Origin of the sequence: Microbacterium shimangi, assembly GCF_043556445.1 — a bacterium.
GTDB lineage: Bacteria > Actinomycetota > Actinomycetes > Actinomycetales > Microbacteriaceae > Microbacterium.
The window spans coordinates 848,786-904,086 of record NZ_JBIGII010000003.1 but is presented as its reverse complement, the minus strand read 5'-3'; the positions used below and the strand labels follow the sequence as shown (position 1 = coordinate 904,086).

Sequence of the window (55,301 nt, the reverse complement as noted above, 5' to 3'; positions counted from 1 at the left end):
TCTGCTCGACGACGAGCATCGCGATGCCCGACTCCGTGCGGAGACGCGCGATGGCGTCGTAGACATTGCGGGCCGTGCTGGGGGCGAGACCCAGCGAGGCCTCGTCGAGCAGCAGCAGTCGGGGCCGCGCCATGAACGCGCGGGCGACGGCGAGCATCTGCTGCTCACCCCCCGAGAGGGCGGAGGCGTGGGAGCGGAAGCGCTCCTTCAGGTTCGGGAAGAGCTCGAGGCAGTAGTCGATGTCGGACTGCACGCCCTTGCGGTCTTTGCGCCGGTAGGCCCCGACGCCGAGGTTCTCGCGCACGGTGAGGGAGCCGAGCGTGCCGCGCCCCTCCGGTACGTGGGCGATGCCGATTCCCGCGACACGGTCGGTGCGCATGCCGCGGATGTCGGCGCCGTCGAAGCGGATGCTGCCGCCCGCCCGCACGACACCGCTGATCGCGCGGAGGGTCGTGGTCTTTCCCGCGCCGTTCGCGCCGAGGATGCCCACCGCGCCGCCTTCGGGCACCGACAGCGACACGCCGTCGAGCACCTGCACGGGGCCGTAGAACGCCGTGACGTTCTCGAGTTCAAGCAGCGCCATCGACCGCGTCCTTTCCGATGTAGGCCTCGATGACGCGCGGGTCGTTCTGCGCCTGAGCGGCCGTGCCCTCCATGAGCTTGCGGCCGTGGTCGAGGACGACGACGCGGTCGGTCAGGGCGGCGATGAGTCCCATGTGGTGCTCGACCACGATGACGGTGATGTCGTCGTCGCGGATGCGGCGGACCGTCGCGATGAGCTGCTCCACCTCGGAGTGCGGAAGGCCGGCGGCGGGCTCGTCGAGGAGCAGCAGCCGGGGGCGCGAGAGCAGCGCACGGCAGATCTCGATGCCCTTGTGCAGACCGTGCGACAGCTCGTCGGCCGGAAGATCGGCCGCCCAGTCGAGTCCGGTGCGCTCGAGCAGCGCCCGCGCCTCGGCGCGCAGTTCGCGCTCCGAGCGCAGCGTGCGCGGTGACCGGAGCGACCATTCGGTGGGCCCGCCCGGCAGACGCGTGTGGGCGCCGAGCAGCACGTTCTCGAGCACCGTCGAGTGCAGTTGCAGGGCCGGATGCTGGAAGGTCCGGGCCAGACCCCGCCGAGCCAGACGTGCCGGGGTCGAGCCGAGCATCTCGTCTTCGTCGATGCGGATCGAGCCGGAATTCGGGCGATAGTGCCCACTGATGCAGTTGAACAGCGAGGTCTTGCCCGCGCCGTTCGGACCGACCAGACCGAAGATCTGGCCCGGTTCGACCGTGAACCCCACGTTCTCGAGCACCGTGATGCCACCGAATCGCAGGTTCACCTCCTGCAGTGTCAGCCGAGCCGCCATGCTCACCTCTTCCGTGTCGCAGCGTCTTCGCTCGCGACATTCCGGGCGAATCCCGCCCTGTCTGGGAAGTTACGGATCCGCGCTCCGATTGTCAACGATTTTGGCGTGCAGTTATCCGCCCGTGATGCTCGACCCGCCGCTTCTGGCGCCCGGCCGCGCTGCCGTTGCGTCCCACCGTGGCACCGGACGCCGCATCCGGACCCCTCGATTCCTTTCATCGGAAGACGACGCGTCGGATGGCGACAAGGGGCGCACCATCGGACGTAACGAAAGGAAAGTCGACGATGACATCCGAATCCCTCGCCTCGGCGATCACCCGCGCCGGCTCCGCCGTGGAGCTGCTGCGCAACCAGAACTGGCCGGCATTCACCTTCCCGGTGGCGCCGGAGTTCACCAACTGGCGCGACGAACAGCGCTCCTGGAGCACCACCGTGGCGCTCATGGACCAGTCCCACCACATGACGCAGCTCTTCCTCGGCGGAAGCGAGCTCATCCCACTGCTCGAATCGGTGTCGCCGAACACGTTCGCGACGTTCCGCCCGGGTGTCGCGAAGCAGCTCATCTCGGTCAACGAGGGCGGCTACCTCATCGGCGACGGCATCTTGTTCTACAACGAAGACGCCCCCGAGGGGCTCGTCCTCGTCGGCCACCACATCCTCATCGACTGGATCCGCTTCAACGTCGAGAAGGCCGCGGCCGCCGGCAAGGACGTGCACCACCGGCTCGAGCCCAACTCGCACATGCGGCAGGGGCCGCCGACCTTCTACCGCTACGAGCTGCAGGGGCCCCGCGCGAACGAGGTCATGGAGAAGCTCTTCGGTGGGCCGCCCCCCGAGGTGAAGTTCTTCCACATCGGCGACTTCGAGATCGGCGGGCGGGCCGTGAAGGGCCTGCGCCACGGGATGGCCGGACAGCCGGGGTTCGAGTTCTTCGGGCCGTGGGCCGATAGCGAGGCCGTGCTCGACGCGATCCTCGAAGCGGGCGCGGAGTTCGAGATCCGCCGCGTCGGAGCGAAGGCGTACTCCGCCACGCCGCTGGAGTCGGGCTGGGTTCCGACCCCGTTCCCCGCGGTCTTCGACGAAGATCTCGCCGACTACCGCGAATGGCTTCCCGCCGCCAGGATCGGGTCGGTCGCCGGTTCGCTCTTCTCCGACGACGTGCGCGACTTCTACCTGACCCCCTACGACCTGGGCCTCGGGCGCTCGGTGCGCTTCGACCATGACTTCCACGGTCGCGCGGCCCTCGAGCGCCACGCCGAGGTGCAGAGCCGCCGCAAGGTCACGCTCCTCTGGAACGCGGAAGACGTCGCATCGGTCGTTCGATCACAGCTCGAACCGGGCACCCCGGCGAAGTTCCTCGACTTCCCGAAGGCGCGCTACGGGCTCTACCAGATGGACGACGTGCAGCACGACGGCGCGAGCGTCGGCATCTCCACCGACGCCGGCTACATCGCGTTCGATCAGCTGTACATGTCGCTCGCGACGATCGACGTCGACGTCGCAGACGGCACCGAGGTCGAGGTCGTCTGGGGCGAGTATCCGGTGTCGAAGAAGGACTCGGTCGATCAGGCCCACCGCCAGGTGAAGATCCGCGCCACCGTCGCTCCCGCGCCCTACCACGACTGGGCGCGCACGGTCTATCGCGCCTGACGTGACGCAGCATCCGCGATTCTCGCTGCTTGCACCCCGCAGCAACCTCTTCCGCTGCACTTTGCGCCACCCGCGTCGTTCATCGATGGAGCGGATGACGGAAAGTGCAGCGGAAAGGATCGGCGGATGCTTTTGTCGAAGGGGCCGGGGCGGGGCGGCGGTGTGTAACCTCTCGAGGAGGAGGTCGCGATGGCGCGAAGATCCGCTGGTGAGTCGGCGCTGCACCGTCATCTGCGCGTCCTCGACGCCTTCGACGCTCTCCGACCGTTCCTCACCCTCGGAGAGCTGGCCCGCGCCGCCGACCTTCCGCTGTCGACCACCCACCGGCTGGTCGGCGAGCTTCTGCAGGAGGGGATGCTGGAACGCATGCCCGATCGCACGTACCGCCTCGGTGTGCGGCTCTGGGAGTACGCCTCGCGCACGCCCGGCGCGCTGGGGCTCCGCGAAGTCGCGCGACCGTGGCTCGCGGCCGCGCACGCGCGCATTCGGCAGCACCTGCAGCTCGGCGTGCGATCCGGCACCGACGTGCTCTTCATCGAGCGGATGTCGACGAAGGACGCCGTCGTCAACGCGACGCTGATCGGCGGACGCATTCCGCTGCACGCCTCGTCGATCGGTCTCGTTCTGCTGGCGCACGCTCCCGACGCCGTGATCGAAGAAACCATCGCCCACGGTCTCCGCGCCTACACCTCGCGCACCATCGCGACCGGCGCCGGACTCCGCTCGACCCTCCGCCGCATCCGCGCCGACGACCTCGCCATCGCGCCCGGGCACATCCACCTCGAGTCACGCGGGATCGCCGTTCCGGTCCGCGGACCCGACGGCTCGGTCTACGCCGCGATGGGAGCGGTCGTCCGCAACGACGACTCGTCGGCCGCGCCCGTGGTCGAGGTGCTGCGTGTCGCCGCCGCGGGGGTCACCCGCTCGCTCCGCGACGCCTACGCCTCCGACAGCGACGAGAACGCCGCCGTGCACGGACCGCGCCCCGACGCCGGGGTGTCGGCGCGTTCGTGGGAGTACATCGCCGCCCTCGATGCCCGCGTGCCGCGCTCGGTCGCGGGCGGATCGACCGCGGCGACGGGGCGGGCGGGCCGGTGACGGAGATCGCGGTCATCGGTCTCGGCGAGGCCGGCCGCCTCTACGCTCGCGGCTTCAGCGCTGCCGGCGCCGAAGTCCGCGGATACGACCTTCGCCCCCGCCTCGCGAGCGGCGAGCAGGTGGAGCGACTCGCCGACGCCGTCGAAGGCGCCGAGCTCGTCATCAGCCTGGTGGGCGCAGCATCCGCAGAAGACGTCGCGGCGCAGGTCTTCTCTCGCGTGAAGCCTCCGGTGATCTTCGCCGACTTCAACACCGCGTCCCCCGAACTGAAGGGTCGGATCGCGAGAATGGGGGCTGACCACGGCATCGACGTCGCCGACGTGGCGGTGCTCGCGCCCGTCCCTCGCGCGGCGGAACGCACCCCACTCCTCGCGAGCGGACCGGCGGCCCCCCGCCTCGCCGGGATGCTGCGTCCGCTCGGCGCCCCGATAGACGTTCTCGACGGAGGGGTCGGTGAGGCCGCGCGGATGAAGCTCCTGCGGAGCATCTTCACGAAGGGTTTGGCGACGCTGGCCATCGAAACCCTGACCGCTGCCCGGGCGGCAGGTGCCGAGGAGTGGGTTCGCGCGCAGATGGCGTCCGAGCTCGGCGCCGAGGGGCCCGCGCTCCTCGAACGCTTCGTCGCGGGCACGTACCAGCACGCCGAGCGCCGCGAGCACGAGGTGCGCGACGTGCTCGCCGAACTGGATTCGACGGGGCAACCCGCCGATATGACGCGCGGAACGCTGGCATGGTTCGAGCGCATCCTCGCCGACCGGCCCCAAGATGGGTCAGATGAGTGACCCCGCGAACCGCCGCATCGACCTGATCCTGAACAAACCGTGGTTCGCGCTGTACGGCGGCGTCAAACCGACGCTCGTCATCGAGGGGCGCGGACACCCGACCCAGTGGGGCCTCGGCACGTGGCAGGTTCCGACAGACCGCGCGGTCGTGATCGGCGTCTTCTTGTTCAACCGACTGTGGCGGTTCGGGCAGGCCGACTTCACTCTCGAGCCGGATGACGAGCCCGCGCTGATGTACCGCGCACCGGCGCTGCCGTTCGTTCGCGGTCGGATCGTTCAGGCGGGCTCGAGCACATCCCAGGCCTGAACTTGACTCGGGTCTGGCAAGTTCGTCTCCTCCCCAGGGGCCAGTTTCGCGGGTTCCCCACAGGGCCGAGTTTCCACCTCTGATCTGGCCCGTTTTGGCCCGGGAATGTCGGTGGCCCTCGGCAGAATGGGGGTATGACGAACCCTGTTGCGGCGCTCCGCGGCCTCGATGCGGCGCTGGCGACGGTCGTGGTCGGTCAGCTTCGCGACGGTGATGCGCGGGCGCTCGATGGGGACGAGTTGTTGGCGGTGATGGATGCTGCCGCGTCGGTCGTCCGTCGTGCCGAGGCGTTGTTGGTCGACACGGTCGGTGAAGTCGATGCCCGTTCGGATCAGCGGGACGTATCGGTGCAGATGACCACGAAGTACGGGTGCCGGTCCGTTCGAGAACTCGTGGGTCGCACCACCCGGTTCGCCTCGCGGCGGGCGGGTGACCTGATCACGGCCGGTCGTGGCGTGCGCCAGACCACGGCACTCGCCACCGGGGAGGTATTGCCGGCCGTGTTCCCGATGCTTCGGGAGACCCTCATCGACGGGTTCGTCGGTGTTGACGGGGTTGTCGCGGTGGCCGGGGAGTTGGACGGGCTGGGGGTGGGGCGGGAGGCGATCCTCGCCGCGGATGAAGAACTCGCCGCCGCTGCCCGGGGCGAAGGTGTCGACGGGGCGCCTCCGTTGCCGGCGGATGATCTGCGTGCGCAAGCGGCCGTGTGGGCCGCGTTCCTCGACCAGGACGGTCCGGAACCGCGTGAGGCGCGGGCGTTCCGGAAGCGGGGCGTCACCCTCGGGGTCGTTCGTGACGGGCTGATCCCGATCCGGGGAAACCTGCTCCCCGAAGCTGCGGGTTTGTTGACCCGTGCGTGGGACAGCGTTAACAACCCCAAACTCGCCGGACCCACCGGTCCCCGGTTCGTGTCGGAGGGTGACGAAGACCCCGACGCGGTGTGCGACACCCGCACCCGGGCGCAGAAACAACACGACGCCCTCGTCACGGCCCTCTCTGTCGCGACCGCGTCGGGGCAGCTCCCCACCATCGGCGGTGGCGCGCCGACGCTGGTGGTCTCGGTCCGGGAGACCGACATGAGAACGGGTACCGGCACCGCCTACGTGCAGGGCATCGATGAACCTGTTTCCCTGGCCGTGGCGCGACACACCGCGTGCACCGGTGGGGTGCAACGGGTCGTGTCCGACGCTTTCGGTCGGATCGTGACGATCGCCGTCACCGACCGCGTCTTCACCCACACCCAACGCAAAGCGATCGTTCTCCGCGACGGGGAATGCGTGATTCCCGGGTGTCACGTCCCCGCCGCTTGGTGCGAGATCCACCACGCCGTCGAAGCAGCCCGCGGCGGGCCCACCCACACCGACAACGGCCTCCTCCTCTGCTGGTTCCATCACCGCACGATCGACACCGGTGGGTGGAAAGTGCGGATGAACCACGGCGTCCCTGAAATCCTCGGGCCGGTGTGGTGGGACCCCGCCCAGAAATGGCGCCCGGTCACGAAGTCCCCCACCCGGCGACGCGAACTCCTCGAAGCCGCCCACCCCCGCTGACGTCGCGAAAGCGGTCGGTCACCCGACATGGGAACGCGCGCTATCGGCTGCCGCCGTAGGCCGCGGGAACGAGGTCCAGACGGGACCCGCCGCTTTCGACCAGTTCGAGGATGGCGTCGGCGACCTGCTCGGGGGCATCGAAGGTCGCCCCGGCCGTCATCGCCTCCGCCTCGGCACGCCCCGCGCGGATCGAGCTCATGAACTCCGTGCTCGTGGCGAAGGGAATCACCGTCGAGACGGTGATCCCCGTGCCCTCGAGTTCATTCCGCGCGATCGCAGAGAGACGCTCGAGGGCGATCTTGGATGCCACGTACCCACCCGTTCCGGGAACGTCGGCGAAGGTCGTTCCCGAGCTGACGTTGACGATGCTGCCCGCACCCTGCCGCCGCATGGTCGGCAACACGGCTTGCATCACAGCCAGCGGCGCTACGAGGTTCAGCTCGAGAACACCGCGGAAGTCGTCGAGCGAGAGGCGCTCGATCTCAGCCTGGAGCCCCTGGGCGGCGTTGTTGACGAGGACGTCGATCCGCCCGAAGGCGTCGAGTGTCGCCTGCACCAACGCGGCCACCTGCGCCTGGTCGGTGACATCGCACCGCACCGCTATCGCTCCCTCGAGCTCTGCCGCGAGCTCACGCAAGCGATTCTCCCGCCGAGCGGCGAGAACGACGCGCGCACCGGCGGCCGCCGCAGCTCGCGCGGTTGCCGCCCCGATTCCGGATGACGCTCCGGTGACGACGAACACGGAGTCTTGAATCTTCATGATCTTCCCTTCAGCCGGCCCGCCCACGGCGGCGCTCGACTCGTATTACGCTACTCCCTAGTAGCGTAATGACCAACCGTCCCGTACTCTCGAGAGGTGAACGCTTCTGCTCCCTCGGCCGGCCGCCCCTACGACCGGTCCAGCGACGCGCTGATCTTGGCAACGACCCTCGACCTGCTCTCAGAACGGGCGTACGAACGCGTCACAATCGACGCCGTCGCCACCCGTACAGGCAAGGCCAAGACGACGTTGTACCGCCGATGGGCCACGAAGGACGACCTCGTCCTCGCCGCGATCCACTCCATCGGGCGGCCTCCCGAGATCGACAACCTGCCCGACAGCGGGTCCCTCCGCTCGGACCTGCTCGCGGTGATCGACTCCCCCTGGCTCGGCGGGCCCGACCGTCGCGCTTCGATCTTCGCGGGCCTTGCCTCGGCAGGCCGGAGCGCTGCGAGCTTGGCTGACGCGGTCCGAACCGAGGTGACCGAGCCGTACGTCGAGATCTACCGTCGCCTACTCGAACGCGCGATCCATAGGGGCGAGATACCGGCGAACCTCGCCGGGCGCGCGAGCATCTTGGCCGACGTGATTCCCGCGATGAGTACTCACCGTCTGAACACCAACCACGAACTCGCCTCGCGGGAATTCTTCGTCTCGGTGATCGACGACGTGGTGCTCGCGGCGCTCGGAGCGCCCAGTCGCTAGCTGATGCCGGCCGTCGGGGCGAGACGAGCTTCCCAGGGCTAAGGACGATTCGCGGGTATCCGGGAATGTGCAGAGTGAGACCATCTCACCCTCGGGAGAACGACATGCACACGGATGAAATCGACCAGCTCTTGACCAGGAGCGACCCCGCGAACGACCTATCGGCGCAAGAGCGGCGCCTTACGGCAGAGATGATCGAGAAGTCCACACCGATGCGGAAGCGTCGGGGCTATGCGCGGCCGCTTGCCGTGGGAGCGATCGCCGCGGTGCTGCTCGGTGGTGGCGGGATGGCAGCGGCAGCGGCGAGCGGTCTCTGGGAGGGCTGGGCACAGAACGACGCGCTCGCCATCGTCCACTACGAGCTTCCTAGTGGCGTCTCGTGTGAATGGCGCATCGGCAACGTGCGGGGAGCGCCGGACGAGGTCGACCAGGTGATCCGAGAGGCTTTGGCGGACCTAGATCTCACCGACGCCGACATCGCAGAGGGAGCCGCATACGTAGGGGTGACGGGAGATCCGCTCACGGACGCCCATGCGTATGAGACCGGTATCTCCTGGGCTGTCACCCTGCGTATCGAGCGAGCTCTCGCGGCGCACGACCTCGACGACAAGTGGACGAGCATCGGCGGACAAGGATTCTGCGAATGAGCTCGACGACATCCCGAAAGAGTCGGCTGACTGTTGCTCTGCGCGAATCCTCAGACGATCTGCTGCGCTACTTCTTGCGTCGCCTCGACCGTGAAGATGCCGCAGACGCGCTCGCTGACGTGATGACCACCGCGTGGACACGCGTGGACGCGCTGCCGGATGAGCCCGCCGAGGCACGGATGTGGCTGTTCGGTGTCGCGCGCAATGTCTTGCTCCACATGCACCGCAGCACCGTCCGCAGATCGCAGCTTGCCGACCGCCTGCGTAACGAGCTGACGCTCCGCAGCGCCCCCGCGGCAGATTCGGGTGCCGAGATCAGGGATGCGATCGACCGGCTCGACGGCGACCTCGCGGAGCTGGTTCGACTCGTGCACTGGGATGGCTTCTCCCTCGTCGACGCGGCGACGCTCCTCGGCATTCCTTCGTCGACGGCCCGCGGTCGATATCAGAGAGCGAGAGAGGCATTGCGTCGTACGCTCGCGCCGATCGCGAACTGACGGCTAGTCGTGCAGGTACCCGCGGATCGCCTCGGCGACGAACGTGGGCGCCTCGCGCGGGATGAAGTGCCCGATGCCCCCGAGTTCGACGAGATCGCGCCCGACGCTGAACAGCGACGCGTTTCTGCGGGCGAGCGGCAACGTTTCGCACCCGTCGGCCGTGCCGATCAAGAAGGTGGTCGGCACGGTGATGGCCGGCCACTGGTCGAGCGTTGCCTGCGTCTCGGCGTAGACGGCCGATCCCGGGGCTTCGCCGGTGCCGTGCCGGTAGTAGTGCACGACGTTGTCGGCGAACTGCTCGGTGTCGACAGCATCCAGAATCACGGCCATCTCCCGCTCCGACAGCTGCAACTCGGGCGACCAGTGTCGCCACGCCCAGCGAACGAGTGCGGCGGGGTCGCGGCGAAAGGCTTCGGCGCCGGTCGCCGTGCACAGCCAATACCGGTACCACGCGACGGCGGCATCATCCAGCGCTTCGGTGGCGGTGAGGTCGGCGCCCGCACCGTAGGCGGTGGAGAGCGTCACGAGCCCGGTCAGCGCCTGCGGAGCGACCACGGCCGCGGCGTGCGCCGCACGTGCTCCCCAGTCGTGACCCACCAAGACGGCCGGGCCCAGCTCGAGCGCACTCATCAGGTCGACGAGGTCGGTCGCGAGCGCCGCCACCTGGGCCGACATCGCCGCCGGGTCGGTGACGCGGCTGTTCCCCACACCGCGGAGGTAGGGCCGGATGACGCGTACGCCTTCGGGAAGGAGGTCCACGACGTCATCCCAGGTCGAGGGCTCGTCAGGAAACCCGTGGGCCATCACGACCGGCCGGCCATCGGCGGGTCCGTCGTCGAAGTACTCCAGCTCGGTGTGGGCCGTTCGGATGATGGGCAATGTCGGGCTCCCCGTTCGTCGTCTCAGCTCTCAGATGGTTCTCCCGTAACGGCTCACTCGCCGTCGGTGCGGGAAGTCGGGGTGTCGGCGATCTGAGGGGCGGGCGGGGCGTCCGCGGGTGCGCCGGATTGCACCGCGCCGCCCGTGTCGATCGGCTGCACGAGGGTGCGGGGTCTTCCGTCTTTGCGTCGGGACATCCTTCGATTCTGGCCGCCCCGCGGGCGAGCGGGGCCGGATGACTTCTGGCGTCGAACGATCTCCCGCTCGGGCCTCAGACCATTCCCCGCGGGGGTGTCATTCCGGATGCTGGCTGTGGTCCGCCACATCGGGCTTCGCACGCAGAACGTCGGCGATCTCCTCCTCCGGACGCGGCGCGACGGTTTCGTCGACCTCGAGCTCGGGAATGGTCGGTTCATGGGGAGTGGACACGTCGAATCCTTCGGTCGGCAGGGTCCACAGCGTAGGCGGGTTTCTCAGCTCTTGCGGTAGTTCTCCCGGGCGAAACGCGAGTAGGGGGCCGGTGCCACCGTTGCGCGGATCTCGACCTGCCGGTGCGGTTCGACCGCCGGTTTGCGACTGTTCGGCTGCTCGCCCCAGGTCACGACGACGCGCGTACCGGGTTCTGCAGACGCCGCGTCGACGCTCGCGAGCGAGACGAACGCCTGCTCGTTCGTGATGTATCCGCAGTCGTGCGAGATGCCGACGTCGGTGCCGTCGATGCTCACGCGATCGACCTGGTACACCCCGTAGCGCGCCTTCGGGAACTCGAGGTACTTCGCCGGGATCCCCTCTTCGTAGAGCGACCGCTGGGCGGCCGCCACGTCTTCGGGGTCCCACACGAGGGTCACCTTCACCCGCTGCGTCGCCGCGGCGTGCCGCTCGAGCGCCGCGCGCCCGATGAAGTCGTGGTCGAAGGCGATGCTCCGGCCGTACCCGAGGTCGTACGGCGTCAGGTAGTAGTCCTCGATGCGGTCGGCGACGACGCTGCCCGCGAGCGACCCGGTGCGCGCCGCGGGGAGCCACGCGAGGTACTCGGCCGAGCGTTCGCCGGTGAAGATCGCCGGAAGCGGCGACGGCACCCACGCCGACTCGAGGTTCGCCGACGAGTACGCCCGCGATCCGACCAGCACCAGGTCGAACTCCTCGCCGGCGGCGACGATGGCCTCGCGCACCCGCACGCCGTCGGGCCACGGGCCGAACAGTTCGAAGCCGGGCTGGCCCGCCATGCCGTGACGCAGCGACCGCACCGTGATGCCGGCGATCTCGAAAGTGGCCATGCCGAAGAACTTCGTCGGAGGCACCGGTGCTCCGGTGAGCTTCTCCATGAGCGCCAGGGCGTGAGGACCCTGGAGCTCGTAGCGGTAGAGCTTCGGATCGGTGCCGGGTTCGCGCATGAGCGAGTTCGCGTCGCGCTCGAACGTCACGTCGTAGTCGCCGGTCTCGCCGATGAACTGCACCCAGTCGAGCACCATGTGCCACCCGACGAGGTCGTACACGTCATCGTCGAGGTGGAACAGGATCGCATCGCCGATGAGGTAGCCCTCGTGGTTCACCGCGATGAACTGCTTCGCCGCGTCGACGGGGAACTTCGCGAAGCTGTTCACGCCGGTCTCGCTCAACAGGCGCAGCGCGTCGGGCCCCGAGATGAAGAGGTCGGTCATGTGATGCGACTGGTCGAGGAGGGCGACGCTCGTGCGCCACGACAGCTGCTCCGAGCGCCAGTTGCTGAACTCGGGAGTGACGGGGAAGATCGTCGGTCGCGACTGCGCATTGCGCAGCAGCTCGACGGGGCTTCCTGCGCGGGCAATAGCCTCGGCGGCGGTTTCGGTCATCGTGAACTCCTTCGTCCGGTGTGTCCTGCCCGCAATGCTAGACAGCGGAACGCATGAAGAGAGCGAGTGCGCATAATGGATGCTTATGGACGCCGAAGTATCCGTTAGCCGCCCCGGAGAAACCCCATGGACCTGAACCTCATCCGGGTCTTCGTCGCCATCGCCGAGACGCGGAGCCTCACCGCCGCCGCCGCTCGTCTCTACGTCACGCAGCCCGCGGTCAGTCAGGCTCTCGCCCGGCTGCGCCGGGAGCTCGACGACCCGCTCTTCCACCGGGAGGGCCGTGCGATGGTGCCGACCCCGCTCGCCGAGACCGTGATGCCGGGGTTCCGCGAAGCGCTCGCGGCGGTCGACCGCACCCTCGACGGCGTGCACGGGTTCGACCCCGCCGCATCCGACCGCACCTTCCGCATCGCCCTTTCGGAGCTCGGCGAGATCGGCTGGCTGCCCGCGATCGTTCGCGCCGTCCGTGCGAAGGCGCCCGCGATGCGCATAGAGGTCGTGCCGATGAACGCCCGCGAGCTGCCCGACTGGCTCGGGCGCGGCACCGTCGACCTCGCCGTCACGCCGTCCACGGTGCCGGGACGGTTCGAGAAGGTGGTGCTCAAGTCGCAGGCCTACGGCGTCGTGATGTCGCCGAAGCATCCGCTCGCCTCCGGCACTCTCGACCTCGAGGCCTACGCAGACGCCGGGCACGTGGTGGTCGCGAGCGACTCCGGCGCCTCAGCCGTCGACCGGGCCTTGCACCGGGCGGGAATCGCGATCGAGCCCAAGATCGCGTCGAATCACTACGCCGCGCTCCCCCCGCTGATCGCGGCGAGCGACGATCTCATCGCGACGATGCCCGACACGATCGCCGAGGGCTGGACGAAGACCTGGCCCCTCGTGGTTCGTCCACTGCCGTTCGAGATGCCCGCCATCGACATCAGCCTCTATCGCCGTTCGACCACGCAACACACCGCGGCGCTCGACTGGCTGTTCGCGACCGTCGCCCACGCGATCCGCGGATCGTCGGGGCGGTTCCAGGTCATCCACGGCGACGCGCTCGATCGGTGAAGTCGTCCTCGCGGACCGGAGCGCGAGGATGGCGCGAACCTGCGATCACCGCGACGACCGACAGCAGGATGATCCCCACCCCGGCCGCCTGCGCCACGGAGAGCGTTTCTCCCGCGGCGACCATCCCGACTCCGAGAGCGACGATCGGACTGAGAAGTCCGAGGAACGCGGGCACTCGGGTCGGGAGCACCGCGATACCGCGGAACCACACCACGTACGCGAACGCCGTGCCCGCTATCGCCAGATAGACGTAGCCCCCCATCTGCGCCGCAGTGGGCGGCTCTGTGGGCAGCGGCTCCGCAACGACCGCGGCGAGGGCGAGCATCAGACCGCCGGCCATCAGCTGCCACGTCGTGGTGACGAGCGGGGGCTCGTTACTCCGCCACCGCTTCGCCAGCACCACACCTGTCGCCATCGACAGCGCACCGAGGAGCGCCGCCGTGACGCCGACGGGGTCGAGACCGGCGTCAGCGCGAAGAACGATGAGCCCGACACCGACGATGCCGGCGACCCCCGCGGCAACGACCGAGGTTCGCAACCGCTCAGCGAGCAACCGAGACGCGAGAGCGGCCACGAGCAGCGGCTGAATGCCACCGACGATCGCGGCCACGCCCCCGGGGAGCCGATCGGCGGCGACGAAGAGGAGCGCGAAGAACACTCCGATGTTCAGCGCGCCCAAGACGATCGACTTGATCCACCAATCGCCCCGGGGCAGCCTGCGGACGATCAGCAAGAGGACGAGCCCAGCGGGTAGCGCACGCAGGGCGGCCGTCAGGAGCGGGTGTCCGCCGATCACGAAGGTCGTCGCGGTGAAGTAGGTCGTTCCCCAGAGGAGAGGGGCCAGAGCGGTGAGAAGGATGGCGCGGGTATTGCTAAGCACTTAGCAAATATAGCTCAGCGCTTAGCGATTAGACTCGCCCCATGGACGACGTCGACCGGATTCTGGAACAGTGGCGAGCAGAGCGCCCCGACCTCGACGTCTCGCCGATGGCCGTCGTCGGGCGTCTCAGCCGAGCGGCCTCCGCGATCGAGACCAGGCTCGCGCAGACGTTCGCGCAGCACGGGATCGACGCCCCCACGTTCGACGTGCTGGCAACGCTTGCCCGGCAGGGTCCCCCCTATCGCGCCACTCCCTCGACTCTCGCGGCCGAGGCGATGATCACCTCGAGCGCGGTCGCGCAGCGCCTGAACCGACTCGTCGACCTCGGCTTCGTCACCCGCGCACCCCACCCGCAAGACGGCCGGGGCAAGCTCGTCGCGCTGACCGCGGCGGGCAAGCGCACGCTCGACGAGGTTCTGCCAGACCATCTCGCGACCGAGGAAGAGGCTCTTGCGACCCTCTCAGCCGCCGAACGGCGAACGCTCGCAGAGCTGCTCGGCCGCCTCGCCGAGAACGAACTCGCCCCCTGACCCGCGACGACGGACCAGGGGGCGAGAAATCGGATGCTACTGGGCGCCGGCCGTGCGCCAGCCGCCCTGGTACTCCTGCCGCGCCGTCTCGGCGTAGGGCACGGGGCTCACGATCGCGCGCACCGAGATCTGCTCGTGCGGCTCGACCGTCGTCTTCTCAGACCCTCCGTCGGGCTCACCCCAGACGACCCGCACCTCGGCGCCGATCGGCACGTCGTGGTCGACGGTCGCGAGCGACAGTCCACGCTTCTCGTTCGCGGTGATTCCCGTGAACAGCGACACCCCCACGGTGTTGCCGTCGGCATCGATGACCGCGTCGTAGTTCGACGAACCGTAGTTCGCGTTCGGGAGGTCGAAGAACTGATACCCGACGCCGTCGCGGTCGATGACGCTCGTGAGGATCTTGGCGAGGTCTTCGTCGTTCCACGCGAGCGTGACCTTCTTGCGCTGCGCGCCGGCGTCGATCTTCTCGAGCGCCTCGCGTCCGATGAAGTCGTGGTCGAACTTCACGAACGAGCCGTAGCCGAGCTCCCAGGGGTTCAGGTAGTAGTCCTCGATGTTCTCCGAGACGAACGAACCGGCGAGCGCGTTGATCGCCTCGTAGCTGTTCGCGGGCAGCCACTCGCGGTAGGCGCGCTCGGCCTCACCCGTGTAGATCGCGGGGAGGGGCGAGGGGATCCAGCCCGACTCGAGCGTGTTCGACGAGTAGGCGCGCGAGCCGCAGGGCTCGATGCCGAACTCGCGACCGGCCTCGAGCACGGCCTCGCGGATCTTGCCGTGGTGCGCGTACGGACCCCAGATCTCGAGACCGGGGGCACCCGCCATGCCGTGACGGAGGGTGCGCACCTGCTCGCCCGCGATCGTCATCTCGCCCATGTGGAAGAACTTGACCTTCTCCAGCGATCCGCCGTTCAGCTTCTCGATGATCGACCACGCGTTCGGGCCCTGGATCTGGAAGCGGTAGTACTCGCGGTGCACGGCCTCGCCGTAGGGACGCGAGGGCGAGCGATCGTCGTAGCGGGTCTCGACGTCGTAGCCGCCGGTCTCGGCGTGGAACTGCAACCAGTTCGCACCCGGTGCGCGACCGACGTAGACGTATTCGCCTTCGGCCTCGTGGAAGAGGATGCCGTCGCCGATCACGCCGCCGTTGGACGCGGTCGGAACGAACTGCTTCGCCGTGTTCACCGGGAAGTTCGCGAACGAGTTGATGCCCGTGTCGCTCAGCAGCTTGAGCGCGTCGGGACCCGAGATGAAGAAGTTGACCATGTGGTGGGTCTGGTCGTAGAGCACCGCGGTCTCGCGCCACGCCTTCTGCTCGCGCCGCCAGTTCGTGAACTCGGCCGGGACCACCGGGTAGATATACGTTCCGAGCTGCGAGTTGCGGAGCATCTCAACGATGCCGCCCTTCTCATCCAGCAACTCCTGCAGATTGCGCGCCATGGGGCTCCCTCGACTCTCTCTTCATTGAGCAGCATGTTCAGACGTGTCTGACAGCCGCCACGGTACGGCGGCAATATGCCTCTGTCCATAGTGGTTCCGGTCGCCCCGATTGTAAACAAAATCTTGACCATTCCGCCAGGGGTGTGGTTCGCTGACTGCCATGGCCCAGCCCCACCCCTCCCTTGTCGTGGTCAGCGCGCACGCCGGCGATTTCGTCTGGCGAGCCGGCGGCGCTATCGCCGCCGCCGCCCTCCGCGGCGAGCGCGCGACCGTCGTCTGCCTCAGCTACGGCGAACGCGGAGAGTCCGCGAGCCAGTGGCTGCAGGGCAAAGACCTCGACGAGATCAAGGCGATCCGTCGCGGCGAGGCCGAGGCGGCAGCATCCGCTCTCGGTGCCGAGATCGTCTTTCTCGACCTCGGCGACTACCCGCTTCGCGAGACGCCAGAGGCCGTCGCCGCGCTCATCGACATCTACCGTCGCGTGCAGCCCACCGTGGTGCTCACCCATCCGCTGACCGACCCGTACAACGGTGACCACCCGGTCGCCGCGCGCATGGCGCTCGAAGCCCGGGTGCTCGCGCAGGCGATCGGCGTCGCGAACTCCGACGGTACGTTCCCCACGAAAGACGAGATCATCGGCGCCCCGCCGGTCTTCTTCTTCGAGCCGCACCAGCCCGAGCAGAGCGACTTCAAGCCCAACCTGCTGCTCGACATCACCGAGGCGTTCGACCGCAAGCGCGCGGCGATGGAGTGCCTACCCGCGCAGAAGCACATGTGGTCGTATTACACCGACCTCGCGGTTCGTCGCGGCGTGCAGGTCAAGCGCAACGCCGGGCCGAACCTGGGGCTCGCGCACGACACCATGGGCGAGGCCTACATGCGGTACCTGCCGCAGGTGACGGCGGTGCTCGAGTGACCGGGGTCGTGGTCACCGATATCGAGCGAGCGGATGCGGCGACCGCCGCGGCTCTCGCCGAATTCGGCTCTGCGACCGTGCACGAGGCCATGGGCCGCGTGGGTTATGCCGGCCCCCGGATCCGCCCGATCCAGCAGGGCACCCGCATCGCGGGAACGGCGATCACGGTGCAGGTCGCGCCGGGCGACAACCTCATGGTGCACGCGGCGATCGAGCAGGCCCGCGCGGGCGACGTCATCGTCGTCGTGCCGATCACCGACTCGGCATTCGGTTTCATCGGCGACCTCATGGCGACCCAGATGCAGACCCGTGGAGTGCGCGCGTACGTGACCTCTGGCGGCGTCCGCGACACCGCCGAGCTGCGCGAGATGGGTTTCCCGGTGTGGACGGCGCACGTCAGCGCGCAGGGCACCGTGAAAGACACCGCCGGGTCGGTGAACCTCCCCGTGATCCTCGACCAGGTCGAGGTGCACCCCGGTGATGTCGTGGTCGCCGACGACGACGGGGTCACGATCGTTCCCCGACAGCGAGCGGAACAGACGCTGGATGCTGCGCGCGCCCGCACCGCGAAAGAAACGGCGAACCGCGAGCGCTACCGGGCGGGTGAGATCTCGATGGATGTCAACAACCTGCGTCCGGTGCTCGAGGGCCTGGGCGTGCGCTTCGTGACCCAGGAAGAGCACGATCGTGGCGGTCGCTGATCCGGTTCGCGACGGCATTCGCTGCATGATGCTGCGCGGGGGCACGTCGAAGGGCGCGTTCTTCGTCGCCGAAGACCTGCCCACCGACCCGGCCGAGCGCGACGACCTGCTGCTGCGGATCATGGGAAGCCCCGACCCGACGCAGATCGACGGTCTGGGTGGGGCGCATCCGCTGACCTCGAAGGTGGCGGTCGTCTCGCGCTCGACCGAGCCCGATATCGACATCGACTACCTCTTCTTCCAGGTCGGGGTCGACGAACCCGTCATCGGCACCGCGCAGACCTGCGGCAACCTCCTGGCCGCGGTCGGACCGTTCGCGATCGAGCGCGGCCTCGCGCAGGCGACGACGGAGCGCAGCACCGTCAGCATCCGTCTCGTCAACACCGGCGACGTCGCGCGGGTCTCGTTCGCCACCCCCGACGGCCGGCCCGATTACGACGGCGACGTGGCGATCGACGGGGTGCCCGGCACGGCGGGGCGCATCGACATCGCGCTCAGCGGTGGCGAGAAGCCGCTGCTGCCGACCGGCGCGGTCTCGGATGAGATCGGCGGGCACCGCGTGACCCTCATCGACAACGGCATGCCCGTCGTCCTGTTGCGCGCCGACGAGTTCGGGGTGGACGGCGACGAATCGCCCGCCGACCTCGAGTCCCGAGACGACCTCCGCGATGCCGTCGAACGGGTGCGGCGGGCGGCCGGACCCCTCATGGGGCTCGGCGACGTCGCAGAGCAGACCGTGCCGAAGATGCTGCTGCTCTCCGCTCCGCGCGAGGGTGGAGCGATCTCGACGCGTGCGTTCATCCCCTCGCGGGTGCACACGTCGATCGGGGTGCTCATGGCAGCATCCGTCGCCGCCGGCATCCGCATTCCCGGTGCTGTCGGTGCAGACCTCGCCCGGATCGATCCCGCCGAAGAAACCACCGGCGTCGAACACCCCACCGGCACGTTCCCCGCCGCCGTCACGGTGTCGCGCGAGGCCGACGGCACGTGGCGCGCATCGTCGTCGTCGGTGCGCACCGCCCGCAAGATCTTCGACGGCACGGTCTTCGCCCGACCACGCCGCTGAGTTGCCCCAACGCCAACGACCGCCCGTCAGTGAGGACCCGCATCATGACCGACTCCACCGCCTTCGACGTCGCCCACCTCGGCAGTGTCGAGATATTGACCCCCGAGTTCGACAAGAGCCTGTGGTTCTTCCGCGACCTGCTCGCCATGCGCGTGGTCGCCGAGCAGGGGGGCTCGACGTTCCTCCGCACCTGGGACGAGTACGAGCTGTACACGATCAAGCTCACCCCGTCGGATGCTGCCGGGGTCGGCCGCACGACCTTCCGCGCGACATCGGCCGAGGCCCTCCAGCGACGCGTCGCCGCGATCGAGAGCAGCGGGCTCGGCACCGCCGTCGGAGGCGGGTGGGTCGACGGCGAGGTCGGCACCGGTCCCACGTTCATGTTCCAGGACCCCGACGGGCACTCGATGGGCATCTACTACGAGACAGAGCGCTACGTCGCGACCGACGACAAGCCCGCGCTGAAGAACCAGGCCTCAGCCTTTCCCGGCCGCGGCGTCAACGCCCGGCGCCTCGACCACATCAACTTCCTCGCGAAAGACGTCGAGGCGAACGGCGAGTTCATGGCGACGGCACTCGCGATGCGCGAGAGCGAGCGCATCCGCAACGACGACGGCAAGTTCGCCGCGTGGTGGTTCCACTTCTCGCTGAAGTCGTACGACGTCGTCTACTCCGACGACTGGACGAAGCACGGCAACCGTCTGCACCACATCGCCTTCGCCCCCGACACCCGCGAAGACATCCTCAAGGCCGCCGACATCTTTCTCGAGAACGGCATCCACATCGAGTCGGGTCCGCACAAGCACGCGATCAACCAGACCTTCTTCCTCTACGTCTACGAGCCCGGCGGCAACCGCATCGAGTTCGCCAACGCCGGCGCCCGCCTGCTGCTCGACCCCGACCAGCCCGTCGTCGAGTGGACCCAGGAAGAGCGCAAGAAGGGTCAGGCCTGGGGCATGAAGACGATCGAGACGTTCCACACCCACGGCACCCCGGCCGTCTGACCCGCGCCCCGCGCCCGTCCCGCTCCCCTGTCACATCCGGCGGGTGCGACCGACCGTTCGTGACAGGGGAGCGCACCTCCCCGGCACTCCCCTGTCACATCCGGCGGGTGCGACCGACCGTTCGTGACAGGGGAAGCCGCGGCGAGCGAGGCGGCGCTGCGGGCGAGTCAGCCCCAGACGGCCTCGGCGATCGAGACCACCGAGCGGATCTTCGCCCACTGCTCGTCTTCGGTGAGCGTGTTGCCCTCTTCGGTCGATGCGAAGCCGCACTGCGGGCTGAGGGCGAGTTGATCGAGGGGGGCGAAGGCGGATGCCTCGTCGATGCGCCCGCGGATCGCGTCGGCGTCTTCGAGCTCGCCCGTCTTGGTGGTGATGAGCCCCAGTTCGACCGTCTTGTTGCCGGCGGGAAGGAAACGCAGCGGCTCGAAGCCGCCGGCACGCTCGGAGTCGTACTCGAGGAAGTAGCCGTCGTACGCGGTGTTGCCGAGCAACTGCTCGGCGACGGGCTCGTAGCCGCCCGACGAGATCCAGGTGGAACGGAAGTTGCCGCGACACACGTGGGTGGTGACGACGAGGTCGTCGGGCTTGCCGTCGAGGATGCGGTTCAGCAGGTTCGCGTACCGCTCGGCGATGCCGTCGGTGTCGATGCCGCGGTCGCGGGCCTTGGCCAGTTCGACATCCGAACAGAGGTAGGCCCACGCGGTGTCGTCGAACTGCAGGTAGCGGGCGCCCGCGTCGTAGAACGCGCCGAGGGCGTCTCGGTACGCGGCGACGAGGTCGTCGGCGATCGCATCGCGGCCGTCGTAGGTCGCCGAGTCGATGTGTCCGGGTTCGATGCGGAAGTCGAGAACGGTCGGCGCCGGGATGGTGAACTTCGGTGTCGCCCCGGTGCGCTCCGTGTCTTTCTGCAGCGCGCGGTAGTGGGCGAGGAACGGGTGATCGGCGGGGAAGCGGATGGGGCCCGAGATCTCGACACCGCGGGGGCGGGTCTGCGCGCCCTGGAACTGGATGCCGTGGTCGAGTTCGACGATCTCGACACCGTCGAGCAGACCGAAGAAATCGAAGTGCCACCACGACCGGCGGAACTCTCCGTCGGAGGCGACCCGGAGGCCGTTGTCGGCCTGCTTCTGCACGAGGTCGATGACCGCCGCGTCCTCCGACGCCCGCAACGCGTCGCCCGAGAGTTCACCGGCAGCGTACTGCGCACGTGCTTCGGCGAGGGCGGCGGGGCGGAGGAAACTGCCGACGATGTCGGCGCGGAACGGCGGGTTGACGGTCATGCTGCGATGGTAGTTCGCCGCATCCGGCCCTGCTTCTCCGGGCGACGCACGGCGTCATCCGCTGTCCGCGGTGGCGTCAGTAGACGTACTCCATCAGCTCGACGCCGAGCGTGCGGAACGCGTCGTGGGCGCGCAGGCGGTGCGTGATCGACAGATCGTCGAAGCACACGATGAGGGCGTAGGCGACGCCGGCCCGCGGACCGGCGAGAACCCCCGCTTCGGCGCGGACACCCGCATCGCGTCCGGTCTTGTTCACGAACAGCAGCTCGTGCTCGTCGTGCTCGTGAGCAAACGGATCGAGACCCGTGGCGGATGCGACGAGGCTGAGGTCTTGATTGAGGCTCAGCCACTCCGACACCTGCGCGCTCACGCCCGGGCTGACCGCTCGGGAGTTCACCAGTGCCGAGAACAGCTGCGCCAATTCCTGCGCCGACGCGAGCGCGACCTGGGGCGCATCGTCGGGTCCGCGGGCATCGCGGAACTGGTCGAGAAGCGCCGAGCGAGTCAGTCCGAGCGACTCGATCCGCGTGCGCACCGCGGGGAGGCCGACGCGCTGGAGAAGCGCATTCGCGGCGAGCGCATCGCCGGTGGCACCCGTGAGAACCGCCGCATCGATCAGCGGCAGGGCCGGGATCTTCAGGTGCCGCCAGATACCGGCGACACCGACCGGCTCGAGGCCCGCGCGGTCGACGATCTCGAGCGGGTCGAGTCGACCCTCTTCGAACGCGGCGGCCACCTCGACCAGGAGCGGCACGACACCCAGCCCGCCGACCGGCAGGGTGTCGAAGTCATCACCCGCGAGCACGGCCGTGCCGCGGTCGAGGTCGTCGACGCGCACCGACACCCTCGCGCCGGAGGCCGCCACCGCGTCGAGTGCGCGGAGCGTCGAGGTGAACGAACGCGCACCCGAGCCTTTGCGGCGAGGACCCCCGCGCGTGCTGCGGCGATCGGTGGTGCGGAGCGCGGCGGACTCACGGGGGGTGTCTGCGGACGTACCCATGGCGAAGCTCCTCCCCGACCGGGTCAGCTGTTCAACATCGGCATCTCACCAGACCCGGGTTACCAGATGGTGACCCGGCGGTCGGGATCGAGCCACAGGTCGTCGGACTCCGTCACGTCGAACGCGTCGTAGAACGCGTCGATGTTGCGGACGATCTGGTTGCACCGGAATTCGTTCGGCGAGTGCGGGTCGATCGTGAGCAGGCGCACGGTCTCGGCCTCGCGGCCTTTCTGCTGCCAGACCTGGGCCCAACTGATCAGAAGCCGCTGGATTCCGGTGAGCCCGTCGACCACGGGCGCCTCGACGTCGCCTGCACCGTCGGCCGTCTGGAGCGACAGCCGGTAGGCCCGGATCGCGATGCCGAGTCCGCCGAGATCGCCGATGTTCTCGCCGATGGTGAGTTCGCCGTTCACCCGGTGTTCGTCAGCGAGACCTCGGGGGACGAGTTCGTCGTACTGCTCGATGAGGGTGCGTGTGCGCTGCTCGAAGGCCGCGCGGTCGGCATCGGTCCACCAGTCGCGCAGCGACCCGTCGCCGTCGAAGCGGCTGCCCTGGTCGTCGAACCCGTGGCCGAGCTCGTGTCCGATCACGGCGCCGATCCCGCCGTAGTTGGCGGCCGCGTCGCGATCGGCATCGAAGAACGGGTACTGCAGGATCGCCGCGGGGAAGACGATCTCGTTCATCAGCGGGTTGTAGTACGCGTTCACCGTCTGCGGCGTCATGAGCCACTCGTCGCGGTCGATCGGCTGCCCGACCTTGCCGAGTTGGCGATCGTGCTCGAACACGTGCGCCCGGCGTACGTTGCCGACGAGGTCGGTCGCGTCGACCTGGAGGGCCGAGTAGTCCTTCCACTTCACCGGGTAGGCGATCTTGGGGGTGAAGGCATCGAGCTTCGCCAGGGCGCGCTCGCGCGTCTCGGGAGTCATCCACTCCAGGGCCGAGATCGACTGCCGGTAGGCCTCGATGAGGTTCGCCACCAGCTCGTCCATCGCGTCCTTCGCCGCCGGCGGGAAGTGCCGTTCGACGTAGACCTGACCCACGGCCTCACCGAGGGCAGCCTCGACGAGGCTCACGCCGCGCTTCCACCGTTCGCGGTTCACGGGAACACCGGTGAGCTGCGTGCCGTAGAAGCCGAAGTTCTCGGCGACGAAATCGTCGGTCAAGAACGCGGCGGCCGAGTGCACGATCTTGAAGCGCAGCCAGGCCTTCCAGTCGTCGAGCCGCTCGGCGGTCAAGACGGTCTGCAGCGCCTCCACGAAGCTCGGCTGGTAGATCACGACCTCGGCGAACGAGTCGGCGTGCTCGGGGGCCACGCCCTCGAGCCACGGCCGAAGGTCGACGCCGGCGAGCTCGACCGTCTGGTCCCAGGTGCGCAGGTTGTAGGTCGCGACGGCGTCGCGGCTTCGGACCTTGTCCCAGTGGTGGGCCGCGATGTCGTGCTCGAGCGCGAAGACGCGGTCGGCGGATGCTGCGGAGTCGGCCACACCCGCGAGTTCGAGGATGCGCTCGATGTGGGCGCGATAGGCCGCGCGGACCTCTTCGAAGCTCTCGACCCGGTAATAGCTCTCGTCGGGGAGCGAGAGTCCGCCCTGGATGAGGAAGGGCACGTACCGCTGCGGGTTGCCGGGGTCGGGCTCGATGTAGAGCTCGATGAGACCGCTCACGCCGTCGCGCTCGAGCGCCCCGACCGTGCGGAGGAACGACGCGATGTCGGTGATCTCGTCGACACGGGCGAGCTGGTCGGCGATCGGCTGAGCGCCCAGCTCGTTGATGCGCGCGGTGTCGAGGAAGCTGGCGTACAGGTCGCCGATCTTGCGCGTCTCGGTGCCGGGCTCGGCGTCTTGCGACTCCTCGATGATCGCCCGCACATGGCTCTCGGCCTGTTCGGCCAGCAGGTGGAACGCCCCCCAGCGCGCTTTGTCGTCGGGGATCTCGGTGCGATCGAGCCACCGGCCGTTGACGTAGCGGAAGAGGTCGTCCTGAGGGCGGATCTCGTCGCTCAGTTCGTCGAGCGCGAGGCCGGATCGGGGGGAATCGGTCATGCGTCAAGGATAGGCGGCACCCCCGACGATGGGCGGGTCGGCCAGCACCCTCCCATCTCCCACTCCTCCCGGGCATGTCCCGAATTCCGCAAGGAATGGGCCCTATCGTTGCGGAAAATGGGACATGCCCGCGGCAGGTGAGGGCGGTGGGTGAGCCATAGGGTCGAACAGTGACCGGCGACACGCTCAACCGCGACATCCTGCGCCTCGCCGTACCGGCGCTCGGCGCGCTCATCGCCGAACCGCTCTTCCTGATCGTCGACTCGGCGCTCATCGGACACCTCGGTGTCGACCCCCTCGCCGGCCTCGGGATCGCGGGCGCCGTGCTGCAGACCATCGTCGGCCTCATGGTCTTCCTCGCCTACTCGACGACCCCGGCCGTCGCCCGCCGCTTCGGCGCGGGCGATCCCACCCGGGCGGTCTCGGTCGGCATCGACGGCATGTGGCTCGCCCTCGGGATCGGCGCGCTGCTCGCCCTGGCGGGGTCGCTGTCGACCCCGGTGCTCGTCGACCTGTTCGGTGCACCCGAGAACGTCGCCGAGCAGGCCCGCATCTACCTCGGCATCTCCATGTGGGGCCTCCCCGCGATGCTGATCGTCTTCGCCGCGACCGGACTCCTGCGCGGCATGCAGAACACCCTGACGCCGCTGTGGATCGCCGGAGTGGGGTTCGGGGCGAACGCCCTGCTCAACGCGCTGTTCATCTACGGCTTCGGCTGGGGCATCGCGGGTTCTGCCGTCGGCACGGTCATCGCGCAGTGGGCGATGGTCGGCGCCTACGTCGCCGTGGTGGGCCGGCTCGCGCGGCAGCACGCGGCATCCGTTCGCCCGCAACGCGAGGGCGTTCGCGGATCGGCGGTGTCGGGAGGATGGATGCTGCTTCGCACCGTCACCCTTCGCGCAGCGCTCCTCGCGACCGTCTTCGTCGCCACGGGGCTCGGGGCACCCGAACTCGCCGGGTGGCAGGTCGTCTTCACGATCTTCTCGACGGCGGCCTTCGCCCTCGACGCACTGGCGATCGCGGCCCAGGCCCTCGTCGGGAAGGGACTCGGCGCCGGCGATCCGAGGGGGGTGCAGCGTGTGCTGCAGCGGACGACCGCGTGGGGCGTGTGCTTCGGCGTGGTCGTGGGCGGCGCCATCGCTGCCCTTTCGGGTGTCATCGGGCTCGTCTTCACGGGCGACCCGGCGATCGCCGCGCTCATTCAGCCCGCGCTGCTCGTGCTGGCGATCGGTCAGCCCCTCGCGGCCGTGGTGTTCGTGCTCGACGGTGTACTGATCGGGGCGGGCGACGCGCGGTATCTCGCCGTCGCCGGGGGACTCAACCTGCTCGTCTTCGCCCCGGCGCTCGCGCTCGTCGCGGTGCTCGGACCGACCGATGCCGCGGGGCTGGCATGGCTGGCCGCGACCTTCTTCGGCGCGTACATGCTCGCCCGCCTCGCGACCCTGGGGTGGCGGGTGCGCGGAATGGCGTGGATGACGGCGGGCGCGACTCGGGCCTGAGCGCGTTCAGGGCTGAGCGACCCAGCGCCGGCACCACTCGTACATCACGACGGCGGCGGCGGCCGAGGCGTTGAGCGAGCGGGTGGAGCCGTACTGCGTGATCTCGACGACGCCGGATGCCGAGGCCACCGCCTCGCCCGAGAGGCCCGGGCCCTCCTGGCCGAACAGCAGCACGCATCGCTCCGGGAGTTCTGCGCGATCGACCGGCACCGAGCCCTCGACGTTGTCGACGGCGATCACGGGGAGGCCGGCGTCGGTCGCCCAGGCGACGAACGTCGCGACGTCTTCGTGGTGCCGCACGTGCTGGTAGCGGTCGGTCACCATCGCGCCGCGGCGGTTCCACCGGCGTTTGCCGATGATGTGCACCTCGGCCGCGAGGAACGCGTTGGCGCTGCGGACGATCGATCCGATGTTGAGGTCGTGCTGCCAGTTCTCGATCGCCACGTGGAAGGGGTGCCGCCGTTCGTCGAGGTGGGCGACGATCGCGTCCATGCGCCAGTACCGGAACTCGTCGACGACGTTGCGACGGTCACCGTGCTCGAGCAGTTCGGGGTCGTAGCGCGGGTCGTCGGGCCACTCGCCCTCCCACGGGCCGAGTCCGTGTTCGACCTGCGCCTCGGGCTCGAGCGCGGGTTCGGGCACCGCGGTGACATCCACCCCCGTAGCATCCACCGCCTCAGGCTACCCGCCCTCCCCGCGCGGGAAGCATGCTCCCTCGGGCGCACACTCCACCGCGCCACCCCGTCGCCCGCAGATTTCGGCCTACCGAAATATCGCTAAGGTTTCGGTATGCCGAAAACACGTCCCGCGCTGGAGCGCAGCACCGCCCGCCCGACCCGCGCGGCGTGGCTGATCGGACCGGCACTCGTCGCGGGGGTGGCCTATCTCGACCCCGGCAACGTGGCGAGCAACATGACCGCCGGGGCCGTCTTCGGCTACCTGCTCGTCTGGGTGGTCGTGCTCGGCAACCTCATGGCGTGGCTCATCCAATACCTCTCGGCGAAGCTCGGGATCGTCACGGGCGAGAGCCTGCCCGAGACCCTCGGCCACCGCATCCGCAATCCGTGGGGCAGGCGCGCCTACTGGCTGCAGGCAGAGCTCGTGGCCATGGCCACCGACATCGCGGAGGTGATCGGCGGGGCCGTCGCCCTCAACCTGCTGTTCAACGTGCCGCTCCTCTGGGGCGGAGTCATCACCGGCGCCGTGTCGATGGGACTGCTGTTGGTGCAGTCGCGACACGGTGCACGCTCGTTCGAGCTCATCATCGTCGGGCTCGTCGTCGTGATCGGGGTCGGCTTCCTCTTCGGCGTCTTCATCGCTCCGCCCGACCCGGCGGGGGTCGTCGGCGGCCTCGTGCCCCGCTTCGAGGATTCGCAGTCGGTGCTGCTGGCGGCATCCATTCTCGGGGCGACGATCATGCCGCACGCGATCTACGCCCACTCCGCCCTCGCGCGCGACCGGTTCGCGCCCGCCACGCCCGGTGAGCGGCACCCCGCGGGGCTCGAGGCTGCCCGCGGAATCGGCACGGCGCGGCTGCTGAAGGCCACGCGCTGGGACGTCACGATCGCAATGGCGATCGCGGGCACGGTGAACCTGGGCATTCTGCTGCTGGCCGCCGCGAACCTCGCCGGGGTGCCCGGCACCGATTCGCTCGAGGGGGCGTACGCCGCGCTCCGCGACGGCATCGGGCCGGTCGTGGCCACGCTCTTCGCGGTCGGGTTGCTCGCGAGCGGGCTCGCCTCGACCTCGGTGGGCGCCTACGCCGGCGCCGAGATCATGCACGGGCTCCTGCGCGTGCGGGTGCCACTGCTCGCGCGACGGCTGGTGACCCTGGCCCCGGCGCTCCTCATCCTCGGGGTCGGTGTCGATCCGACCCTCGCGCTGGTGCTGAGCCAGGTTGTGCTGTCGTTCGGCATCCCTTTCGCCCTGATCCCGCTGGTTGCGCTCACTGCGAAGAGCGACGTACTCGGGCGGTTCCGCAACCGCACCCTGACGACGGTCGCCGGGATCGCGGCATCCGTCTTCTTGATCGCCCTGAACGGGCTGCTGCTGTGGCTCGTGCTGACGGGCGGATAGCCTGTCGGGGTGGCCTCACCTGCCGTCGACGACTACCTGAAGACGATCTACCACCACACCGAGTGGCAAGACGCGCGCATCACCCCGTCGCAGCTCGCGACCGTCCTGGGACTCGCCCCCTCGAGCGTCACCGAAATGGTGAAGAAGCTCGCTGCCCTCGGTCTCGTGACCCACCGCCCCTACGGTCCCGTGTCGCTCACCGACGTCGGCGAGAGACGGGCGGCGTCGGTCATCCGCCGCCACCGCCTCATCGAGACCTGGCTCGTGCGCGACTTCGGCTACTCGTGGGACGAGGTGCACGACGAGGCCGACGTGCTCGAGCACTCCCTGAGCGACCGCCTGCTCGAGGGCATCGACGACCGTCTCGGTCGCCCGCGTTTCGACCCCCACGGTGATGCCATTCCGGATGCTGCGGGGGTCGTGCATCGCGAGCCGTTCGTGCTGCTCGCCGACGCCGCACCCCGGCACACCGGCCGCGTGCTGCGGGTGAGCGACCGCGATCCGGCGCTGCTGCGCGCGCTGGTCGATGTCGGGATCGACGTGGGAGTCACGCTCGACGTCGTCGGGGCCGGAACGGTGAAGGTCGCCGGCACCGAGATCGACCTTCCCGAGGGCGCCGCCGACGCGGTGTGGCTCAGCGTGTCGGACCAGCGCGCCTGAGGTCGGCGGCCGGGGTCGGTGCCGAGTTCAGCGGGCCGCGCGAGCGGCCTTCGCGAACGGCCACCGCACGCCGGTCGCCTCTTCGCAGAGGTTCCAGATGCGCTCGGCGATCGCGGGATCCCGGGTGACAGCGGCGGCTTTCGCGCGCCGCGGCAGGCCGCGCGTCATGCGGCCGGGGCCCCAGAAATCGCCGCCCTCCGCCTCGGGATCGGTGAGAGCGCGCACCAGCGACCACGCGCCGTCTTCTTTGGACTGGGTCACGGGCGCCTGCAGGTTCGCGAGGAAGCGCTTCCTGCGCGACGGTTCGTTCACCCCGCGGATGCCGACGGTGCGACCCCCCATCGAGTACCCGGGGTGGGCGGTGAGGCTTCGCACCGGAACCCCGGTCGCCCGCAGGCGCCGGTCGGCTTCGAAGCCGAGGGCGGTGGCGGCGATCTTCGACTGCACGTAGGCGCGCCAGGGCGTGTACCCCGTCACGAGCTGCGGGTCGACGGGATCGTACTTCCACAGCGAGGTCGAGATACTGCCGACCCAGACCATGCGCCCTCGGCCCGCGGCCAGCGGTTGCAGCAACTCACCGGCGAGCGCGAAGTGACCGAGGACGTTCGTCGCGAGCACCAGCTCGTTGCCGTCGACGGTCTCGCGGGCCCGCGGCGGGTGCACGACGCCGGCGTTCAACAGCAGACCGTCCAGCGCCCCTCGGGCGCGGAGGGTCGCGGCGGCCGCGCGCACCGAGCCGAGCTTGCTGGTGTCGAGCAGCAGGGTCTCGACCGAAGCATCCGGCACCCGGTGGACCAGCGCCGCGCGCGCGGTGACCAGTCGGTTCGGGTGTCGGCCGGTGAGGATGACGTGCGCGCCCGCCCGGGCGAGCTGGTCGCACGAGAAGAAGCCGAGCCCCTTCGTGGCGCCGGTGACCACATAGGTGCGCCCCGTCAGGTCGGAGAGCTCTCGAGGGTTCCATTCCGCTCGCGTCACGCTCCGACGTTATCGGTCACACGCCCTCGCCGCGCCCGGTATGTCTCGAAAGGCATAGAACTGGTGGGCGCCGGTGCCCTTCAGGTGCGTCGGCGGCGGGGTTTAGGCTGAGGCCATGCGGACCCGGGGCGACATCGAGTGCTGGTTGACCGACATGGACGGCGTGCTCGTGCACGAGAACGTCCCGATCCCGGGGGCGGCCGAACTGCTCGCACAGTGGAGCGACGAGGGCACGCCGTTCCTCGTTCTGACGAACAACTCGATCTACACGCCGCGCGACCTCAGCGCGCGTCTGCGCGCGTCGGGACTCAACGTTCCCGAAGCCGCGATCTGGACCTCCGCGCTCGCCACCGCCGACTTCCTGAAGTCGCAGAAGCCCGGGGGCAGTGCCTTCGTCATCGGAGAAGTCGGGCTGACGACGGCGCTCCACGAGGCCGGGTTCATCATGACCGAGTCGCATCCCGACTACGTCGTCGTCGGCGAGACCCGCAACTACTCGTTCGAGGCGATCACGAAGGCGATCCGCTTCATCGGCAACGGCGCCCGGTTCATCGCGACCAACCCCGACGCGACCGGGCCGTCGGCCGAGGGCGTCCTGCCCGCGACCGGCGCGATCTCCGCTCTCATCACGAAGGCCATCGGCAAAGAGCCCTACGTCGTGGGCAAGCCCAACCCGATGATGTTCCGCTCGGCGCTGAACCGCATCGGCGCCCACTCCGAGAACACCGGCATGATCGGTGACCGCATGGACACCGACGTCGTGGCCGGCATCGAGGCGGGCCTGCACACCGTGCTCGTGATGACCGGCATCAGCGACCAGGCCGAGATCGACCGCTACCCCTTCCGTCCCGACGAGATCCTCGGATCGGTCGCCGACCTGCTCCGCAACGAGCCGGGCGAGACCGAGATGACCGAGGCGGGCATCAACGACGGCCTCTGATGGGCGTACACGACGCGAAAGAGCGTCTCGCATTCCCGGATGCTGCGGCCTGGCGCGCCTGGCTCGCAGAGAACCACACCACGTCGACGGGCATCGTGCTGGTTCGCACCCGCGCCGGCTCCGACCGCGTGCTCGTCTCGTACGAGGATGCGGTGCGCCAGGCGCTCTGCTTCGGGTGGGTCGACGGCACCGCTCTGCCGATCGACGAAGAGACCAGCGGCATCCTGTTCTCGCCGCGCCGCCCTCGGAGCGGCTGGGCGGCGACGAACAAGAAGCGACTCATCGAGCTCGAGGCATCCGGTGAGATGACCGACGCCGGGCGCCGGGCGGTCGAGATCGCACGGGCGAACGGCTCGTGGGAGGTGCTCGACGGGCCGGAGGCGGGCATCGAGCCGGCCGAGTTCACGCGGGCCCTCGACGAGGTTCCCGAGGCGCGCGCCCAGTGGGACGCGTTTCCGCCCTCGGTCAAGAAGTACGGGCTCACGCAGATCGCGACGGCCAAGCGGCCAGAGACCCGCGCGGCGCGGATCGCTCGTATCGTGGCCGATGCCGCAACCGGAAAGAGGCCCTGATGGATGACCGTACGGCGATCCTGCTGCTGTCGTTCGTGACCCTCTCGACCACGCTCGTCGTGTTCACCGTCCAGTGGGTGCGCTCCCGTCGCCGCGACCGCGACGACGACTGAACCCTTCGGGGCTGATGGGGCGAGTACCGCGGCGCGCGACTACTGCGGCGCGAGACCGAGGTCGTCGAGATCGATCGCGGCCAGCCAGCGCAGACCGGCGGCTTCGACAGCGGCCTGGGCCCCGGTGCGTCGGTCGACGATCACCGCGACGGCGACGACCTCTGCCCCCTCGCGACGGAGCACCTCGACGGCCTTGAGCGCCGACTGCCCGGTGGTCGAGGTGTCTTCGACGACGACGACGCGCTTGCCCGCGACGTCCGCGCCCTCGACCTGGCGACCGCGACCGTGATCCTTCGGCTCTTTTCGCACGACGAAGGCATCGACCGGGGCGCCCGCACGCACGGACTCGTGCAGCATCCCGTTCGCAATCGGATCGGCTCCGAGGGTGAGGCCCCCCACGGCCACGACTCCGTCGATGTCGCGGATCAGGTCGAGCATGATGCGCCCGATCGCGGGAGCCGCGCGGTGGTCGAGGGTGAGCTTGCGCATGTCGACGTAGTAGGTCGCCTTCTTGCCGCTCGAAAGGGTGAAGTCTCCGCGGAAGACGGCCTCGTCGTTGATGAGACCGATGAGTCCCTGGCGGTCGGCTTCGAGCTCGGGGGTGGAGGCGACGGTCATGCCGTTCAGCCTAATCGGCGGGGGCGCACCGCATCCGTGGCAGGCGGGCCCCGCCTCTAGGCTGGAGCCCATGCGCCTGGCCACCTGGAACGTCAATTCGATCCGCGCCCGCGTGACCCGCACCGTCGAGTTCGCCGTCCGCGAGAACATCGACGTGCTGGCCATGCAAGAGATCAAATGCAAGACGGAGCAGTTTCCGTACGCCGCGTTCGAAGAGGCCGGATACCACGTCGCCGCGCACGGCCTCAACCAGTGGAACGGCGTCGCGATCGCCAGCCGTGAGCCGATCACCGACGTCGAGCTCGGGTTTCCGGGCATGCCCGGCTTCGCGAAGGGCCACGAGGGTCCGGATGCTCCGCAGGAGCCCCGCGCGATCGGCGCGACCGTCGGCGGAGTGAGGGTGTGGAGCCTGTACGTGCCGAACGGCCGCTCGCTCGACGACCCGCACTACGTCTACAAGCTCGACTGGCTGAACGCGCTGCGGGAATACACCTCGGACATTCTCGCCCAGATGCCCGACCTCGCTCTGGCGCTGACGGGCGACTTCAACATCGCGCCGACCGACGCCGACAACGGCGCACCGGGGGTCGTCGTCGGGAAGACCACTCACGTGTCGCCACCCGAGCGAGCGGCCTTCGCCGCCCTGGAGTCGGCCGGACTCACCGACGTCGTGCGCCCGCTCGTCCCGACCGGCTACACCTACTGGGATTACAAGCAACTGGCCTTTCCCCGCAACGAGGGGTTGCGCATCGACTTCGTCCTGGGCTCGCGCGCCTTCGCCGACCGCGTCTCGGGGGCGTCGATCCACCGCAACGAGCGCAAGGGCGAGGTGCCCAGCGATCACGTGCCCGTCGTCGTCGACCTCGGCCTGAACGCCCCCGAAGACGACGACCGCCCGATGATCTTCGGCTGAGCACGGCCCCGCCCGCCGGTCACCGAGCTCGTCGAAGTGTCCGGCGAGCGGGGCGGCGCTCGCTCAGGGCACGCCGCGGGCGTCTCCCCTGAATGCACAGCACTCCCCCGTGAGGCGGATGCTGCGCCGCGCCCGGTCTCGTAACGTGAGGGGATGATCCCCACGCGCGCGCAACAGCAGGCCGACATCGGACTCGCCGTCGTCGTCCTCGTCGGCGCGGTGATCAGCGCGGCGTTGTCTGCGATCTCGGGGCTCTACGGACGCGACCAGGCCGGCATGCCGCTCGCCGTCGCCTACGCGTTCGCGCTGGCCGTCCCCATCGCCTTCCGACGCCGCTGGCCCGAAGCCGTCGCCGTGATCGTTGCGATCGCCTACTTCGCCGCCGTCACGCTGCGCGTGCCCGAGATCTATGCCGGCAACGTCGCGATGTTCATCGCGCTCTACACGGTCGGCGCCTGGTCGACGAGTCGCCGTCGTGCGACCATCGTGCGGGTCGTCATCATCGCCGGCATGTTCCTCTGGTTGACCATCGTGATGCTCGTCGATGCCACCGGCCCGGTCTCGGCCGAATCAGAAGAACTGCTCTCGCGCGCCGGCGCTTTCTCGCCCTACGTCGCGTACACCCTGCTGAGCTTCTTGGTCAACGCGCTCTACTTCGGCGGCGCGTACTACTTCGGCGAGCGCTCGTACCAGCAGATGCACGAGCGCGCGGCGCTGGAGGAGCGCACCGCCGAACTCGAGCGGGAGCGCGAAGTCACCGCGGCGCAGGCCGTCGCACTCGACCGTGTGCGCATCGCCCGCGAACTGCACGACGTCGTCGCCCACCACGTGTCGCTCATGGGCGTCCAGGCGGGAGCCGCCCGGTCGGTCATGTCGAAGAACCCCGACCAGGCGCGGTCGATCCTCGAAGACGTCGAGTCGGCCGCCCGGCAGTCGCTCACAGAACTGCGGCAGTTGCTCGCGACGCTCCGCACCCCCGATACCGACACCGAGCCCCACACGGCCCCGACCACCCGGGGTCTCGCCGCGATCCCCGCGCTGGTCGAAGAGACGACCGCCGCGGGTCTTCCGACGACCTACAGCGAGGTCGGCGACCCCTCGGCCGTTCCGGAGCTGGTGCAGGTCAACCTCTACCGGATCACCCAGGAGGCGCTGACGAACGCCCGCCGCCACGCCGGACCGCACGCCACCGCCGACGTTCGCCTGCGCTACACCGCCGACTCGGTCGAACTCGAGGTGGCCAATACCGGCCGCGTCGCGACGGGTGCGCCGGGCCTCGGCCAGCTCGGAATGCGGGAACGCGCGGGGGCCTCGGGAGGGTCGATCGAGATCGGCCCCCGCCCCCGCGGCGGTTATCTCGTGCGCGTGCACATCCCCCTCGCAGCGAAAACGGTCACCCATGTCTGAGATCCGCGTCCTGCTCGTCGACGATCACGCCATGATGCGTGCCGGGTTCCGCACGATCCTCTCGCTCGAAGACGACATCGCCGTCGTCGGCGAAGCCGCGAACGGAGCCGAAGCGGTCGCCGCAGCATCCGCCCTCGATCCCCACGTCATCTGCATGGACGTGCAGATGCCCGGAATGGACGGGCTCGAAGCCACCCGGCGGATCGTGGCCGACGCCACGACCGATGCCGCGGTGCTCATCGTCACGACCTTCGACCGCGACGACTACCTGTTCGAAGCCCTCTCCGCCGGGGCAAGCGGCTTTCTGCTCAAGAACGCCGGGCCGGAAGAGCTGGTCTCGGCGGTCCGGATCGTCGCGGGGGGCGACGCACTCCTCGCCCCCGAAGTGACCCGCCGCGTGATCGAGCGGTTCGCGGCTCCCGACTCGGCGAACGCATCGGCGCCGACCACGCCCCTCCCCCTTCTCGAACCTCTCACCGAGCGCGAGACCGAGGTACTGCGGCTCATGTCGGAGGCCCTCAGCAACGCCGAGATCGCCGCGCGCCTGTTCATCGGCGAAGCCACCGTCAAGACCCACGTCTCGAACGTGCTGCAGAAGCTCGGCGCCCGCGACCGCGTGCAGGCCGTCGTGCTGGCACACCGGCACGGCCTCGCCTGAGGGCACTCCCCCGTGAGGAGGAGGGGCGAAACCCGCTCTGGGGTGGATGCCGCCGAACCCGCGCGTCCGTAACGTCGTCCACAGGAAGCCCGAGTGGGCGCCGAAGGAGGAGGAGACGTGCTCCAGTTGACCGGGATCACCAAGAGCTACGGTGGCCGCCGCGTGCTCGATGACGTGTCGTTCAGTGTCACCGAAGGACGCCTGACCGGCTTCGTCGGCGGCAACGGCGCGGGAAAGACGACCACGATGCGCATCGCCCTGGGCGTGCTCTCGAAAGACGACGGCCAGGTCGCCCTCGACGGTGCGCCCATCACCGCGGCCGACCGACGTCGTTTCGGCTACATGCCCGAAGAGCGCGGGCTCTACCCGAAGATGCGGGTCGGCGAACACATCGCCTACCTCGCCCGGCTGCACGGCTACGGCAAGGCCGAGGCCACGAAGGCGGCCGAGACCCTGCTCGACCGTCTCGGGCTGTCGGAGCGCCTGCGCGACAACGTCGAGACGCTCTCGCTCGGCAACCAGCAGCGCGCGCAGATCGCGGCGGCCCTCGTGCACGACCCCGAGGTGCTGATCCTCGACGAGCCGTTCTCGGGCCTCGACCCGCTCGCCGTCGACGTCGTCGCGGGCGTTCTGCAAGAACGCGCGGCCGCCGGCACCGCCGTGCTCTTCTCTTCGCACCAGCTCGACGTCGTCGAGCGCCTCTGCGACGACCTCATCATCATCGCCGACGGCACGATCCGTGCGGCAGGAGCGCGCGACGCCCTCCGCGCCGAGCACGCCCGCAGCCGCTACGAACTGGTGTCGTCGGGCGACGCGGGCTGGATCCGCGAGCAGGCGGGCGTCACCGTCGTCGACTTCGACGGCGGCTACGCGCTCTTCGACGCCGACGCGACGACGGCGCAGCGAATCTTGCAGCAGGCCGTCGAGCGCGGCGACGTCGCGAGCTTCGCCCCCCAGCATCCGACCCTCGCCCAGATCTTCAAGGAGGTCATCCAGTGAGCACCTCACCTACCACCACCGCCCGTCCGACCGCATCGCGGCGCTCCGCGCCCAGCGAGCTGCAGAGCGTCTGGCTCGTCACCGAGCGCGAGATCGGCTCGAAGCTGCGCAGCAAGTCGTTCGTCATCTCATCGGCGATCCTGCTGCTCCTCGCTCTCGCCAGCGTGATCTGGGGCGGGATCGCCGCGAACACCGCCGGCGACGATGGCATCCCGATCGCGGTGACCAGCGAGACGCAGACCGAGGTCAGCGGGTTGAACGGCCTCGACGTGACCGTCGCCGACAGCGCGGATGCGGCGACCGCCCTCGTGCAAGACGGCACCGTGGACGCTGCCCTCGTTCCCGACAGCTCGGGCGGGGCGTTCTCTTACAAGGTCGTCGCCGACGACGGCGCGCCGAGCGGCCTGCTGCCGCTCCTCAGCGAATCGCCGACCGTCGAGCTGCTCGACCCGGCCGGCGCCGTCGACAACGCCATGCGCACCATCGTCGCGTTCGGGTTCGGCATCGTCTTCTTCATGGCGGCGATCACTTTCGGCGCGACCATCTCGCAGAGCGTCGTCGAAGAGAAGCAGACGCGCGTCGTCGAGATCCTGATCTCGGCGATCCCCGTGCGAGCTCTTCTCGCCGGCAAGGTCATCGGCAACACGGTCCTCGCGATGGGCCAGATCATCGGCCTCGTCGTGATCGCGATCGTGGGGCTGTCGATCACCGGGCAATCCGAACTGCTGAGCGGGCTCGGTGGGCCGCTGGTGTGGTTCGCCGTGTTCTTCTTCTTCGGCTTCGTGCTGCTCGCCGCCCTCTTCGCCGCGGCCGGCGCGATGGTTTCGCGCCAGGAAGACATCGGGGCGACCACCACCCCGCTGATGCTGCTGGTGATGGCGCCGTACTTCTTGGTCATCTTCTTCAACGACAACCCGATCGTGCTGGCGGTGATGTCGTACGTGCCGTTCTCTGCGCCGGTCGGCATGCCGCTGCGCCTCTACCTCGGCGACGCGCAATGGTACGAGCCGCTCCTCTCGCTCGTGATCCTCGTCGTCACCTGCATCGGAGCGATCCTCCTCGGCGCCCGCATCTACCAGAACACGCTGCTGCGCATGGGCGCCCGGGTGAAGCTCGCCGAGGCACTCAAGAACTGACCACCGACGCACGACCCGACCGCCGTCGCCGTCCCGCCCGACACCCGGGTGGGACGGCGATGGCCGTCGAGTCAGACGGCGAGCGCGTCGGCGGCCCCGACCAGCGCGAGGTGAGACAAGGCCTGCGGGGTGTTGCCGAGTTGATGGCGCGACACCGGGTCGTACTCCTCCGACAACAGTCCGAGGTCGTTCGCCGCCGCACACGTCGTCGCCATGAGACCGGCAGCGTCTGCGTGGCGCCCCGACCCGGCATATTGCTGCACCAGCCAGAACGAGCACGCGACGAACGGGTTCTCGTCACCGGCGAGACCGTCGACGCCCGATGCGGTGCGGTAGCGGCGCACGAACCCGTCGGGCATGAGGGTCCGCTCGATCCGCTCGACCGTGCGCAGCATCCGCGGGTCATCGGCTGCGCAGAAGCCGACGAGCGGAAGCTGCAGCAGGGCGGCGTCGACCTCGGTGGTGTCCGGATGCTGCACGAAGAAGCCGTCGGCGCCGACGCCGCGGGCGTCGATCTCGTCGCGGAGCCGATCGCGCAGACCCCGCCACAGCTCGACGTCGCCCTCGAGCCCGAGCTCGTCAGCGGCCCTCACGCCACGGTCGAAGGCGGCCCACATCATGACGCGTGAGTGGGTGAACATCCTCGGCTCCCCGCGGATCTCCCAGATTCCCTGATCGGGCTCGTCGACCGTCGCAGCCGCCTGGGCGAGGAGTTGCAGCTGCAGCGCCCACGAGAACTGCGATTCGGCGAGGCCGGCGCGGCGCGCAGCATCCAGCGCCACCATCACCTCGCCGATGACGTCGGCCTGCCACTGGGACACCGCGCCGTTGCCGACCCGCACGGGGGCTGCCCCGTCGTATCCCGGCAGGCTCGACAGTTCGCGCTCGGGCAGATCGCGCTCGCCGGCGACCCCGTACATGATCTGGATGTCGCCGGGGTCTCCGGCGATCGCGCGCAGCAGCCACTCCCGCCACTGCGCGGCGGCGGCGAGAAGACCGTGCGCCGCGTAGGCCTGGATCGTCAGCGCGGCGTCGCGCAGCCAGACGTAGCGGTAATCCCAGTTGCGGGCTCCGCCGACCTGCTCGGGGAGCGAGGTCGTGGCGGCCGCGACGATGCCGCCGGTGTCGCGGTGGGTCAGTGCCCGCAGGACGAGCAGCGAGCGGATGACCAGGGTGTGGTGCGGCCCGACGTGAGAGAGGCTGCCCGCCCAGTCGGTCCACCATTCGCGCGTGCGCTCCCATGCACCCTCGACGTCGACCGGGTCGGGCACCTCTCGGTACGACGGAGCCCACGTCAGGGTGCTGTCGACGGCCTCGTCGGCACCGACCGGCCATCGGGCGATGTGGGCCTGGCCGTCGGCCGTGTGCAGTGGTCCCCGGGCGACGAGCGCATCGGGACCCGCGATCGCCAGAAGCGCCGGCTGCACGGGCGAGCCGATCTGTCGCACCCACGGCAGCGCTCGGGCGTAGTCGAAGCGCAGCCGCAGAGCGCTCTCGAACTCGACGTCACCGCGGACCCCGATGACACGACGCACGAGATCGTGCCGGTGGTCGTCGTACGCGAGGAAGTCGTGCACTTCGGCCACCCCGGACTCGGTCGTCCACCGCGTCACCAGAATGAACGTGTCGCCGTCGTAACGGCGCTCGGAGGTGGCCGACGGATCCGTCGGGCGGAGGCTCCACGACCCGTGCGCATCGTCGCCGAGGAGGGCGCCGAACACCGAGGGCGAGTCGTACCGCGGCAGACACAGCCAGTCGATGCTGCCCGCCGCCGACACCAGCGCGGCGGTGCGACAGTCGCTGAGCAGGGCGTAATCCTCTATCGGGGCAGGCATCGCCTGATTCTGTCAACTCCGCACCGTGGGGAGGCCGGAGTTTCCCGGCGAGTCCTAGGGTGGGCCTCATGGCGTCCGAACCCACGACTCTGCTCATCCTCGGAGCATCCGGAGACCTCACCTCGAGGCTCTTGCTTCCCGCGCTCGGCCAGCTGCTGGCGCGTGAGCCCGACCGCTCGATCCACCTGCGCGGGGCCGGCATCGACGACTGGACCGACGAGCAGTGGCGCGAGGTGGTGCGCACCTCTTTCGCCACCACCGACACCGCGTCGTCCTTCGACGCGGTGTCCGAGACGACCTACACGCGCACCGACATCACGAATGCCGACGACCTGGCGTCGCTCCTCGCCGGAAACTCGGGCCGTGTGGCGCTGTACTTCGCCGTGCCGCCGGCGATCGCCGCCCGCGCGTGCGAGGCCTTGGCGACGATCTCGATCCCCGACGGGCTGATCCTGGCTCTGGAGAAACCGTTCGGCAGCGACGAAGCATCCGCCCACGCCCTCAACGAGACGGTCAAACGCATCGTCCCCGAGGCGCAGGTGTTCCGGATCGACCACTTTCTCGGGCGCTCGACGACGCTGAACCTCATCGGAGCGCGCGTGGCGAACCGACTGTTGGCGCAGGTGTGGTCGGCCGAGCACATCGAGTCGGTGCTCATCCGCTACGACGAGACGCTCGGCCTCGAGGGCCGGGCCGGCTACTACGACAAAGCCGGGGCGCTGGCCGACATGATCCAGAGCCACCTGCTGCAGGTGCTCGCCATCCTCGCGATGGAGCCGCCGGCGAGTCTCAACCAGCTCGACTTCCGCGATGCCACCGCGGCCGTGCTCCGCGCGACGCACGTCTGGGACGACGACCCGGTGGCGTCTTCGCATCGCGCCCGCTACACCGCCGGCACGATCGGCGACCGCACGCTCCCGTCGTACGTCGACGAGGAGGGCGTCGATCCCTCGCGCGACACCGAGACCCTCGCCGAGATGACCTGCGAGGTGCGCACCTCGCGGTGGGCCGGCGTGCCGATCACGCTGCGCTCGGGCAAAGCCCTCGACGACGCCGAGCGCGAGGTCGTGGTGCGCTTTCGTCCGGTGCGGCACCTGCCCGTCGGGTTCACCGGCAGCACGGCACCCTCGGTGCTGCGCTTCTCGCTCGGCCCCGACCGCATGTCGCTCGAACTCAACGTCAACGGCGGCGACGACCCGTTCGAACTCGACCGCGCCTCGCTCGACGCCGACCTCGGCGAGGGGAGCCTCAAGGCCTACGCGGAGGTGCTGTCGGGGATCCTCGACGGCGACGCGGTGCTGTCGGTGCGCGGCGATGCGGCCGAGCAGTGCTGGCGGATCGTGCAGCCCGTCATCGACGCCTGGCGAAGCGGCGCCGTGCCGATCGACGACTACCGCGCCGGCACCGACGGCCCCGACGCCTGGGCCTCCACGAAATAGCCGGTGCTCGGTCGGGCGACCCGCCGCCGGCTCCCCTGTCGCATCCGGTCGGTTCGACCCGCACCTCGCGGCAGGGGAACCCCGGATCAGACGGCGATGACCGACAGCACGTTGCCTGCGGGGTCGCGGAACCATGCCATGACCGGACCCCGGCCTCGCGAGATGCCCCTCTCGTCGGTGGGCAGTTCGTCGTCGCTGTAGATCTTCGTCACCACGCCGCGCGCGTTCAGGTCGCCGACGGCCGCGTCGACGTCGGCGGTCGGGAAGTTCAGGATCGTGAAGCTCGCAGGCTCGTGATCGGGTTTCGCGTAGACGAACACCGATGCGCCCGAGGCGAGACGGATGCTGAAGAAGCCCATGGGGTCATCGACCACCTCGAGACCGAGGGTGTCGCGGTAGAACAGGCGCGCGGCGTCGATGTCGTCGACGGAGAATGCGCTGAATGCTTTGTCGGTGGTGAACACGATGTCTCCTTCGTAGGGATGCGGCAGAAAGGTCAGGGTCGCAGGTGCGCGGCGATCACGCGGGTGGTCGCCTCCGGGTCGAGTCGGTGCTGCACCGACTCGGGCACTTCGACGAACACGGCCCCCGAGACCTCCTCCGCGAGGCGTTCGGACGCCGCGTGGAGGAACGGGAACGTGTCGGTGCCGCTCAGAACGATGACCGGCGCGGAGACCTGCAGCATCTCGGCGGTCGGATTCGACACCTGACGCGTGAGAGTCGCGTCGTAGACGGTCGATTGCGCCAGTGCCGCCAGAGAGTCGAACATCGGGCTGGCGCGGATCTGCTCGACCATCGCCGCCGGCAGCCCGACTCCCTCGAGCTGGAACGTCGCGACCGCGTCGCCGTTGCGTCCTTCGTCGACGAGCTGCTGCAGCCGCTCGGGCAGGTCGGCCGCCGGTTCTCCCTCCCCGAAGCGGAACGGCGGCTCGGACAGGAAGAGATGACCCACGGGCACACCGCGAGACGCGGCGAACAGGGCGAGCACGGCACCGGACGAGTGCCCCAGCACCGCCTCGACTCCCCCGGCGGCCTCGATCACGGCGGCGAGGTCGTCGACCTCCCGCTCGGGGGTCGACGGGCGGGTGTCGCCGCTGCGGGCGCGAGCGCGGCGGTCGTAGACGACGGCGGTGTACCCCGACGCGGCAAGGACCCCGGCGAGCGCTCCGGCATCGGCCGCCGTCGAGAACGCGCCGTTGACGACCACGACCGCGGGTCCGTCACCCGTCGTGTCGAAGAAGATCGGTGTTCCATCTGCGGAGTGGACGATCGACATGGTCTGATCGAATCAACCGCCGCGTCCGCGGTCAAGAGGTCGCCGCGCAGCATCCGCTCGAGCGAGAGCGCGTCGACGACGCCGCACCATAGACGGCGCCGAGATCGTTCGCCAGTCCGACCCCCGAAGCCCGCCGGGGTGCCTATGGTGAAGCATGACTGCGAGCATCTTGGGGATCGGCACCGCCGTGCCCGCCACGCGCCTGATGCAGGGCGACGTGCGCGACCTCCTCGCCGCGCAGCCGGGCCTCGACCGACGTGCCCGCCGCCTGCTCGGGGCGGCGTTCGGCGCGGCAGCCATCGACACGCGCTACACCGTGCTCGGTGAGCTCGGCGGCGGCGCCCCCTCAGGCCTGTCCCTCAGTGATGGGACCCCGGTGCTGCGGGTGCCGTCGACGGGTGAGCGGAACGCCGAGTATCGCCGCGTCGTCCCCGCCCTCTTCGCCGAGGCGGCGCGCGACGCCCTCGCCCGGTCGGGCGTCGCACCCGCCGAGGTGACCCACGTGATCACCATCTCGTGCACGGGCATGTTCGCGCCTGGCCCCGACTACCTTCTCGTGCGCGACCTCGGGCTCTCGCCCTCGACCGAGCGCTACCACCTCGGGTTCATCGGATGCGCCGCCGCGATCCCCGGCCTCCGAGCCGCTTCGCGGATCACCGCCGCGCAGCCCGAAGCGGTGGTGCTCGTCGTGACGGCCGAACTGTGCTCGCTGCACATCCGCAGTTCGTCCGACCCCGAGCAGATCGTCGCTGCCTCGGTCTTCGCCGACGGGGCGGCCGCGGCCGTCGTCAGCGCCGACCCCACCCGCCGGAGCGGGCCCCGCCTCGACCTCGAAGGCTTCGGCACGCGTCTGACCGACGACGGCGAAGACGACATGGTCTGGACGGTCGGCGACGAGGGGTTCGAGATGACTCTCACCGCGCAGGTGCCCCGCATCATCGGCCGTGAGATCGAGGCGGTCGCCGCCGACCTGTTCGGGGGCGCGGATGCCGTCGACGCCTGGGCCGTGCACCCGGGCGGGCGCAGCATCCTGGACCGCGTCGAAGACGGTCTGGGCCTTTCACCGGAGGCGCTCTCGGACTCTCGAACCGTGCTGCGGGAGTACGGGAACATGTCGAGCGCGACGATCCTGTTCGTTCTGCAGCGCATGATGGCGGGCGAACGCACCGAAGGCGAACGGCTCGCGATTCTGGCCTTCGGCCCCGGTCTCACCATCGAGGCCGCCCGTGCGACGGTGCGCGGTGTCGCGCCGTCGGTGACGGCGTCGGAGCGGCGCGACCTCGTCGCGGGCGCGAACCGGCGATGAGCCTGCGCGAGCGCGCGGTCGCTCTCACCGAGATCATGGACGACCCGGGTTGCGATCCGGTGCGCCTCGATGCGACCTACCGGCGCTTCGGCGCGGTGAATCGGTTGGTCTCGGGGTGGGGAGCGGTCTATCGCGCCCATCTCCGGCCGTATCTGCGGAGCCTCGGCCGCGAGGCCCGGGTGCTCGACCTCGGCTCGGGCGGGGGCGACCTGCTCGTCCGACTCGATCGGCTCGCCGCGAACGACGGACTCCGCGTCGACTGGACGGGCGCCGACCCCGACCCCCGCGCCCACGCCGCCGCGATCGGGCGGGGCTCGCGCAGCATCCGTTTCACCAACGCCGACTCGACCGACCTGCTCGCGGCGGGCGAGTCGTTCGACGTCGTGCTGTCGAACCACGTGCTGCACCACCTGTCGCCCGAGGCACTGTCGACGTTCGCCCACGACTCCCTCGCCCTGTCGTCGGGCGTCGTGCTGCACTCCGACATCGAGCGCGGACGCCTGGCCTACGGGCTCTACGCCGTCGGGGTGCTGCCCCTGTCGCCGGGCACGTTCCTCCACACCGACGGACTCCGGTCGATCCGCCGCAGCTACCGCGCCGACGAGCTCGCCGACGCCCTCGGCGGACCGTGGCGCGTCGTGCGGCCCGCGCCGTTCCGGGTATTGGCGACGGGAGTCGGCCGTGCATGACGTCGTGATCGTCGGCGCGGGGCCGGTCGGCATGCTGCTCGCCGGGCGGCTGCACCGCGCGGGGCTCGAGGTGACCGTGCTCGAGCGGCGACCCGAGAGCTCCCCCGGATCGCGCGCGATCGGTCTGCACGCCCCCGTGCTGGCCGCACTCGAGGCGTCGGGGGTCACCGAGCGCCTTCTCGCGCGGGCCCTGCGCGTCTCGAGCGGCGAGGCACGCAGCGAAGGGCGCCTCCTCGGGCGCATACGCTTCGATCGCCTCTCGACGCGCTTCCCGTTCGTGGCGACCCTGCCGCAGTCCGAGACCGAGGCGGCGTTGGCCGTCGATGCTCCCCGGGTTCGGCGCGGCGTCGACGTCACCGCGGTGCGCCCCGAGGGCGGACGTGTACGCGTCTTCTTCGACGGCACCGAGCAGCTTCTCGCCCGCGTCGTGATCGTGGCGGCGGGAGTCGGCTCCCGTCGACTGGTGTTCCGCGACGACGGCGTCGCCGTGCGCCAGTACCCCGACCGCTATCTGATGGCCGATCTCGCCGCCCCCGGCGGCCCGGTGGCGGTCGTCCATCTCGACCGCGACGGCGTGCTCGAGTCGTTCCCCCTGCCGAGCGGTCGGCGGCGGTTCGTGGCCTGGGACGGCGGGGCCGACGACGCCGACCCCGCCGCTCGCACGACACGCCTGCGCGCCCGTCTCGAGCGACGCGGGGAGCACGAAGCCGCCGCCGCGCTCGAGGCGGCGTCGGCCTTCCGCGTGCGGCGGGCCGTGGCTCCCGCACTCGTCCGCGGCGGCCTGTTCGTCATCGGCGACACGGCACACGAGGTGAGCCCCATCGGCGGGCAGGGCATGAATCTCGGACTCCTCGACGCCGCGACCCTCGCCCCGCTGCTGATCGAGTGGCTGCGCACCGACCGTCGACCCGACGCCGCGCTACGGCGGTGGGAGCGCGACCGCGTCGCGTCGGCGCGCACCGCCGCACGACTGGCCGCGATGAACACCACGCTCGGGCGCACGATGGGCCCGAGCGGCGACGCGCTGCGGCGCACCGCGCTGCGCGCAGTGCTCGGCACGCCCCTGAGCGGTTTCGTCGCTCACGCCTACGCGATGGGCCTCGACCGCGCCGCGTGACCGCGCCCGCAGACCCGCGAGCCGTGACGCCGCCGGGGTCAGCCGGTCAGCGCCGATCCGGTGGCCACGAGCTGCGCCGACAGCAGCAGGGCGGCGAGCATGACCAAGCGGAACACCGTGCGGTCGGGGGGCCGCACGAGGGCACGGATGCCGGTGGCCACCGCCACGATCGCGACCGCTGCCGCGAAGACCCACCCGGGCACCGACACGCGGCCGAGATCGCCGCCGGCCGGCCCGAGGAGCACGGCCGCCGCACCGACGAAGAGCCCGGCGACGGCGAGCACGGCCGAAGCTCGGGCCCCGATCCGGTGCGGGAAGCCCCGCACCCCGGTCGCCCGATCGTCGTCGAGGTCGGGGAGCACGTTCGTGAGGTGCACGGCCGCGCCGAGCGCCGCTCCCGCGATGCCGGCCCACAGCGGCGCGAGCGCCGGGGCCGCGGCAGAGAGGGTGGCGAACGAGGGGAAGATCCCGAAGCTGACCAGGAACGGCACGAGTGAGACGGCCGATGACTTCAGCCCCGCGTTGTAGGCCCACGCGCCGGCGAGGAAGAGCGCTTGCGCCGCCAGCATCCCGAATCCGAGTACCGCCGAGAGGGCGAGCGACACGACGACAGCGGTGACCGCGACGGTGAGGGCGAGCCGTACCGACACGACTCCGGCGGCGATCGGCTTGTCGGTGCGGCCGACCGCCCGGTCTCGGCCGGCGTCGATCACATCGTTCGAAAGACCGACCGACACCTGGTTGAGGAAGACCGACAAGACCAGAATCGCCGACCGCGCAGCATCCAGCCCCGTCGCGATCCCCAGTGCGAGCGAGAGAGCGGTGACGACGAGCGCCGGCCCGGGATGCGTGGAGCCCCACAGCGCGCGAAGCGTCTTCATGGTTTCGACGCTACCCGTGGCGACGGGTCACTTCTTCTTCTTGCCGAGCTCACCGGCGACGTCGGGCACGTAGCGGTGGTGCCCGCGCGGCGGCCGCTCGTAATCGGTGACCGCCGGCCGGTCGGGGATCGAGATCTCTTTGAGTTCCTGTCGCTGGTACGGGACGCTGCTGAGCAGATGCGCGATCGAGTTCAACCGCGACGCGCGCTTGTCGTCGCTCTCGATGGTCCACCACGGCGCTTCGTCGATGTCGGTGGCAGCGAACATGGCGTCTTTCGCGCGGGAGTAGTCCTCCCACCGCAGGATCGACTCCAGGTCGGTCGGCGACAGCTTCCATCGTCGCATCGGGTCGTTCAAGCGCGAGGCGAAGCGGTCTTGCTGCACGTCGTCCGAGACCGAGAACCAGTACTTCAGCACGATGATGCCGTCTTCGACCAGCAGGCGCTCGAGGATCGGAGTCTGGACGAGGAAGCGCTGGTACTCCTCTTCGGTGGAGTACCCCATGACCCGCTCGACGCCGGCCCGGTTGTACCACGAGCGGTCCATCAGAACGATTTCGCCGGCCGCCGGCAGGTGCTCGAGGTAGCGCTGGTAGTACCACTGACCGCGCTCACGATCCGAAGGCTTCGACAGCGCGACGACCCTGGCGTGCCGCGGGTTCAGGTACTGGGTGACCCGCTTGATCGCGCCGCCCTTGCCTGCCGCGTCACGCCCCTCGAAGATGACGAGTACTCGAGCGCCGACCGCGGCCACCCACTGCTGCATCTCGACGAGCTCGATCTGCAGGCGCTCCAGTTCGGCTTCGTACGCCTTCTTCGGTACCCGCTTGATCGACGCCGTGCCTGATTTGTTCTTCGACATCTGCGATTCCCCTCGTCGCCCCCCGACTGACGGAGGTCGAAGAGGAAGCCGCCAGCGTATGCCGCTCTCGCGGGTGGCCGCCCCTCCCTTGACCGGGGAGCGTGCGGGGGCCTATGCGCGGCTAATCGTCGAGCAGTTCGGCCTCGATCACGTCGTCACCGTCGGAGGGCTCGTCGGATGCTGCGGCCGGGCCCTCGCTCGTCAGCACCAGCGTCGAGCCCGAGGCGTCGACATCGACCCGCACCACGTCGCCGTCGTGCACCCCGCCGGAGAGGATCGCCATCGCGAGGCGGTCTTGGATCTCGGACTGGATGAGGCGGCGGAGCGGCCGCGCGCCGAACATCGGATCGTATCCGGCTTCGGCGAGCCAGGAACGGGCGTCGGGGGTGACCGCGAGTGTCAACCGACGCTCGCGGAGCCGCCGCTGGAGGGCGTACACCGACAGCTCGACGATCTGCGCGAGGTCGTCTTGCGTGAGCGCCTGGAAGATCACGATGTCGTCGAGGCGGTTGATGAACTCGGGCTTGAAGGCCTGACGGACGAGCGCCTGCACCTGCGCGCGCTTGGTCTCGATCGACAGCAGCGGATCGATGAGGATCGGCGACCCCAGGTTCGATGTGAGGATCAGAATGACGTTCGTGAAGTCGACCGTGCGTCCCTGACCGTCGGTCAGACGACCGTCGTCCATGACCTGCAGGAGGATGTCGAACACCTCGGGGTGCGCTTTCTCGACCTCGTCGAGCAGCACGACACTGTAGGGGCGACGGCGCACGGCCTCGGTGAGCTGCCCGCCCTGCTCGTACCCGATGTAGCCCGGAGGGGCACCGACGAGCCGCGAGACCGAGTGCTTCTCGCCGTACTCCGACATGTCGATGCGCACCATCGCGTGCTCGTCGTCGAAGAGGAAGTCGGCGAGCGACTTGGCGAGCTCCGTCTTGCCGACGCCCGTGGGGCCGAGGAAGAGGAACGACCCCGTCGGACGGTTCGGGTCGCTGATGCCCGCGCGTGAGCGGCGCACCGCATCGGCGACCGCCTTGACGGCATCCTTCTGCCCGATCAGGCGCTTGCCGAGCTCGGATTCGAGGTGCAGCAGCTTCTCGGTCTCGCCCTGGAGCAGACGCCCGACGGGAATGCCGGTCCAGGCGGCGATGACCGACGCGATGTCTTCGTCGGTCACGTGGTCGTTCACCATCCGACCTCCGTCGGCCTCGGAGTTGGCCGACGCGTCTTCTCCCTCGGCCGTGACCAGGTCGCGCTCGAGGGCGGGGATCTCGGCGTACAACAGACGTGATGCCTTCTCGAGGTTGCCCTCGCGCTGCGCCCGCTCGGCCTCACCGCGCGCCGCGTCGAGGCGCGTCTTCAGATCGCCGACACGGTTGAGCGAAGCGCGCTCGCGCTCCCACCGCGCCTGCAGCTGATCGAGGTGGGTCTGCTCCTTGCCGAGCGTCTCGCGCAGAACCGCGAGTCGCTCCTTCGAGGCCGCGTCTTTCTCCTTCTTCAGCGCCAGCTCTTCGAGCTTCAGTCGGTCGACGTGCCGGCGCAGCTCGTCGATCTCGAGCGGCGCGGAGTCGATCTCCATGCGCAGGCGCGACGCCGCCTCGTCGATGAGATCGATCGCCTTGTCGGGCAGTTGCCGCGAGGGGATGTACCGGTTCGAGAGGGATGCTGCTGCCACGAGCGCGGCGTCGGCGATCGCGACCTTGTGGTGGGCCTCGTAGCGCTCCTTCAGCCCCCGGAGGATCGCGATCGTGTCTTCGACCGTGGGCTCGCCGACGTAGACCTGCTGGAAGCGGCGTTCGAGGGCGGCGTCTTTCTCGATGAACTCGCGGTACTCGTTGAGCGTCGTCGCGCCGATGAGACGCAGTTCGCCACGCGCGAGCATGGGCTTGAGCATGTTCGATGCGGCGACAGAGCCCTCGCCGCCGCCCGCGCCCATCAGCACGTGCAACTCGTCGATGAAAGTGATGATCTTTCCGTCGGACTCGGTGATCTCTTTGAGGACGCCCTTGAGGCGCTCCTCGAACTGCCCGCGGTACATGGCGCCGGCGACGAGGGCCGAGATGTCGAGCGTGATCAGCTCTTTGCCCTTGAGGCTCTCCGCCACATCGCCGGCGACGATGCGCTGAGCCAACCCTTCGACCACTGCGGTCTTGCCCACGCCGGGCTCGCCGATGAGGACGGGGTTGTTCTTGGTGCGGCGGGTGAGCACCTGGCTGACGCGGCGGATCTCGGAGTCGCGACCGATGACGGGATCGAGCTTTCCCTGGCGGGCACGGTCGGTGAGGTTGATCCCGAACTGTTCGAGAGCGCTCTGCGCCTCCTCCTGCCCGGGCTGTTGCGTGGCGTTCATGTGATCTCCTGAAAGCGAGGGTGGGCACCGCTGTAAACTTGAGTGCCGTTGACTCAAGTTTAACAGGCGTCGCCCGGTTCTCACCAGCCCTTCCCCGCGGAGGACTACGGTGAGCCCGTGACGACGCCCTCGACCGACTCCCCGCGCACTCCGCCCCCGAGCACGGCCGATCGCCGGTCCTTCGGCCGAGACGCGCGGCAGCGCCTGCCCCGGCGCGACCTCTCGGTTCTGACGACGACCGGCCGCGACCCTCTCGGCGTGCTGGCCACCCAGAACGCCACCCGTGTTCCCGAACTCGTTCCGCTTCGCGCCGAACGCATGTCGGCGAGCGTCTTCGCGTTCTATCGGGGAGCCGCGGCCGTCATGGCCGCCGACCTGGCCCGCGACGCGCATTCGGGCATCACCGTCGCCTCGTGCGGTGACGCGCACGTCGCGAACTTCGGCTTCTACGCCTCACCGCAGCGCACCCTCGTGTTCGACCTCAACGACTTCGACGAGGCCGCGTGGGCCCCGTGGGAGTGGGACGTGAAGCGCCTGGTGACGAGCATCGTGCTCGCCGGCCACGAGACCTCGCGCGATGACGGGGTCGTGCGCGAGACCGCCGCCGCAGCCGTGCGCACCTATGCGCGGGTGCTGGGTCGCCTCGTCGAACGCGACCCGCTCGCCCGCTACTTCGAGCACTTCAGCCCGCACGCTCTGCTCGACTCGTACGACGCGGAGTCGCGCGAGGTGATCGTCGAGGCCATCCGTGACGCCAAGCGCCGCACCGGCCGCCGCGCAGTGCGCCGGCTCACGGTCGACGCCGGCGACGGGCGACTGGCCTTCATCGAGATGCCCCCGACGATGGTGCACGTCGATGCCGACGCGCGCCGACGGATGCTGGGCGCCGACGCCGATTATCGTGCCTCGGTGAACGTCGACGTGCGCATGCTGCTCGCGCAGTACGAGGCCGTCGACGTCGTGCACCGCGTGGTCGGGGTCGGCAGCGTCGGCACCCGCTGTTTTCTCGTGTTGCTGCAGGACGGCGACGGTCATGCGCTCGTCGTGCAGGGCAAGGAGGCGGGCCGCAGCGTGCTCGAACAGTTCGGCGGCGTGCACCAGCCGGCACCCCTCACCGAGATGATCGCCGCCTCGGGCGAGGGCGCCCGAGTGGTCGCGCTGCAGCGCGTGCTGCAGGCGGTCTCCGACCCGTTCCTCGGACACGTGCAGAGCCCCGATCAGGACTACTACGCCCGACAGTTCCACGACATGAAGGGCGGCATCGAGATGGTCGAACTCGACGACGCACCCTTCCACCGCTACGCGCAGGCGTGTGCGGCAACCCTCGCGCGTGCCCACGCCCAGTCGCCGAACGCTCCTGTCGTCGCGGGCTACGCCGGAAGCGGCCGCGCCCTCACGGGTCCGATCGTCGACTGGGCGTTCGCGTACGCCGAGCTCACGCGCGCCGACCACGCCGCGTTCGTCGCCGCCGGATCCTGACCCTCGCCGCGGGAACCGACACCGCGCACCGACCGCGGTGTCAGGCGACGGGCGCCAGGCGGTCGGTGGGTTCGAGCGCCTGCTCCGCACCCGTGATGGCGCCCCGCGCCTCGACCGTGCAGGCGAATCGCGTGCGATAGGCGGTCGGGGTGATCCCCAGCGTGCGCGCGAAGTTCTGGCGCAGCACGGCCGCCGATCCGAAGCCGCTCTCGGTCGCGACGCGGTCGAGCCCGAACCCCGACCGCTCGAGCAGTCGCTGGGCGTGGATGATCCGCTGCCGGGCGAGCCAGGCCGCGGGAGTCGCCCCGAAGTCGGCCTTGAACCGCCGCGCGAAGGTGCGCGGCGACATGTGGGCCCTGGCCGCGAGCTGGTCGACGGTGAGCTCTGCCGTGAGGTTCTGCAGCATCCAGTCGCTCACCGGCGCGAGAGACAGGGATGCTTCGACGGGCAGCGGCGAGGCGATGAACTGCGCCTGCCCGCCGTCGCGCTGAGGGGGGACGACCATGCGCCGGGCGATGATGTTCGCCATCTCGGCCCCCAGCTCCTGACGGAGAAGATGCAGGCACGCGTCGAGACCGGCGGCCGTTCCGGCGCTCGTGATGATGCGGTCGGATTGCACGTAGAGCACGTCGGGGTCGACGTCGATGGAGGGATACATCGCCGCCATGACCGCGGCGTACCGCCAGTGGGTCGTGGCCCGCCGACCGTCGAGCACGCCGGACGCTGCGAGCACGAACGAGCCGCTGCAGACGCTGAGGAGCCACGCGCCCCGGTCGGCAGCCCGCCGCACCACGTCGGCGACGCGCACGTCGACAGAGCTCCACTTCTCACGGGGGATCGGGGTGACGACGACGAGATCGGCCTCGTCGGCGAACGTCAGATCGTGCTCGACGTTGATCGAGAAACCCATGTTGCTCTGCACCACGCCGGGCTCGGGCGAGAGGATCCGGAAGTCGAACGGCTCGATTCCGTCATCGCTGCGGTCGAGTCCGAACGCCTCGCACGCCAGACCGAACTCGAACGGCGCGAAACCCTCTTGGACGATGACGGCGACGGTCTTCATCGGTGACCTCGATTCATGACGATGGCAGAATTACGGTGACAAGTGTCCATCCTGCCACTCGTGGCGGAATAGTGCTCATCATAGCGTAACTGCCATGATGATTCTTATCGCTCTCGCCGTCCTCGCTGTCGCCGGGCTCGTCTCGGCCGCCCTCACCGTCGCCTCCGACGGCTACCACCGGGTGCCGACCGATCGCTCCCGACTCCACTGAAAAGCGCCGAGCGTCTTTAGACTCGTGCCGACGAGACGAGGCGACCGTGACGAATCCCCCCTATCCACCATCCCCGGCCGGTCCCCAGAGACCGGGCAATACGGCGGGTCTCATCTCGGTCGTGCTGGTGGCCGCATCGCTCGCCATTCAGCTGGTGACGTCGCTCGTCTCGGCGGCCATCATCGGCGGCGCAGATGTGCGGTACGACCTGTTCGGCGCTTTCACCGGCTTCATGGCGATCCTCCAGGGCCTCGTCGGCGCGGCGGCAGTCGTGGTCGGCGGCATCGGTCTCGCCGCCCGGGAGCGCCCCAAAGCGCTCGCGGGCATCGGGCTCGGCGGGGGCGCGGTCGTGCTGTTCGGGCTGCTGGCCTCGCAACTCACGACGGTTCTGGTGTTCGCCTTCAGCGGCTGAGCGCGATCGCCCTGTCGTAGACCTCCACCATCGCGGCGGTGCGCGAGGATTGCCGGAAGGCCTCGGCCACGGCGGGGTTCGGCGTCGGGGCCTGCCCGCCCACGATGTCGGCAGCGGCCGTCGCGAGCGTCCGGGCGAGGGCCTCAGGCGAGGGGTCCGCCACCGCCCAGAATCCCGAGGCCAGTTCGCCGGCGATGTCGGGATCGCTGACCACGGCCGGGGTCCCCAGCGACGCCGCCTCGAACACCGTCATACCTTGGGTCTCGAACCCGATCGAGGTCTGCACGACCGCGTCGGCCTCGGCGATGCGGCGGAGGGTCTCGGCGTAGGGCAGTCGTCCCGCGAAGGAGATGCGCGCCGCTCCCTGCGAAGCGCCGACGAGCTTGCGGGCCGCCCGGAGTTGCCCGCCGCCGCCGATGATCTCGACGTCGACCGCGGCGTTCGCCTCGACGACCGCACGAAGGAACGGCAGCAGTCGCTTCTCGGGACTCATGCGACCGACCCAGACGAATCGGGCGCGGGGCGGATGCTGCGCACCCGCCGTTTCGTCACGCGGCGAGCCGTCAGCGAGGGCAGCGGCACGCGCCGCGTCGAGGATGTCGTCGTCGATCCCGTTCCACACGACGTCGACGAGGGGGAACACGGCGTGCTGCTCGAGCCGTCGGGCGAAGTGCGACGACGGGGCCGTGACCGCATTCGCGCCCGCCGCGAGCAGTCGGAGGTAGGCCCAGCCGTCGCTGGCGCTCTCGCGCACCGCTCCGCCGGAGTCCCGCGAGGCCCGGGCCGGTCGTGCGATTCTCGGACTGCCGTGGGGTCGCAGCATCCGTCGTCCCCAGGCGTTCAGGCCGCGGAGCACCAGCGCCGGAAACGGGGCGGTGGCCTCGATACCGACGTCGACCCGGTTGTGCATCGTGTGGACGACCGGGAGACGGTGACGCCGTGCGAAACGGTGGCCGATGATCGCGCCCCAGAAGTCGGCCTGCACGTGCACCACGTCGACCGGGGACCGCCCGGTCATCGCGAGGTCGAGGCGCCGATCGGTGCGTCGCCCGGGGACGCTCAGGCCGTACTCGCGGTCGGTCGTGATCGGCAGCGAGGTCAGGTCGACCAGCGCGGGGTCGGAGATGCGCCTCGCGTGGAGGCGGGGCGCAACGATCGTGACGGTGTGGCCGGCGCGCTCGAGAAAGCGGCGCTGGAGCCGCATCGACACCTGGGCGCCGCCGGAGGATTCGACGTGCTGATCGCCGAACATCACGACATGCACGGCGCTACTCCGGAATCGGCTCGCCCCGGTAGAGGGCTTCGAAGGTGTCGAGGGTACGGCCGATGTCGTGCACCACGACGCCGTCGAGCGACGCCTGCTGCATCCGCAGGCGTTCCTCCGGCGATGCGGTGAGCACGTCGGTGAGGCGCTCGGCGAGCTCGCCGACGTTGCCCGGCTCGAAGAGGAAGCCGTTCTCGCCGTCGTGCACGAGGTGCGGGAGGGCGACCGCGTCGGCGGCGACGATCGGGAGCCCCGAGGCCATTGCCTCCATCGTCGCGATCGACTGCAGCTCGGCGATCGACGCGATCGCGAAGAGGCTCGCCCGCGTGTACAGGGCGCGGAGGTCGGCCTCGCTCGCGTGTCCGTGGAAGGTGACGCGGGAGTCGAGCCCGAGCTGCTGCGTGAGCGTCTCGAGGTTCTTCCGCTGGTCGCCGCCCCCGACGAGGTCGACGGTCACGTCGAGCTTCGGGTCGAGGGCTGCAACGGCATTGAGCAGCACGTCGATGCCCTTCTCGGTCGTCAGACGACCGACAAAGAGGATGCGGTTCGCGTCGCGCGGCGTCAGGTCGGCGACGTAGTTCGCCTGGTCGATGCCGCAGCTGATGGGGATGACGCGGTCGAGGTCGATCGTCGACTCGAGGAAATCAGCGGCGTTGCGTGTCGGGGTCGTCACGGCGCGGGTCATGTCGAACGTGCGCTTCGCGTCGGCCCAGGCGAGCTTCACCACGATGCGGTTGAGGAACGCCGGCAGCGTGGTGAAGTCGAGCAGGTTCTCGGCCATCACGTGGTTGGTCGCGACCAGGGGAATGCCGCGCTTGCGCGCCTCGCGTGCAAGGCCCCGCCCGATCACGATGTGCGACTGGATGTGGACGACGTCGGGCTTGACGCTGTCGAGCACCTGGCGCGCGTAGTGCTTCGACCGCCAGGGCCACACGAACCGCAGCCAGTCGTGCGGGGGCCAGCGCACCGACGGCAGCCGGTGCAGGGTCATCGGCTGACCTTCGATCACCTCGGTGCGCGGTTCCGCGCGCCGGTACTCGGTGTTCGGCGCCACGACGTGCACGTCGTGTCCGCGGACGACGAGTCCGGCGGCGAGGCGTTCGGCGAAGCGGGCGGCCCCGTTGATGTCGGGAGAGAACGTATCGCAGCCCACCAGGATGGTGAGGGGCCGATCGGCGTCGGATCGTTCGTGGTCAGGCGTCGCGGGGGAGGTCACGGGTGGCGGCCAATCTGTGCGGCGGGATGAGTCGCACGGTGCGGTGCATGCGGCACCACTGTACCCGAGGCCCCTCGCAGCCCTCGAAAAGCGACACGGCTCTCAGCGTGGCGCAGAACCGTCGGCCCCGAACTCGGCCCCCGCCGTCGCGTCACCCGCGGCCTCGCCCGCCGTCGCCGTCGCGCCCGATGGAGCAGCTTCGGCGTCGACAACCGGGGCGGTCTGCCCCTCGTCTGCCGCCTGCTCGAACTGGGACTGGTAGAGCCGCCAGTACGCGCCCTCGGAGGCGATGAGTTCGTTGTGCGTGCCCTTCTCGACGATGTCGCCGTGCTCCATCACGAGGATGAGGTCGGCGTCGCGGATCGTCGAGAGACGGTGTGCGATGACGAATGACGTGCGGCCCTCGCGGAGCGCTGCCATCGCGTGCTGCAGCAGCAGCTCGGTGCGCGTGTCGACAGACGAGGTGGCCTCATCGAGGATGAGCACCGCCGGCTGCGCCACGAACGCCCGGGCGATCGTGATCAGCTGCTTCTCACCGGCGGAGACGTTGGATGCGTCCTCATCGAGCACGGTGTCGTACCCGTCGGGCAGCGACTGGACGAATCGGTCGACGCGTGTCGCGGTGGCCGCGGCGACGATCTCTTCGTCGGTCGCCGACTCGCGCCCGTACCGGATGTTCTCTCGGATCGTGCCGGCGAACAGCCACGGATCTTGCAGCACCATGCCGGTGCGCGAGCGGACCGCCGCACGCGTCAGCTCGCCGATGTCCTGCCCGTCGAGCAGGATGCGCCCGCCGTCGAGCTCGTAGAACCGCATGATCAGGTTGACCAGCGTCGTCTTGCCGGCGCCCGTGGGCCCGACGATGGCGACGGTCTGGCCGGGCTCCACCCGGAACGACAGGTCGGTGATCAGCGGGCGCTCGGGCGTGTAGGAGAAGCGCACGTGCTCGAACTCGATGACGCCCTCACCGTCGACCGGCCGCGGCGCATCTTCGGCGTCGGGCTCTTGTTCTTCGGCATCGAGCAGCTCGAAGACGCGCTCGGCGGATGCCGTGCCCGACTGTACGACGGCGGCCATTCCGCCGAGCTCCGACAACGGCTGCGTGAACTGCTGCGAGTACTGGATGAACGCCTGCACGTCGCCGAGGCGGAGCTGACCGCTCGCCACCATCAGCCCTCCCAGGACCGCGATGCCGACGTAGGTCAGATTTCCGATGAACATCATGCCGGGCATGATCATGCCGGAGAGGAACTGCGCCTGGAAACTCGCGCGGTAGAGCTCTTCGTTCTCCGCCTCGAACTTCTCGCGGGAGTCTTTCTCGCGGCCGTAGACCTTGACCAGCGCGTGACCCGAGAACGACTCTTCG

Annotated in this window: 55 protein-coding genes (2 of these 55 running past the window's edge); 30 read left to right on the top strand and 25 right to left on the bottom strand. The window is 69.6% G+C overall.

The window, feature by feature from the left end; all coding sequences use genetic code 11:
* Nucleotides 1–583, bottom strand: the 5' portion of a protein-coding gene (locus tag ACFXQA_RS05985; RefSeq protein WP_394518881.1) for an ABC transporter ATP-binding protein. Its footprint begins 128 nt before the window's first position; 583 of the gene's 711 nt are visible here — the first part of the coding sequence; the start codon lies at nt 581–583; its stop codon lies beyond the left edge, outside the window.
* The gene (locus ACFXQA_RS05980; protein WP_394518880.1) at nt 570–1,349 is read right to left on the bottom strand and encodes an ABC transporter ATP-binding protein; all 780 of its coding nucleotides are present in this window, start codon (nt 1,347–1,349) and stop codon (nt 570–572) included. The genes ACFXQA_RS05985 and ACFXQA_RS05980 overlap by 14 nt, the downstream gene beginning before the upstream one ends.
* A 284-nt stretch (nt 1,350–1,633) precedes the next feature.
* Between ACFXQA_RS05980 and ACFXQA_RS05975 the strand changes: the two genes are divergently transcribed.
* The 5 genes from ACFXQA_RS05975 (at nt 1,634) to ACFXQA_RS05955 (ending at nt 6,735) form a co-directional block, all read left to right on the top strand.
* Nucleotides 1,634–2,998: an aminomethyl transferase family protein gene (locus tag ACFXQA_RS05975; RefSeq protein ID WP_394518879.1), complete on the top strand. Its 1,365-nt coding sequence runs from the start codon at nt 1,634–1,636 to the stop codon at nt 2,996–2,998.
* Between the two features lie 189 nt (nt 2,999–3,187).
* On the top strand, nt 3,188–4,096 hold the full coding sequence (locus ACFXQA_RS05970) for an IclR family transcriptional regulator (protein WP_394518878.1): 909 nt from the start codon (nt 3,188–3,190) through the stop codon (nt 4,094–4,096).
* Nucleotides 4,093–4,878, top strand: coding sequence for a DUF1932 domain-containing protein (locus ACFXQA_RS05965; protein WP_394518877.1), 786 nt, complete (start codon nt 4,093–4,095; stop codon nt 4,876–4,878). The genes ACFXQA_RS05970 and ACFXQA_RS05965 overlap by 4 nt, the downstream gene beginning before the upstream one ends.
* Nucleotides 4,871–5,185, top strand: coding sequence for a hypothetical protein (locus tag ACFXQA_RS05960; protein ID WP_394518876.1), 315 nt, complete (start codon nt 4,871–4,873; stop codon nt 5,183–5,185). Before ACFXQA_RS05965 ends, ACFXQA_RS05960 begins: the two co-directional genes overlap by 8 nt.
* A 134-nt stretch (nt 5,186–5,319) precedes the next feature.
* Nucleotides 5,320–6,735, top strand: coding sequence for an HNH endonuclease signature motif containing protein (locus ACFXQA_RS05955; RefSeq protein ID WP_394518875.1), 1,416 nt, complete (start codon nt 5,320–5,322; stop codon nt 6,733–6,735).
* A 40-nt stretch (nt 6,736–6,775) separates the two neighbouring features.
* Here ACFXQA_RS05955 and ACFXQA_RS05950 read toward each other — a convergent pair whose 3' ends face one another.
* Nucleotides 6,776–7,495 (bottom strand): SDR family NAD(P)-dependent oxidoreductase, encoded by a 720-nt coding sequence (locus ACFXQA_RS05950; protein ID WP_394518874.1) that lies wholly within the window; start codon nt 7,493–7,495, stop codon nt 6,776–6,778.
* Between the two features lie 96 nt (nt 7,496–7,591).
* On the opposite strand from ACFXQA_RS05950, the gene ACFXQA_RS05945 reads away from it, so the two are divergent.
* From ACFXQA_RS05945 to ACFXQA_RS05935, 3 genes are all read left to right on the top strand, one after another.
* Nucleotides 7,592–8,200 carry a TetR/AcrR family transcriptional regulator gene (locus tag ACFXQA_RS05945; RefSeq protein WP_394518873.1) on the top strand — a complete coding sequence of 203 codons (609 nt, stop codon included), beginning with the start codon at nt 7,592–7,594 and terminating at the stop codon, nt 8,198–8,200.
* A 104-nt stretch (nt 8,201–8,304) separates the two neighbouring features.
* Entirely contained in the window at nt 8,305–8,847 is a 543-nt protein-coding gene (locus tag ACFXQA_RS05940; protein WP_394518872.1) for a hypothetical protein, read from the top strand.
* Nucleotides 8,844–9,344, top strand: coding sequence for an RNA polymerase sigma factor (locus ACFXQA_RS05935; RefSeq protein WP_394518871.1), 501 nt, complete (start codon nt 8,844–8,846; stop codon nt 9,342–9,344). Before ACFXQA_RS05940 ends, ACFXQA_RS05935 begins: the two co-directional genes overlap by 4 nt.
* Before the next feature lie 3 nt (nt 9,345–9,347).
* Here ACFXQA_RS05935 and ACFXQA_RS05930 read toward each other — a convergent pair whose 3' ends face one another.
* From ACFXQA_RS05930 to ACFXQA_RS05915, 4 genes are all read right to left on the bottom strand, one after another.
* Nucleotides 9,348–10,223, bottom strand: a complete 876-nt coding sequence (locus tag ACFXQA_RS05930; RefSeq protein ID WP_394518870.1) for an alpha/beta fold hydrolase — start codon at nt 10,221–10,223, stop codon at nt 9,348–9,350.
* A gap of 53 nt (nt 10,224–10,276) precedes the next feature.
* Nucleotides 10,277–10,420 carry a hypothetical protein gene (locus tag ACFXQA_RS05925; RefSeq protein ID WP_394518869.1) on the bottom strand — a complete coding sequence of 48 codons (144 nt, stop codon included), beginning with the start codon at nt 10,418–10,420 and terminating at the stop codon, nt 10,277–10,279.
* 97 nt (nt 10,421–10,517) lie between these two features.
* Nucleotides 10,518–10,652 (bottom strand): hypothetical protein, encoded by a 135-nt coding sequence (locus ACFXQA_RS05920; protein ID WP_394518868.1) that lies wholly within the window; start codon nt 10,650–10,652, stop codon nt 10,518–10,520.
* A 44-nt stretch (nt 10,653–10,696) separates the two neighbouring features.
* Nucleotides 10,697–12,055, bottom strand: coding sequence for an aminomethyl transferase family protein (locus ACFXQA_RS05915; protein ID WP_394518867.1), 1,359 nt, complete (start codon nt 12,053–12,055; stop codon nt 10,697–10,699).
* A gap of 126 nt (nt 12,056–12,181) precedes the next feature.
* On the opposite strand from ACFXQA_RS05915, the gene ACFXQA_RS05910 reads away from it, so the two are divergent.
* Complete coding sequence (locus ACFXQA_RS05910; protein ID WP_394518866.1) at nt 12,182–13,111, top strand: LysR family transcriptional regulator; 930 nt, start codon at nt 12,182–12,184, stop codon at nt 13,109–13,111.
* Here ACFXQA_RS05910 and ACFXQA_RS05905 read toward each other — a convergent pair.
* Nucleotides 13,083–13,991 carry an EamA family transporter gene (locus ACFXQA_RS05905; protein ID WP_394518865.1) on the bottom strand — a complete coding sequence of 303 codons (909 nt, stop codon included), beginning with the start codon at nt 13,989–13,991 and terminating at the stop codon, nt 13,083–13,085. The two genes, ACFXQA_RS05910 and ACFXQA_RS05905, sit on opposite strands and share 29 nt — an antisense overlap.
* A gap of 41 nt (nt 13,992–14,032) precedes the next feature.
* Between ACFXQA_RS05905 and ACFXQA_RS05900 the strand changes: the two genes are divergently transcribed.
* Nucleotides 14,033–14,521 (top strand): MarR family winged helix-turn-helix transcriptional regulator, encoded by a 489-nt coding sequence (locus ACFXQA_RS05900; RefSeq protein WP_394518864.1) that lies wholly within the window; start codon nt 14,033–14,035, stop codon nt 14,519–14,521.
* Between the two features lie 36 nt (nt 14,522–14,557).
* Here ACFXQA_RS05900 and ligM read toward each other — a convergent pair whose 3' ends face one another.
* A complete protein-coding gene (ligM, locus tag ACFXQA_RS05895) occupies nt 14,558–15,961 on the bottom strand; it encodes a vanillate/3-O-methylgallate O-demethylase (RefSeq protein ID WP_394518863.1) in 1,404 nt (467 codons plus the stop codon).
* Nucleotides 15,962–16,121: 160 nt separating this feature from the next.
* On the opposite strand from ligM, the gene ACFXQA_RS05890 reads away from it, so the two are divergent.
* From ACFXQA_RS05890 to ACFXQA_RS05875, 4 genes are read left to right on the top strand one after another with little or no spacing between them, the layout of a single operon-like run.
* Nucleotides 16,122–16,877 (top strand): PIG-L deacetylase family protein, encoded by a 756-nt coding sequence (locus tag ACFXQA_RS05890; RefSeq protein WP_394518862.1) that lies wholly within the window; start codon nt 16,122–16,124, stop codon nt 16,875–16,877.
* Nucleotides 16,874–17,578, top strand: a complete 705-nt coding sequence (locus ACFXQA_RS05885; protein WP_394518861.1) for a 4-carboxy-4-hydroxy-2-oxoadipate aldolase/oxaloacetate decarboxylase — start codon at nt 16,874–16,876, stop codon at nt 17,576–17,578. Before ACFXQA_RS05890 ends, ACFXQA_RS05885 begins: the two co-directional genes overlap by 4 nt.
* On the top strand, nt 17,565–18,644 hold the full coding sequence (locus ACFXQA_RS05880) for a 4-oxalomesaconate tautomerase (RefSeq protein WP_394518859.1): 1,080 nt from the start codon (nt 17,565–17,567) through the stop codon (nt 18,642–18,644). Before ACFXQA_RS05885 ends, ACFXQA_RS05880 begins: the two co-directional genes overlap by 14 nt.
* Nucleotides 18,645–18,688: 44 nt before the next feature.
* Complete coding sequence (locus ACFXQA_RS05875) at nt 18,689–19,648, top strand: VOC family protein (protein WP_394518858.1); 960 nt, start codon at nt 18,689–18,691, stop codon at nt 19,646–19,648.
* Nucleotides 19,649–19,815: 167 nt separating this feature from the next.
* Here ACFXQA_RS05875 and ACFXQA_RS05870 read toward each other — a convergent pair whose 3' ends face one another.
* The 3 genes from ACFXQA_RS05870 to ACFXQA_RS05860 all read right to left on the bottom strand — a co-directional run bounded on the left by ACFXQA_RS05870 (nt 19,816) and on the right by ACFXQA_RS05860 (nt 23,970).
* Nucleotides 19,816–20,928 (bottom strand): 5-methyltetrahydropteroyltriglutamate--homocysteine S-methyltransferase, encoded by a 1,113-nt coding sequence (locus tag ACFXQA_RS05870; protein ID WP_394518857.1) that lies wholly within the window; start codon nt 20,926–20,928, stop codon nt 19,816–19,818.
* 76 nt (nt 20,929–21,004) lie between these two features.
* Entirely contained in the window at nt 21,005–21,928 is a 924-nt protein-coding gene (locus tag ACFXQA_RS05865; protein ID WP_394518856.1) for a serine hydrolase, read from the bottom strand.
* A 59-nt stretch (nt 21,929–21,987) separates the two neighbouring features.
* Entirely contained in the window at nt 21,988–23,970 is a 1,983-nt protein-coding gene (locus tag ACFXQA_RS05860; protein ID WP_394518855.1) for a M13 family metallopeptidase, read from the bottom strand.
* A gap of 170 nt (nt 23,971–24,140) precedes the next feature.
* Here ACFXQA_RS05860 and ACFXQA_RS05855 point away from each other — a divergent pair, with 170 nt between their 5' ends.
* Nucleotides 24,141–25,469 (top strand): MATE family efflux transporter, encoded by a 1,329-nt coding sequence (locus ACFXQA_RS05855; RefSeq protein ID WP_394518854.1) that lies wholly within the window; start codon nt 24,141–24,143, stop codon nt 25,467–25,469.
* A 6-nt stretch (nt 25,470–25,475) separates the two neighbouring features.
* Here ACFXQA_RS05855 and ACFXQA_RS05850 read toward each other — a convergent pair whose 3' ends face one another.
* Complete coding sequence (locus ACFXQA_RS05850) at nt 25,476–26,111, bottom strand: TrmH family RNA methyltransferase (protein ID WP_394519085.1); 636 nt, start codon at nt 26,109–26,111, stop codon at nt 25,476–25,478.
* Nucleotides 26,112–26,258: 147 nt separating this feature from the next.
* On the opposite strand from ACFXQA_RS05850, the gene ACFXQA_RS05845 reads away from it, so the two are divergent.
* Together ACFXQA_RS05845 and ACFXQA_RS05840 are read left to right on the top strand one after the other, a co-directional pair.
* Entirely contained in the window at nt 26,259–27,545 is a 1,287-nt protein-coding gene (locus tag ACFXQA_RS05845; protein ID WP_394518853.1) for an Nramp family divalent metal transporter, read from the top strand.
* A gap of 9 nt (nt 27,546–27,554) precedes the next feature.
* A complete protein-coding gene (locus tag ACFXQA_RS05840; protein ID WP_394518852.1) occupies nt 27,555–28,205 on the top strand; it encodes a metal-dependent transcriptional regulator in 651 nt (216 codons plus the stop codon).
* Nucleotides 28,206–28,232: 27 nt separating this feature from the next.
* Here the strand turns inward: ACFXQA_RS05840 and ACFXQA_RS05835 are convergent, their stop codons facing one another.
* Nucleotides 28,233–29,180: an SDR family NAD(P)-dependent oxidoreductase gene (locus ACFXQA_RS05835; RefSeq protein WP_394518851.1), complete on the bottom strand. Its 948-nt coding sequence runs from the start codon at nt 29,178–29,180 to the stop codon at nt 28,233–28,235.
* 115 nt (nt 29,181–29,295) lie between these two features.
* Between ACFXQA_RS05835 and ACFXQA_RS05830 the strand changes: the two genes are divergently transcribed.
* Nucleotides 29,296–30,120, top strand: coding sequence for an HAD-IIA family hydrolase (locus tag ACFXQA_RS05830; protein ID WP_394518850.1), 825 nt, complete (start codon nt 29,296–29,298; stop codon nt 30,118–30,120).
* Nucleotides 30,120–30,692 (top strand): YdeI/OmpD-associated family protein, encoded by a 573-nt coding sequence (locus ACFXQA_RS05825; RefSeq protein ID WP_394518849.1) that lies wholly within the window; start codon nt 30,120–30,122, stop codon nt 30,690–30,692. The genes ACFXQA_RS05830 and ACFXQA_RS05825 overlap by 1 nt, the downstream gene beginning before the upstream one ends.
* A 152-nt stretch (nt 30,693–30,844) precedes the next feature.
* Here the strand turns inward: ACFXQA_RS05825 and pyrE are convergent, their stop codons facing one another.
* A complete protein-coding gene (gene pyrE, locus ACFXQA_RS05820) occupies nt 30,845–31,423 on the bottom strand; it encodes an orotate phosphoribosyltransferase (RefSeq protein WP_394518848.1) in 579 nt (192 codons plus the stop codon).
* Between the two features lie 70 nt (nt 31,424–31,493).
* On the opposite strand from pyrE, the gene ACFXQA_RS05815 reads away from it, so the two are divergent.
* The 5 genes from ACFXQA_RS05815 (at nt 31,494) to ACFXQA_RS05795 (ending at nt 36,536) form a co-directional block, all read left to right on the top strand.
* Nucleotides 31,494–32,336, top strand: coding sequence for an exodeoxyribonuclease III (locus ACFXQA_RS05815; RefSeq protein WP_394518847.1), 843 nt, complete (start codon nt 31,494–31,496; stop codon nt 32,334–32,336).
* 153 nt (nt 32,337–32,489) lie between these two features.
* Complete coding sequence (locus ACFXQA_RS05810; protein WP_394518846.1) at nt 32,490–33,743, top strand: sensor histidine kinase; 1,254 nt, start codon at nt 32,490–32,492, stop codon at nt 33,741–33,743.
* Nucleotides 33,736–34,401: a response regulator gene (locus tag ACFXQA_RS05805; protein WP_394518845.1), complete on the top strand. Its 666-nt coding sequence runs from the start codon at nt 33,736–33,738 to the stop codon at nt 34,399–34,401. The genes ACFXQA_RS05810 and ACFXQA_RS05805 overlap by 8 nt, the downstream gene beginning before the upstream one ends.
* Nucleotides 34,402–34,518: 117 nt before the next feature.
* A complete protein-coding gene (locus tag ACFXQA_RS05800) occupies nt 34,519–35,400 on the top strand; it encodes an ABC transporter ATP-binding protein (RefSeq protein ID WP_394518844.1) in 882 nt (293 codons plus the stop codon).
* Nucleotides 35,397–36,536, top strand: a complete 1,140-nt coding sequence (locus ACFXQA_RS05795) for an ABC transporter permease (RefSeq protein WP_394518843.1) — start codon at nt 35,397–35,399, stop codon at nt 36,534–36,536. Before ACFXQA_RS05800 ends, ACFXQA_RS05795 begins: the two co-directional genes overlap by 4 nt.
* A 71-nt stretch (nt 36,537–36,607) precedes the next feature.
* Here the strand turns inward: ACFXQA_RS05795 and ACFXQA_RS05790 are convergent, their stop codons facing one another.
* Nucleotides 36,608–38,371: a glycoside hydrolase family 15 protein gene (locus ACFXQA_RS05790; protein ID WP_394518842.1), complete on the bottom strand. Its 1,764-nt coding sequence runs from the start codon at nt 38,369–38,371 to the stop codon at nt 36,608–36,610.
* Between the two features lie 68 nt (nt 38,372–38,439).
* On the opposite strand from ACFXQA_RS05790, the gene ACFXQA_RS05785 reads away from it, so the two are divergent.
* On the top strand, nt 38,440–39,810 hold the full coding sequence (locus tag ACFXQA_RS05785; protein ID WP_394518841.1) for a glucose-6-phosphate dehydrogenase: 1,371 nt from the start codon (nt 38,440–38,442) through the stop codon (nt 39,808–39,810).
* Nucleotides 39,811–39,896: 86 nt separating this feature from the next.
* Here ACFXQA_RS05785 and ACFXQA_RS05780 read toward each other — a convergent pair whose 3' ends face one another.
* Together ACFXQA_RS05780 and ACFXQA_RS05775 are read right to left on the bottom strand one after the other, a co-directional pair.
* Nucleotides 39,897–40,274, bottom strand: coding sequence for a VOC family protein (locus ACFXQA_RS05780; protein WP_394518840.1), 378 nt, complete (start codon nt 40,272–40,274; stop codon nt 39,897–39,899).
* A 32-nt stretch (nt 40,275–40,306) separates the two neighbouring features.
* On the bottom strand, nt 40,307–41,086 hold the full coding sequence (locus ACFXQA_RS05775) for an alpha/beta fold hydrolase (RefSeq protein WP_394518839.1): 780 nt from the start codon (nt 41,084–41,086) through the stop codon (nt 40,307–40,309).
* Between the two features lie 154 nt (nt 41,087–41,240).
* Here ACFXQA_RS05775 and ACFXQA_RS05770 point away from each other — a divergent pair, with 154 nt between their 5' ends.
* Genes ACFXQA_RS05770 through ACFXQA_RS05760 form a run of 3 tightly spaced genes read left to right on the top strand, consistent with a single transcriptional unit; the run spans nt 41,241 to nt 44,198 of the window.
* Nucleotides 41,241–42,392, top strand: coding sequence for a type III polyketide synthase (locus tag ACFXQA_RS05770; RefSeq protein ID WP_394518838.1), 1,152 nt, complete (start codon nt 41,241–41,243; stop codon nt 42,390–42,392).
* Nucleotides 42,389–43,081 (top strand): methyltransferase domain-containing protein, encoded by a 693-nt coding sequence (locus tag ACFXQA_RS05765; protein WP_394518837.1) that lies wholly within the window; start codon nt 42,389–42,391, stop codon nt 43,079–43,081. The genes ACFXQA_RS05770 and ACFXQA_RS05765 overlap by 4 nt, the downstream gene beginning before the upstream one ends.
* Complete coding sequence (locus tag ACFXQA_RS05760) at nt 43,074–44,198, top strand: FAD-dependent oxidoreductase (protein ID WP_394518836.1); 1,125 nt, start codon at nt 43,074–43,076, stop codon at nt 44,196–44,198. The genes ACFXQA_RS05765 and ACFXQA_RS05760 overlap by 8 nt, the downstream gene beginning before the upstream one ends.
* Before the next feature lie 38 nt (nt 44,199–44,236).
* On the opposite strand, the gene ACFXQA_RS05755 is transcribed toward ACFXQA_RS05760, so the two are convergent.
* The 3 genes from ACFXQA_RS05755 to ACFXQA_RS05745 all read right to left on the bottom strand — a co-directional run bounded on the left by ACFXQA_RS05755 (nt 44,237) and on the right by ACFXQA_RS05745 (nt 48,290).
* Nucleotides 44,237–45,079, bottom strand: a complete 843-nt coding sequence (locus tag ACFXQA_RS05755; RefSeq protein WP_394518835.1) for a UbiA family prenyltransferase — start codon at nt 45,077–45,079, stop codon at nt 44,237–44,239.
* 27 nt (nt 45,080–45,106) lie between these two features.
* Complete coding sequence (ppk2, locus tag ACFXQA_RS05750) at nt 45,107–45,940, bottom strand: polyphosphate kinase 2 (RefSeq protein WP_394518834.1); 834 nt, start codon at nt 45,938–45,940, stop codon at nt 45,107–45,109.
* Nucleotides 45,941–46,061: 121 nt separating this feature from the next.
* Nucleotides 46,062–48,290: an ATP-dependent Clp protease ATP-binding subunit gene (locus ACFXQA_RS05745; protein ID WP_394518833.1), complete on the bottom strand. Its 2,229-nt coding sequence runs from the start codon at nt 48,288–48,290 to the stop codon at nt 46,062–46,064.
* A 117-nt stretch (nt 48,291–48,407) separates the two neighbouring features.
* Here ACFXQA_RS05745 and ACFXQA_RS05740 point away from each other — a divergent pair, with 117 nt between their 5' ends.
* Entirely contained in the window at nt 48,408–49,769 is a 1,362-nt protein-coding gene (locus ACFXQA_RS05740; protein ID WP_394518832.1) for a DUF2252 domain-containing protein, read from the top strand.
* 40 nt (nt 49,770–49,809) lie between these two features.
* Here ACFXQA_RS05740 and ACFXQA_RS05735 read toward each other — a convergent pair whose 3' ends face one another.
* A complete protein-coding gene (locus ACFXQA_RS05735; protein ID WP_394518831.1) occupies nt 49,810–50,832 on the bottom strand; it encodes a helix-turn-helix domain-containing protein in 1,023 nt (340 codons plus the stop codon).
* Between the two features lie 257 nt (nt 50,833–51,089).
* On the opposite strand from ACFXQA_RS05735, the gene ACFXQA_RS05730 reads away from it, so the two are divergent.
* Nucleotides 51,090–51,455 (top strand): hypothetical protein, encoded by a 366-nt coding sequence (locus tag ACFXQA_RS05730; protein ID WP_394518830.1) that lies wholly within the window; start codon nt 51,090–51,092, stop codon nt 51,453–51,455.
* Here the strand turns inward: ACFXQA_RS05730 and ACFXQA_RS05725 are convergent.
* The 3 genes from ACFXQA_RS05725 to ACFXQA_RS05715 form a co-directional block, all read right to left on the bottom strand.
* Complete coding sequence (locus tag ACFXQA_RS05725) at nt 51,445–52,719, bottom strand: glycosyltransferase (RefSeq protein WP_394518829.1); 1,275 nt, start codon at nt 52,717–52,719, stop codon at nt 51,445–51,447. The two genes, ACFXQA_RS05730 and ACFXQA_RS05725, sit on opposite strands and share 11 nt — an antisense overlap.
* A gap of 4 nt (nt 52,720–52,723) precedes the next feature.
* Entirely contained in the window at nt 52,724–53,935 is a 1,212-nt protein-coding gene (locus ACFXQA_RS05720; protein ID WP_394518828.1) for a glycosyltransferase, read from the bottom strand.
* Between the two features lie 102 nt (nt 53,936–54,037).
* A protein-coding gene (locus tag ACFXQA_RS05715; RefSeq protein ID WP_394518827.1) for an ABC transporter ATP-binding protein crosses the window boundary here: on the bottom strand, nt 54,038–55,301 show its 3' portion. It continues 848 nt past the right edge of the window; 1,264 of the gene's 2,112 nt are visible here — the last part of the coding sequence; its start codon lies beyond the right edge, outside the window; the stop codon is at nt 54,038–54,040.

Bases quoted from the DNA above. Each gene is read 5' to 3' on its own strand.
- ACFXQA_RS05980 (WP_394518880.1), bottom strand. From the start codon at position 1,349: ATGGCGGCTCGGCTGACACTGCAGGAGGTGAACCTGCGATTCGGTGGC.
- ACFXQA_RS05975 (WP_394518879.1), top strand. From the start codon at position 1,634: ATGACATCCGAATCCCTCGCCTCGGCGATCACCCGCGCCGGCTCCGCC.
- ACFXQA_RS05970 (WP_394518878.1), top strand. From the start codon at position 3,188: ATGGCGCGAAGATCCGCTGGTGAGTCGGCGCTGCACCGTCATCTGCGC.
- ACFXQA_RS05960 (WP_394518876.1), top strand. From the start codon at position 4,871: ATGAGTGACCCCGCGAACCGCCGCATCGACCTGATCCTGAACAAACCG.
- ACFXQA_RS05955 (WP_394518875.1), top strand. From the start codon at position 5,320: ATGACGAACCCTGTTGCGGCGCTCCGCGGCCTCGATGCGGCGCTGGCG.
- ACFXQA_RS05950 (WP_394518874.1), bottom strand. From the start codon at position 7,495: ATGAAGATTCAAGACTCCGTGTTCGTCGTCACCGGAGCGTCATCCGGA.
- ACFXQA_RS05940 (WP_394518872.1), top strand. From the start codon at position 8,305: ATGCACACGGATGAAATCGACCAGCTCTTGACCAGGAGCGACCCCGCG.
- ACFXQA_RS05935 (WP_394518871.1), top strand. From the start codon at position 8,844: ATGAGCTCGACGACATCCCGAAAGAGTCGGCTGACTGTTGCTCTGCGC.
- ACFXQA_RS05925 (WP_394518869.1), bottom strand. From the start codon at position 10,420: ATGTCCCGACGCAAAGACGGAAGACCCCGCACCCTCGTGCAGCCGATC.
- ACFXQA_RS05915 (WP_394518867.1), bottom strand. From the start codon at position 12,055: ATGACCGAAACCGCCGCCGAGGCTATTGCCCGCGCAGGAAGCCCCGTC.
- ACFXQA_RS05910 (WP_394518866.1), top strand. From the start codon at position 12,182: ATGGACCTGAACCTCATCCGGGTCTTCGTCGCCATCGCCGAGACGCGG.
- ACFXQA_RS05900 (WP_394518864.1), top strand. From the start codon at position 14,033: ATGGACGACGTCGACCGGATTCTGGAACAGTGGCGAGCAGAGCGCCCC.
- ligM (WP_394518863.1), bottom strand. From the start codon at position 15,961: ATGGCGCGCAATCTGCAGGAGTTGCTGGATGAGAAGGGCGGCATCGTT.
- ACFXQA_RS05890 (WP_394518862.1), top strand. From the start codon at position 16,122: ATGGCCCAGCCCCACCCCTCCCTTGTCGTGGTCAGCGCGCACGCCGGC.
- ACFXQA_RS05875 (WP_394518858.1), top strand. From the start codon at position 18,689: ATGACCGACTCCACCGCCTTCGACGTCGCCCACCTCGGCAGTGTCGAG.
- ACFXQA_RS05870 (WP_394518857.1), bottom strand. From the start codon at position 20,928: ATGACCGTCAACCCGCCGTTCCGCGCCGACATCGTCGGCAGTTTCCTC.
- ACFXQA_RS05865 (WP_394518856.1), bottom strand. From the start codon at position 21,928: ATGGGTACGTCCGCAGACACCCCCCGTGAGTCCGCCGCGCTCCGCACC.
- ACFXQA_RS05860 (WP_394518855.1), bottom strand. From the start codon at position 23,970: ATGACCGATTCCCCCCGATCCGGCCTCGCGCTCGACGAACTGAGCGAC.
- ACFXQA_RS05845 (WP_394518853.1), top strand. From the start codon at position 26,259: ATGCCGAAAACACGTCCCGCGCTGGAGCGCAGCACCGCCCGCCCGACC.
- ACFXQA_RS05830 (WP_394518850.1), top strand. From the start codon at position 29,296: ATGCGGACCCGGGGCGACATCGAGTGCTGGTTGACCGACATGGACGGC.
- ACFXQA_RS05825 (WP_394518849.1), top strand. From the start codon at position 30,120: ATGGGCGTACACGACGCGAAAGAGCGTCTCGCATTCCCGGATGCTGCG.
- pyrE (WP_394518848.1), bottom strand. From the start codon at position 31,423: ATGACCGTCGCCTCCACCCCCGAGCTCGAAGCCGACCGCCAGGGACTC.
- ACFXQA_RS05815 (WP_394518847.1), top strand. From the start codon at position 31,494: ATGCGCCTGGCCACCTGGAACGTCAATTCGATCCGCGCCCGCGTGACC.
- ACFXQA_RS05810 (WP_394518846.1), top strand. From the start codon at position 32,490: ATGATCCCCACGCGCGCGCAACAGCAGGCCGACATCGGACTCGCCGTC.
- ACFXQA_RS05805 (WP_394518845.1), top strand. From the start codon at position 33,736: ATGTCTGAGATCCGCGTCCTGCTCGTCGACGATCACGCCATGATGCGT.
- ACFXQA_RS05790 (WP_394518842.1), bottom strand. From the start codon at position 38,371: ATGCCTGCCCCGATAGAGGATTACGCCCTGCTCAGCGACTGTCGCACC.
- ACFXQA_RS05785 (WP_394518841.1), top strand. From the start codon at position 38,440: ATGGCGTCCGAACCCACGACTCTGCTCATCCTCGGAGCATCCGGAGAC.
- ACFXQA_RS05775 (WP_394518839.1), bottom strand. From the start codon at position 41,086: ATGTCGATCGTCCACTCCGCAGATGGAACACCGATCTTCTTCGACACG.
- ACFXQA_RS05770 (WP_394518838.1), top strand. From the start codon at position 41,241: ATGACTGCGAGCATCTTGGGGATCGGCACCGCCGTGCCCGCCACGCGC.
- ACFXQA_RS05765 (WP_394518837.1), top strand. From the start codon at position 42,389: ATGAGCCTGCGCGAGCGCGCGGTCGCTCTCACCGAGATCATGGACGAC.
- ACFXQA_RS05755 (WP_394518835.1), bottom strand. From the start codon at position 45,079: ATGAAGACGCTTCGCGCGCTGTGGGGCTCCACGCATCCCGGGCCGGCG.
- ppk2 (WP_394518834.1), bottom strand. From the start codon at position 45,940: ATGTCGAAGAACAAATCAGGCACGGCGTCGATCAAGCGGGTACCGAAG.
- ACFXQA_RS05745 (WP_394518833.1), bottom strand. From the start codon at position 48,290: ATGAACGCCACGCAACAGCCCGGGCAGGAGGAGGCGCAGAGCGCTCTC.
- ACFXQA_RS05735 (WP_394518831.1), bottom strand. From the start codon at position 50,832: ATGAAGACCGTCGCCGTCATCGTCCAAGAGGGTTTCGCGCCGTTCGAG.